Here is a 57,671-nt window from a genome sequence, read left to right as displayed (position 1 = left end):
CGCCTCGGCCTGCCGCCGCTGACGACCGCCCAGGGGCTGCGCGCGTTCGACGCCGGACCCGGCGGCGAGGAGGCCGTCGTGGTCCCCGTCCGCCTGGACGCCGCCGCCGTACGGGCCCGCCCGGACGGGGTGCCCGCCCTGCTGCGCGGACTCGTCCGTCCCACGCCCGGCCGACGCTCCGCGCCCGCCACCGACGAGGCCGCCCCGGCCGCCGCGAAGACGGACTGGCGCGAACGGCTCGCGGGACTGCCCGATGCCGAACGCGACCGTGCCCTGGTCGAGTTGGTCCGCACCCATGTCGCCGCGGTACTCGGCCACCCCTCCCCGGAGGCCGTCGACCCCGGGCGCGCCTTCCAGGAGATGGGCTTCGACTCGCTGGCCGCCGTCGAACTGCGCAATCTCCTTTCGCGCGCCACCGGCCTCACCCTCCCGGCAACGCTGGTTTTCGACCAGCCCTCGCCCCGCACGCTCGCCGCCCACCTCAAGACCGAACTCGTCCCCGGACCGGCCGACCTCGCCCGGTCCGCCCTGGCCGACCTGGACCGGCTGGAGGCGGCGCTGCTCGCCCTGCCCGACCGCGACGGCAGCCACACCCGTGTCACCGCGCGCCTCGAAGCGCTGCTGCGCGGCTGGTACGACGCCCGTGACACCCACGGCCGCGACTTCGCGCCCGTACCGCCGGGGGACCTCGGCGAAGTCAGCGACGACGAACTCTTCGCCAGGATCGACAACGAACTGGGAGCCCTGTGATGGAAGCCCCGGCCACGGCCGACAAGCTCCGCGACTACCTGAAGCGGGCCACGACGGAGCTGGAGCGCAGCCGCCGCCGCGTACGGGAGCTGGAGGAACAGGACCACGAGCCCGTCGCCGTCATCGGCATGGGCTGCCGCTACCCCGGCGGGATCCGCACCCCCGAGGACCTGTGGCGGATCGTCGACGAGGGCCGCGACGTCGTCTCCGACTTCCCCACCGACCGGGGCTGGGACGTCGACGCGATCTACGATCCCGAACCCGGCTCCCCGGGCCGGACCTACGTACGCCACGGCGGCTTCCTGTACGACGCGGCCGAGTGCGACCCCGCCTTCTTCGGCATCAGCCCCAAGGACGCGCCCGGCACCGACCCGCAGCAACGGCTGCTGCTGGAGGTCAGCTGGGAGGCCTTCGAACGGGCCGGCATCGACCCCACGGCCATGAAGGGCACCCCGACCGGTGTCTTCGTCGGCCTGATGCACCACGACTACCTCGGCGGCACCATCTCCGGCAGCATCGTCTCCGGGCGCATCGCCTACACCCTCGGACTGGAGGGCCCGGCGATCACCATGGACACCGCCTGCTCCTCCTCCCTGGTCGCGCTGCACTCCGCGATCCAGTCGCTGCGCAAGGGGGAGTGCTCCCTCGCGCTCGCGGGCGGCGCCGCCGTCATGGCCAGCCCCGAGATGTTCATCGAGTTCAGCGAGCGCCGGGCGCTGTCGCCCGACGGCCGCTGCCGCTCCTTCTCCGACGACGCGGCCGGTGCCGCCTGGGCCGAGGGCGCGGGCATGCTGCTGGTCGAGCGACTCTCCGACGCCCGCCGCAACGGCCACCGGGTGCTCGCCGTCGTCCGCGGCTCCGCCGTCAACCAGGACGGCGCGTCCAACGGCCTGACCGCGCCCAGCGGACCGGCCCAGATCCGCGTCATCCGGCAGGCGCTCGCCGACGCCCAACTGGCCCCGCACCACGTCGACGCGGTCGAGGCGCACGGCACCGGCACCACCCTCGGCGACCCCATCGAGGCCCAGGCCGTCATCGCCGCGTACGGGCAGGACCGGCCCGAGGGCCGACCGCTGTGGCTGGGCTCCATCAAGTCCAACATGGGCCACGCCCAGGCCGCCGCCGGGGTCGGCGCCGTCATCAAGATGGTCATGGCGATGCGCCACGGCACCCTGCCCCGCACCCTGCACGTCGGCACCCCCACCACCGCCGTCGACTGGACCGCGGGCGACGTCGAACTCCTCACCGAGCCCCGCCCCTGGGACGGCGACGGCAGACCACGCCGCGCCGGGATCTCCTCGTTCGGCATCTCCGGCACCAACGCGCACACCATCCTGGAGGAGGCCCCGCCCACCGGCCCCGTCGACGCCGACGCGGTCCGCGCCGCGCTGCCCGTCGTGCCGTGGCTGCTCTCCGGCAAGGGCGCCGACACCGTGCGGCGCCAGGCGGAGCGGCTGCTGGCCGCCGCCGACGGTCTCGACCCGTACGACGTCGGGTACACCCTCGCCACCGCCCGCAGCACCTTCGGCCACCGCGCCGCCGTCACCGGACGGAACCGGGACGAACTGCTGGACGCCCTGCGCGGGATCGCCGACGGCACCCATGCGCCCGTCGTCGCCCCCGAACCCGGGCGCCTGGCCGTGCTGTTCACCGGGCAGGGCTCGCAGCGCCCCGGCATGGGCCGCACCCTGTACACCGCGTTCCCGGTGTTCGCCGCCGCCCTCGACGAGATCTGCGCCGCCTTCGACGCGCACCTGGAACGGCCACTGCGCGACGTCATGTTCGACATCCCGGGCGAGGACGGCGCCGAAGTCGACACCGCCGGAGCGGACACCGACCGCGAGAACGCCGACCGCGCCGAGGCGCCGCTGCACCGCACCGTCCACGCCCAGGCGGCGCTGTTCGCCTTCGAGACAGCCCTGTACCGGCTGCTGGAGCACTGGGGCGTCCGCCCCGACCTGCTCGCCGGGCACTCCATCGGCGAGGTCGTCGCCGCCCATGTCGCCGGGGTGCTGGACCTGGCGGACGCGGTCGCGCTGGTCGCCGCCCGGGGCCGGCTCATGCAGGGCCTGCCGGCGGGTGGCGCCATGGTGTCCCTGCTGGCCGCCGAGGACGAGGTCACCGCGCTCCTCACCGACGGCGTCGACATCGCCGCCGTCAACGGCGCCCGCTCGGTGGTCGTCTCCGGCGACGAGGAGGCCGTCCTCGCCGTCGCCGCGAAGGCCGAGAAGAGCACCCGGCTGAAGGTGTCGCACGCCTTCCACTCGCACCGCATGGAGCCGATGCTCGAACCCTTCCGCGAGGTGCTGGCCGGGCTCACCTTCCACGAACCCACGCTGCCCGTCGTCTCCAACGTCACCGGCCGCGTCGCCGACGACCTGACCTCCGCCGACTACTGGGTGCGGCACGTGCGCGAGGCGGTCCGCTTCCACGACGGGATCACCACACTCGTCGCCGAAGGCGCCACCCGCTTCCTGGAGATCGGCCCGGACACGGTCCTCAGCACCATGGCGCGGGACGTGGTCCCCGAGGCCATCGGCACCCAGCGGCGCGACCGGCCCGAGGACGCCGCCCTCACCGACGCCCTGTGCCGGCTCCACCTGACCGGCACCGCCCCGGACTGGCGGGCCGTGTTCAGCGGCGGACGCACCGTCGACCTGCCCACCTATCCGTTCCGCCGGGACCGGCACTGGGAGGACGCCCCCATCCTCCAGGCCGAGCGCTCCGCCGCCGCCCGCGCGGGCGGCGACGCCGACGATCCGTTCTGGGAGCTGGTGCGCGACCGGGACGTCCCCGCCGTCGCCGCCACCCTCGGTCTCGACGACGAGACGGCGGTCGCCTCCGTCGTGCCCGCCCTCGCCGCCTGGCACGGCCGACGACAGGCCCACGCCGCCGCCGACGCGCTGCGCCACCGCGTCACCTGGGAACCGCTCGCCCCCGCCGCCACCCCGGCGCGCGGCGGAACCTGGCTGGCCGTCGTCCCCGAATCCGCCGCCGACGACCCCTGGACCCTTACCGTCCTCGACGCGCTGACCGGCGTCGACGCACACACCGGCCGGGGACGGCACGTCGACACCCTCGCCGTGCCGGACGACGCCGACCGCGTCGCGCTGACGGCCGTACTCGCCGACCGGACCGCCGTCGACGGGGTGCTGTTCCTGCCGGGCCCGGCGACGCCGACGGCCACCGCCGCCGCCCTTCTCCAGGCCCTCGGGGACGCCGGTGCCGACGCGCCGTTGTGGTGCGTCACCCGGGACGCCGTCGGCCACGGGCCGGGCGACGCCGTCACCGGCTTCGCCCAGGCCGGGCTGTGGGGCCTGGGCCGGGTCGCCGCCCTGGAACACCCCGACCGGTGGGGCGGACTGATCGACCTGCCCGCCGAGATCGGCCCGCGCACCGCCGCCCGGCTGGCCGCGCTGCTCGGCGACTCCGGTGACGAGGATCAGATCGTGATCCGCGAGACCGGCGCCCACGGACGGCGGCTGGAGCCCGCACCGGCTCGCGCCGGTACCCCCTGGCGGCCGTCCGGCACCGTGCTGGTCACCGGAGCCACCGGGGCGCTCGGCACCGCCGTCGCCCGCCTGCTCGCCGCCGAGGGCGCCGACCACCTGCTCCTCGTCTCCCGCCGGGGGTCCGACGCCCCCGGCGCCGCCGAACTGGCCCGGGAACTCATGGCCGCCGGAACGGCGGTCACCCTGGCCGCCCGGGACATCGCCGACCGCTCCGCACTGGCCGAACTCCTCGACTCCGTACCGCGGGAGCACCCCCTCACAGCCGTCGTGCACCTGGCCGGGGTCCTCGACGACGGCGTACTGGACGGGCTGACCCCCGACCGGTTCGCCCGGGTCCTCGCCCCGAAGGCGGACGCCGCCCGCCACCTGCACGAACTGACCGCGGACCGGGACCTGTCGGCGTTCGTGCTCTTCTCCTCCCTCACCGCCACCGTCGGCGGCGCGGGCCAGGCCAACTACGCCGCCGCCAACGCCTTCCTGGACGCCCTGGCCGAACACCGGCACGCGCTCGGGCTGCCCGCCACGTCCGTGGCCTGGGGGCCGTGGGGCGGCGACGGCATGGCGGCGCACGGCACGGTCCGCTCCGCCACCCGGGCCATGGGCATCTCCCCCCTCGCCCCGGACGTCGCCCTCACAGCGCTGCGACGGGCCCTGGACGGCGGCGACACCACCGTCACCGTCGCGGACGTCGACTGGTCGGTGTTCGCCCCCGCCTTCACCGCGAGCCGCCCTGCCCCGCTGCTGGACACGCTGCCCGGGGCACGGCGCGCCACCGGCGGCCCGGACGGCGCGAACCAGGCCGACGGCCTCGCGGCGAAACTCGCCGGACTCACCGGTGGGGAACGCGAACGCGCCCTCCAGGACCTGGTGTGCGGCCAGGCCGCCGCCGTACTCGGCTACGCCGACGCCACCGCCGTCGAACCGGCCACCGCCTTCCGCGACCTCGGCTTCGACTCGCTCACCTCCGTCGACCTGCGCAACCGGATCAGCGCCGCCGCCGGGGTGCCGCTGCCCGCCACCCTCGTCTTCGACTACGCCACCCCCGCCGCCCTCGTGAAACACCTGGGCAGCGAACTGGCCGGAGCGGACACCTCCGTGGACACCGTGGTCGACGAGTTCGAACGGGTCGCCGCCCGGCTCGGCGGTCTCACCGCCGAGGACATCGAACGGAGCCGGGTCACCGTGCGTCTCCAGGCCCTGCTCAACGACCTGAACAAGACCCTCGGTCAGGACGACGCGGCCGTCGTCACCGGCAGGCTCGAAGAGGCCTCCGCCGACGACGTCTTCGCCTTCATCGACAACGAACTCGGTCCGGCATGACCCGGCGGCCCCACGACACCCCGGCCCACCCGCGGCCCACCTCCCCGCACGGTTCTCCGCACACCTCTTCGCACACCTCTTTGCACAGGAGTGGCGACACCCGATGACCAACGACGAAAAGCTGTTGTCCTACCTCAAGCGGGTCTCCGCCGATCTGCACCGGACCCGTCAGCGGCTGCGCGAGGTGGAGACGCAGGACCGGGAACCCGTCGCGATCGTCGCGATGAGCTGCCGCTTCCCCGGTGGGGTCGGCACGCCCGAGGAGCTCTGGCGGCTCGTCCACGACGGCACCGACGCCATCGGGGACTTCCCCGCCGACCGGGGCTGGGACACCGAAGCCCTCTACGATCCGGACCCGGACGCCACCGGCAGGACGTACACCCGGCGCGGCGGCTTCCTGGACGACGCGGCGGGATTCGACCCGGAGTTCTTCGGCATCAGCCCGCGCGAGGCCCTCGCCATGGACCCGCAGCAGCGGCTGCTGCTGGAGGTGTCGTGGGAGGCGCTGGAACGCGCCCGTATCGCCCCCGACTCGGTGCACGGCACCCGCGTCGGGGTGTTCGCCGGTACGAACGGCCAGGACTACCGGGACGTCCTGGCGAGGACGGAGCAGGACGCCGAGGCCGCGCTCGGCACGGGCGCCCTGGCCGCCGTGATCTCCGGCCGTATCTCCTACACCCTCGGGCTGGAGGGCCCGGCCGTCACCGTCGACACCGCCTGCTCCTCCGCGCTCGTCGCGGTGCACCTGGCCGTACAGGCCCTGCGCGGCAAGGAGTGCTCCCTCGCGCTCGCGGGCGGCGCCACGGTCATGTCCACCCCCAACTCCTTCATCGCGTTCAGCCGTCAGCGCGGGCTCGCCCCGGACGGCCGCTGCAAGTCCTTCGCGGAGGGCGCCGACGGCACCGGCTGGGGCGAGGGCGCCGGGATGCTGCTGCTGGAACGACTCTCCGACGCCCGCCGCAACGGCCACCAGGTGCTCGCCGTCATCCGGGGCTCCGCCGTCAACCAGGACGGCGCCTCGAACGGGCTGACCGCGCCCAACGGCCCCTCCCAGCAACGCGTCATCCGTGCCGCGCTGGCCGGTGCCGGGCTCACCACCGCCGACGTCGACCTGCTGGAGGCGCACGGCACCGGCACCACGCTCGGCGACCCGATCGAGGCGCAGGCGCTGCTGGCCACGTACGGGCAGGACCGGCCCGAGGACCGCCCGTTGTGGCTGGGCTCGGTCAAGTCCAACATCGGGCACACCCAGGCCGCCGCCGGAATCGCCGGAATCATCAAGGCCGTCATGGCGATGCGGCACGCCGTACTGCCGCGCACCCTGCACGCCGAGGAGGCGTCCACCAAGGTCGACTGGGAGCGGGGCGACGTCCGCCTGCTCACCGCCAACCGCCCCTGGACCGACCCGGGGCGGCCCCGGCGGGCCGCCGTGTCCTCCTTCGGCGCCAGCGGCACCAACGCCCACACCATCCTGGAGGAGGCCCCGGCCGTCGAACCGGCCGTCGAACCGGACATCGAACCAGCCGTCGAAACGGTCGGTGAGCCGACGTCGTCCGAGCCGTCGGCGCCGCGCACCGCACCGCCGCTGGTGCCGTGGGTGCTCTCCGGCCGGACCGAGCACGCCCTGCGCGAGCAGGCCGCCCGCCTGGCCGCCGCCGTCACGGACCAGGACCCCGTCGACGTGGCCCACTCCCTGGCCGTCACCCGCACCGCGCACGCGCACCGGGCCGTGGTCCTCGCCGCCGACCGCGAGCACCTGCTCGACGCCGTGAACCGGCTCGCCGAGGGCGGCCCGGCCGCCGCGCTCGGCCGCGTGCGCAAGGGACAGACCGCCTTCCTGTTCAGCGGCCAGGGCTCCCAGCGCCCCGGCATGGGCCGCGAACTGTACGGGCGCTTCCCGGTCTTCGCCCGCGCCTTCGACGAGATCTGCGAACGGTTCGACGACGACGAACTGCGCGACCTGGTCCTCGGTGACGATCCCGAGCCGCTCAACCGCACCGCCCGCACCCAGACCGCGCTGTTCGCCTTCGAGACCGCGCTGTACCGGCTGGTGGAGTCCTGGGGCCTGGAACCCGACTACCTCGCCGGGCACTCCATCGGCGAGATCACCGCCGCCCATGTCGCGGGCGTACTGGACCTCGCGGACGCCGCCACGCTGGTGGCCGCGCGCGGCCGGCTGATGCAGGCCCTCCCCGAGGGCGGCGCCATGATCGCCCTGCGCGCCGGGGAGGACGAGGTTCGGCCTCTGCTCACCGACCGGGTCGGGCTGGCCGCCGTCAACGGGCCCGACTCCGTCGTCGTCTCCGGCGACGCCGCCGAGGCCGAGGTGATCGCCGCCCGGTTCGCCCGGAGCAGACGGCTGAAGGTGTCGCACGCGTTCCACTCGCCGCTGATGGAACCCATGCTGGACGAGTTCCGGTCCGTGGTGTCGTCCCTGACGTTCCACCGGCCGACCGTCCCCCTGGTGTCCCACTTGACGGGCGCGCTCGCCGGACAGGACGTCACCACCCCCGACCACTGGGTGCGGCACGTGCGCGAGACGGTCCGCTTCCACGACGGGATCCGCGTTCTCGCCGCCCAGGGCGTGACCCGCTACCTGGAGATCGGCCCCGACGCGGTGCTGACCGCCATGGCCCGCGAATGCCTGGCCGCCGAGGACACCGACGGCCGCCACGCCGACGATGACGCCGGTGCCGGTCACGGCGCCGAAGGCAGTCGCGTCGGTCGGGACGCCGCCGACCACGGTGCCGGCCGCGGTGTTGACGGCGGCCCCGTCGGCCGGGACGCCGTCCTCGTCGCCGCCTGCCGTCGCGAACGGGACGAGTCCGAGACCCTGCTCACCGCCCTGGCCCGGCTGTGGGCCGCTGGTGACGGCCCGCGCTGGGAGGCGCTGTTCACCGGCGCCACCACCGTCGACCTGCCCACCACCGCCTTCCGGCGCGAACGGTTCTGGCCCGAGACGGTCGCCCCGGTCGGCGACGTCGGCGCCGCCGGACTCGACCCCGCCGACCACCCGCTGCTCGGCGCCGCCACCGTGCTCGCCGACTCCGACGCGGCGGTGCTCACCGGCCGGCTGTCGGTACGCACCCACCCCTGGCTCGCCGACCACGTCGTCGCCGGCTCGGTCGTGGTGCCCGGCACCGCCATGGTGGAACTCGCGGTCCGGGCCGGTGACCAGGTCGGTCACGTCCGGCTGGAAGAACTCGCCCTGGAAGTACCGCTGGTGCTCCCGCCCGACGACGGCGTCCGCGTCCAGGTCGCCGTCGGCGCCCCCGACCCCGCCGGGGCCCGCACCGTCCAGATCCACGCGCGCGCCGAGAACCTGCCCGCCGACGCCCCCTGGACCCTGCACGCCTCCGGCCTGCTCACCGCCTCCGCCGACGCCGCCCCCGGCGCGGCCGTCCCCGGTGCCCGGCTCGACGCCTGGCCCCCGCAGGACGCCGAGGAGCTCGATCTCAGCGGCCTGTACGAGCGGCACGCCGCCTCCGGTCTCGACTACGGACCGGCCTTCCGCGCCCTGACCGCCGCCTGGCGGGACGGCGACGCGCTGTACGCCGAGGTCCGGCTCCCGGAGCGGCCGGCCGCCGACGCGCCCCGCTTCGGCCTGCACCCGGCCGCCTTCGACGCCGCCCTGCACGCCCTGGCCCTGCTCGGCGACGGCTCCGGCGAGGAGACCGCCCGGCTGCCGTTCACGTTCACCGGTGTCACCCTGCACGCCGTCGGTGCCTCCGCCCTGCGCGCCCGGATGGTGCCCACCGGCGACCACACCTTCGCCGTCGACCTGGCCGACCCCGCGGGAGCGCCCGTCGCCACCGTCGAGTCACTGGCCTCCCGCCCACTGACCGGGTTGCGCGACGAGCACGACCCCGTCGCCGACGCCCTGTTCGCCCTCGCGTGGCAGCCACTGGCACTGGGCACCGACGCACCGGCCACCGACGCTTCGGGCATCGCGGCCCCGGACCCCGACGCCGCCGGCACCGGCCACCGGCTGCTGGAGACCGCACCCGGCAGGGACGCCGACGCGGTGCGCGCCGCGCTGCGCACCGTGCTCGCCGCACTCCAGGACGACGATCCCCGCCCGCTGGCCGTCGTCACCCGCGGCGCCGTCTCCGCCGACGGCGAGGACGTGCCCGACCTCGCCGGAGCGGCTGTATGGGGCCTGGTCCGCTCCGCCCAGTCGGAGAACCCCGGCCGGTGCGTCCTGCTGGATCTCGAACCCGGCACCGACCCCGGCCCGCTCCTGCCCGCCGTGCTGGCCTCCGGCGAACCGCAGATCGCCGTGCGTTCCGGTACCGCCCGCGCGGCCCGACTCGTACGCGCCGCCGCGCCCCACGACCGTCCGGCACCCGGCCTCGACCCCGACGGCACCGTCCTGCTCACCGGTGCCACCGGCGGACTCGGTCCCGTACTCGCCCGGCATCTGGTCCGCGACCACGGCGTACGCCACCTCGCCCTGGTCAGCCGGAGCGGTGCGGCCGGCGATCTGGTCGCCGAACTCGCCGCCCTCGGCGCCGACGCCACCGCGTACGCCTGCGACGTCGCCGACCGCGACGCGCTCGCCGCCGTCCTGGCCACCCTCCCGCAGGACCGTCCGCTCACCGCCGTCGTCCACGCCGCGGGCGTCCTCGACGACGGAGTGGTGTCGTCCCTGACGCCCGAGCGGATCGACACCGTCCTCGCGCCCAAGGCGCTCGGCGCCCTCCACCTCCACGAGCTGACCGGCGGTCACGACCTGTCCGCGTTCGTGCTGTTCTCCTCCGTCGCCGGGATCGTCGGCGCCCCCGGACAGGGCAACTACGCCGCCGCCAACGCCGTCCTGGACGCGCTCGCCGCCCACCGCCGTGCCCACGGCTCGCCCGCCGTGTCCCTGGCCTGGGGGCCGTGGGCCCCGACCGGCGGCATGACCGGCGCCCTGGACGACGCCGACCTCGCCCGCATGTCGCGCGGCGGCATGACCCCCCTGTCGGCCGAGGAGGGCACCGCCCTGTTCGACCGGGCGGTCCGCACCGACCGCGCGGTACTGGCCCCGGTCCGCCTGAACCCGTCCGCCCTGCGCGCGCAGGGCGGCGAACTCGCCCCGGTCCTCGCGGCGTTGGCCGGGCGCACGGTACGCCGGGCGGCGGCCGCCGCCGACGGCACCGGGCCCGCCTTCGCCGACCGCATGGCCGCCCTCGGCGAGGCGGAGCGCGCCGACGCGCTGCTGCACACCGTCCGCGTCCACGTGGCCGCCGTCCTCGGGCACGCCGGGCCGGGCACCGTGGAGACCGACCGAGCCTTCAAGGAACTCGGCTTCGACTCGCTCGCCGCGATCGAACTGCGCAACTCCCTGTCCGCCGAGACCGGGCAGCGGCTGCCCGCCACCCTGGTCTTCGACCACCCCTCGCCCGAGGCGCTCGCCGCCCACCTCGGTACCCTCGTCGGTACGGGGACGAGGGCGGGCGGCGCGGACCGGCGCACCGGCCGTACCCGGCGGGCCCGCGCCGACGAACCGCTGGCGATCGTCGGCATGGCCTGCCGCTACCCCGGCGACGTCCGCTCCCCGCAGGACCTGTGGCGGCTGGTCGCCGACGGCACCGACGCCATCGGGGACTTCCCCGTCGACCGGGGCTGGGACGTGGACCGTGTCGTCGACCCCACCCGGCAGCGTCCCGACACCTCCTACGTGGGCCGGGGCGGATTCCTGTACGACGCGGGCGACTTCGACGCCGCGTTCTTCGGCATCAGCCCCAAGGAGGCGCTCGTCACCGACCCGCAGCAGCGGCTGCTGCTGGAGACCTCCTGGGAGGCGTTGGAGAGCGCGGGCATCGACCCGCTCTCCCTCAAGGGCAGCCCGACCGGTGTGTTCGCGGGCGTGCAGTACCACGACTACTTCGGCAGCTTCGGATCCGGCAGCATCATCTCCGGACGGGTCGCCTACACCCTCGGACTGGAGGGACCTTCGCTGTCGGTCGACACCGCCTGCTCCTCCTCGCTGGTGGCCCTGCACCTGGCCGGGCAGTCGCTGCGCCAGGGCGAGTCCACGCTCGCGCTGGTCGGGGGCGTCGCGGTCATGGCCACCCCGGAGACCTTCGTCGAGTTCAGCCGACAGGGCGCGCTCGCCCCCGACGCCCGCACCCGCGCCTTCGCGGACGCGGCCGGTGGCACGGTGTGGGGCGAGGGCGTCGGCGTCCTCGTGGTGGAGCGCCTCTCGGACGCCCGCCGCAACGGCCACCCGGTCCTCGCCGTCGTGCGCGGCACGGCCGTCAACCAGGACGGCGCCTCGAACGGGCTGACCGCGCCCAACGGCCCCTCCCAGGAACGCGTCATCCGCCAGGCCCTCGAGAACGCCCGGCTCACCACCGCCGACGTCGACGTGGTGGAGGCGCACGGCACCGGCACCACGCTCGGCGACCCGATCGAGGCGCAGGCGCTGCTGGCCACGTACGGGCAGGACCGGCCCGAGGACCGCCCATTGTGGCTGGGCTCGGTCAAGTCCAACATCGGGCACACCCAGGCCGCCGCCGGAGTCGCCGGAATCATCAAGATGGTGCAGGCGATGCGGTACGGCACGCTGCCCAGGACCCTGCACGTCGACCGGCCGTCCACCGAGGTGGACTGGGAGGCCGGGCAGGTGCGCCTGCTGACGGAGGAGCGGTCCTGGCCGGAGGCCGGGCGCCCGCGCCGGGCCGGGGTGTCGTCCTTCGGGATCAGCGGCACCAACGCCCACGTCGTCCTCGAACAGGCCCCGGACGGCGAACCGGTCGACCCGGCCGAACCCGTGGCCCCGAGCGCAGCCGTGGCCCCGGCCGAACAGGCCGCGCCGACCGACCGGCCCGCCCCGGCCGAACAGGCCGTACGAGCCGATCAGGCTGATCAGGCCGATCAGGCCGTTCAGGGCGCACCGGCCGACCGGTCCGACGAGCCCGGATCCGCCCCGGGGGCACCGGGAACCACCGCCCCGGGACTCGCCGTCCCCTGGCTGCTCACGGCCAAGTCGCCCGCCGCGCTCGCCGGTCAGGCCACCGCGCTGCTCGCCCACCTCGACGCCCACCCCGGCCTCGACCCGTCCGACGTCGGCTGGTCGCTGGCGACCACCCGCGCCCGCTTCCCCCACCGGGCCGCCGTCACCGGCACCGGCCCCGCCGAACTGCGCGTCGCGCTCACCGCGCTGGCCGCCGGGGACACCGCCCGCAACCTCCACCAGGGCACCGCCACCGGCCGCGCCCGGCCCGTCTTCGTCTTCCCGGGCCAGGGCTCCCAGTGGTCCGGCATGGCCACCGAACTCCTCGCGGAATCAACGGTGTTCGCCGCCCGGATGGCCGAGTGCGCCGACGCGCTGAAGCCGTACACCGACTGGGACCTCCGCGCGGAACTGCGCGGGCGACTCGACCGCGTCGACGTCGTCCAGCCGCTGCTGTGGGCGGTCATGGTGTCACTGGCGCACACCTGGAGCAGCCACGGCGTCACCCCGTCCGCGGTCATCGGCCACTCCCAGGGCGAGATCGCCGCCGCCTGCGCGGTGGGCGCGCTGTCCCTGGACGACGGTGCGCGAGTGGTCGCGCTGCGCTCCCGGGCCATCGCCGAACTGCTGTCCGGCTCCGGCGGCATGATGTCCGTCGGGGAGGGTGCCGACCAGGTGCGGACCCGGATCGCCGAGTGGGGCGGCAGGCTCTCCGTCGCCGCCGTCAACGGTTCCGCCTCCACGGTCGTCTCCGGCGACTCCGACGCCCTCGACGAACTCCTCGCCCGGCTGCGCTCCGAGCACGTCCGTGCCAAGCGGCTGCCCGTGGACTACGCCTCGCACAGTGCCCACGTGGAGTCCCTGCGCGAACGCCTCGCCGACGTGCTCGACGGGATCCGCCCGCGCACCACTGACGTCCCCTTCTACTCCACCGTCACCGGAACCGCGGTCGACACCGCCGAGCTCGGCGCCGACTACTGGTACACCAACCTCCGCAACACCGTGCTGTTCGAGGAGGCGGTACGCGGCGCCGCCGCCGACGGACACGCCCTGTTCGTCGAGTGCAGCCCGCACCCGGTGCTCACCGTCGGCATCCAGGAGACCGACGCCGCCGTGGCCGCCGTCGGCTCGCTGCGCCGCGACGAGGGCGGCCGGGACCGGCTGCTCGTCGCCCTGGGCGAGGCGTTCACCCACGGCGCCGCCGTGGACTGGACCACCGTCGCCGAGGGCCGCCGCACCCGCCGCGTCCCGCTGCCCCCGTACGCCTTCCAGCGCGAGCGGTACTGGCTCGACTCCACCGCCACCGGCGCCGATGTCACCGCCGCCGGTCTCGCGGCCACCGACCACGCGCTGCTCGGCGCCGCGATGGTACGGGCCGGCAGCGGGGAAGCGGTCCTCACCGGCCGTATCTCCGTCGGCACCCACCCCTGGCTGAACGAGCACCGGGTCGCCGGCCGGCTGCTGTTCCCCGGCACCGGACACCTCGAACTCGCCCTGCGCGCGGGGGACCAGGTCGGCTGCGGCGACCTCGTCGAACTCACCCTCCACGCCCCGCTGGTCCTGCCCGAGCACGGTGCCGTGCAGCTCCAGGCCGTCGTCGGCCCGCCCGAGGGCGCCAACCGCCCGCTGACCCTCTGGTCCCGCCCGGAGAGCATCGACGAGGACCAGCCCTGGACCCGGCACGCCGACGGCCTCCTCGCCCCCACCGGCACCCTCCCCGCCGCCGTCGAACCGCTCACCGCCTGGCCCCCGCAGGGCGCCGACCCGGTCCCGCTGGACGGCCTGTACGAGGAACTCGCCACGCTCGGCCTGGGCTACGGTCCCCTGTTCCAGGGGCTGCGCGCCGCCTGGCGCACCGAGGACGCCCTCTACGCCGAGGTCGCCACCGAGGCCGCCGTCGACGGCTTCGCCCTGCACCCGGCCCTGTCGGACGCCGCCCTGCACACCGTCGGCCTCACCGACGCCGCCGGTGACCGGGCGCTGCTGCCGTTCGCCTGGTCCGGCGTACGGCTGCACGCCACCGGCGCCACCGCGCTGCGCGTCGAGGTCCGCGCCCGCGGCGAGGGCACCGTCTCCCTCACGCTCACCGACCCCGCCGGCGACCCCGTCGCCACGGTCGACTCCCTCGCCCTGCGCCCGCTGCGCGCCGACACGGTCGACGCCGCCGCCCGATCCACCGGGTCCGGTGCGCTCTACCGAGTCGACTGGCTGCCCGCACCCGCCCCGACGGAGCCCGTGCCCGCGCCCGAGGAGCTGGAGGTGCTGCGCGCCCCGGCGGGGGCCGATGCCGCCGGGACACGCGCGGCCGTCGCCGCCGTGCTCGACGGTCTGCGCGCCCGGCTCACCGATGAACTACCCGCTGACGAGCGGCCCGTGGACGAGCGGCTCACCGACGAGCGCGGAGGCGACCGCACCCTGGTGGTCGTCACCGGCACGGACCCGGCGGGGGCGGCGGTCGGCGGTCTGGTCCGCTCGGCGCAGTCGGAGAACCCCGGCCGCATCGTCCTGATCGAGGCCGACCACGTGACCGTGACCGACTCCGGGACCGGGAGCGCGGCCGACACCGGGAGCGCGGCCGACGCCGCTGCGGACACCGCCTCCGACCTCGCCCGTCTCGCCGAGGCCGTCGCCACGGGCGAGCCGCACCTCGCGCTGCGCGACGGCGCCTGGCACGTGCCGCGCCTCGCCCGCATCACGCCTTCCGCTCCGGATCCGGCCGACGACCCGGACCGGGATCCCGGGGCCACGGGCCGACGCAGCGCCTCCGCCACCGCCGAACCGGCGGTCACCGAACCGGCCGTCACCGGACCCGGTCTCGGCACCGGCACCGTCCTGCTGACCGGTGCGACCGGCGCCCTCGGCGGCATTGTCGCCCGTCACCTGGCCGGTGAACGGGGCGTGCGGCATCTGCTGCTGCTCAGCCGGAGCGGCGCGCCCGACGCGCTCGTCTCCGAACTGACCGCGCTGGGTGCCGAGGTCACCACCGCCGCCTGCGACGTCGCCGACCGGGACGCGCTCGCCGCAGTCCTCGCCGCGATACCCGCCGACCGCCCGCTGACCGCCGTGATCCATGCGGCCGGCGTCCTGGCCGACGGCGTGCTCGCCTCCCTCACCCCCGAACGCGTCGACACGGTCTTCCGGCCCAAGGTCGACGCGGCCTGGAACCTGCACGAACTCACCGTCGGACTCGGCCTGTCGGCGTTCGTGCTGTTCTCCTCCTCCGCCGCGACCCTCGGCTCCCCGGGCCAGGGCAACTACGCCGCCGCCAATGCCTACCTCGACGCCCTCGCCGCGTACCGACGGGACCGGGGCCTGCCCGCGCACTCCCTGGCCTGGGGCCTGTGGGACCGGGCGAGCGGCATGACCGGCACCCTCGACGACAACGACCGGGCACGCATCGCCCGGGGCGGAGTCGCCCCGCTGTCGACCGAGGACGGGCTCGCCCTGTTCGACGCGGCCCTGCGCGATGGCGAACCCGCCGTTCTGCCGGTGCGCCTCGACACCGCCGCGCTGCGCGCCCAGGCGGACTCCCTCGCCCCGCTGTTCCGCGGTCTGGTGCCCGTACGGCGTGCCCTCGCGGCGGGCCGGGACGGGACGCCCGGCGCGGCCCCGCTGCGGGACCGGCTCGCCGCCCTGCTGGAACCCGAGCGCGAACCGTTCCTCACCGAACTCGTCCGGAGCCGCGTCGCCACCATCCTCGGCTACCGCTCCGCCCAGGACGTCGGCCGCACCCTGGCCTTCCGGGAACTCGGCTTCGACTCGCTGGCCGCCGTGGAGCTGCGCAACGGCCTCGCCGCCGCGACCGGGCTGCGGCTGCCCGCCACCCTCGTCTTCGACCACCCCACCCCGGCGGAGCTCGCCCGCCATCTGCTCGGCGAGCTGACAGGCACCCTCGACGCCCCCGGACCCGCATCCGCACCCGGGGCCGGAGCACGGGCCGCCGCCGACGAACCCATCGCCATCGTCGGCATGGCCTGCCGCTTCCCCGGCGACATCGCCTCGCCGGAGGACCTGTGGCGGCTCGTGGCCGAGGGCCGCGACGCCGTCGGGGAGTTCCCCACCGACCGGGGCTGGGACATCGAGACCCTGTACGACCCGACCCTGGACCGGCCGGGCACCAGCTACACCCGGCACGGTGCCTTCCTGTACGACGCGGCCGGATTCGACCCCGCCTTCTTCGGCATGGACGAGGAGGAGGCCCTGGTCACCGACCCGCAGCAGCGGCTGTTGCTGGAGACGTCCTGGGAGGCCCTGGAACGTGCCTCCATCGACCCGGCCACCCTCCGCGGCTCCGACACCGGAGTGTTCGCCGGGGTGATGTACCACGACTACTTCGGCAGCTTCGGCTCCGGCAGCGTGGTCTCCGGACGGGTCGCCTACACCCTCGGGCTGGAGGGGCCGACGCTCTCCGTCGACACCGCCTGCTCCTCCTCCTTGGTGGCCCTGCACCTGGCCGCCCAGGCCCTGCGCCAGGGCGACTGCTCCCTCGCCCTGGCCGGGGGCGTCACCGTCATGGCCACGCCGGGCACGTTCGTGGAGTTCAGCCGCCACCGCGGACTGTCCCGCGACGGCCGCTGCCGTCCTTTCGCGGACGCCGCCGACGGCACCGGCTTCGGCGAGGGCGCCGGTGTGCTGCTGCTGGAACGGCTCTCCGACGCCCGCCGCAACGGCCGTACGGTCCTGGCCGTCCTGCGCGGCACCGCCGTCAACCAGGACGGCGCCTCGAACGGCATCACCGCCCCCAACGGCCCCGCGCAGCAACGCGTCATCCGCCGCGCGCTCGAAGCGGCCGGGGTCGCCGCCGCCGATGTCGACACGGTCGAGGCGCACGGCACCGGCACCACCCTCGGCGACCCCATCGAGGCCCAGGCTCTGATCGCCACGTACGGTGCCGAGCACACCGAGGAGCGGCCGCTCTGGCTCGGCTCGGTCAAGTCCAACCTGGGCCACACCCAGGCCGCCGCCGGGGTCGCCGGAGTCATCAAGATGGTGCAGGCGATCCGCAACGAGACCCTGCCGGCCAGCCTCGGCATCGACCGGCCCTCCCGGCACGTGGAGTGGGAGGGCGCCAACGTCCGGCTGCTGGCCGAGTCCCGCCCCTGGCCGGACCCGGGCCGCCCGCGCCGCGCGGGCGTCTCCTCCTTCGGCATCTCCGGCACCAACGCCCACGTCATCGTCGAGGCCGCACCGCCCGAGGCTCCGGCCGCCCCGGCCCCCGCCCCGGAGCCGCCCACCGTCACCGTCGCGCCCGCCACCGTGCCCTGGCTGCTGTCCGGCCACACCCCGCAGGCGCTGCGCGCCCAGGCCGCACGGCTGCTGGGCCACCTGACCGGCATCCCGGGCACTTCGGCCGGCACCCCGGAGGACGGCCCGCACCGGATCGCCGGGGCCCTCGCCCACGCGCGCACCGCGCTCGGCCATCGCGCCGCCGTCGTCGGACGCACCCGTGAGGACCTGGTCACCGGACTGCGGTCGCTCGTCGAGGGCCGCACCCCGCCCACCGGCACCACCGGCACGGCCACCGACGGCAAACTGGCCCTGCTCTTCTCCGGCCAGGGCTCCCAGCTGCCCAAAATGGGCACCGGACTCGCCGCCGCGTTCCCCGTCTTCGCCACCGCCCTCGACGAGATCCGCGCCCAGCTCGACCCGCTGCTGGACCGGCCGCTCACCGAAGTCATCGGCTCCGCCGAACTGTTGGAGCGCACCGAGTACACCCAGCCCGCCCTGTTCGCCTTCGAGGTGGCCCTGTTCCGGCTGCTGGAGTCGTTCGGCGTCCGGCCCGATCTGCTGGCCGGACACTCCGTCGGCGAGTTCGCCGCCGCGCACGTGGCGGGCGTCCTCGGACTCCAGGACGCCTGCCGGCTCGTCGCCGCGCGGGGCCGCCTCATGCAGGCGCTCCCCGAGGGCGGAGTGATGATCGCCGTACGCGCCGCGGAGGACGAGGTCGTACCGCTGCTCGGAGACGGAGACGGAGACGGAGACGGAGACGGAGACGGAGACGGAGACGGCGACGGCGACGGCGATGGTGAGGGAGGGAGCGACGGCGTCGGCATCGCGGCCGTCAACGGGCCCGCCTCCGTCGTGATCTCCGGACCGGCAGGACCGGCCCGCGCTCTCGCCGCCCGTTTCGAGCGCACCAAGGAACTGACCGTCGGTCACGCGTTCCACTCCGCCCTGATGGAACCGATGCTCCAGGAGTTCCGCGAGGTCGCGGAGTCGGTCACGTACGGTCCCTCGCGCATCCCCCTGGTGTCCACCCTCACCGGGGCCCCGGCAACCGCCGACGAACTGTCCACCCCCGACTACTGGGTGCGGCACGCCCGCGAGACGGTCCGCTTCGCTGACGCCGTGGCCCGCCTGCGCGACGCGGGCGTACGGCACTTCGCCGAGGCCGGACCCGGCGGCGCGCTCACCGCCGCGGCCCGCGACTGCCTGCCCGAGGATTCCGCCGTCGTCCCGCTCCAGCGCAAGGACCGGCCGGAGGCCGAGGCCCTCGTCGCCGGGCTGGCCGCCCTGCACGTGCACGGGGCCGCCGTCGACTGGTCGGGGCTGCTGTCCCACCGCGACGGATCCGACCTGCCCACCTACGCCTTCCAGCGCGACTCCTACTGGATGACCGGCGACCCGGCCGCGACGACCCCCGCCACCGGCCACCCGCTGCTCGGCACCGCCGTCGAACGCGCCGATGCCGACGCCACCCTGTACACCGCGCGGCTCTCCCTCTCCGCCCAGCCGTGGCTGGCCGACCACGCCGTTGGCGGCGTACCGCTGCTGCCGGGTACGGCGTTCGTCGAGACGGCCCTCGCCGCCGGGGCCCGGCTGGACTGCCCGGTGATCGACGAACTGACCCTCGCGCAGCCGCTGGTACTGCCCGTGAACGGTACCGTCCGCCTCCAGTGCACCGTCGGCGAACCGGACGCCGACGGCGCCCGCGCCTTCCACGTGTACGCCACGCCCGCCGACGGCGAACCGTGGAGCACCCACGCCACCGGCATCGTTCGTCCCGCCACCCCGGAACCCGCCGCCCCGGAACCCGCCCACGACCTGACTGCCTGGCCGCCCCCCGGCGCCGAACCGGTCGACGTGGACGGCGTCTACGACCGGCTCGCCGGACTGGGCGCCGAGTACGGTCCACGCTTCCAGGGACTGCGCGCCGCCTGGCGCCTCGGCGACGAGGTGTACGCCGAGGTCGCCGTGGACACGGCGGGCGCCCCGTTCGCCCTGCACCCGGCCCTGTTCGACGCCGCGCTGCACGCCATCGGGCTGCGCGCCGGGGCCCCGGAACGGATGGCCCTGCCGTTCTCCTGGAACGGCGTCGAGCTGTACGCCGAGGCCCCGACGGCCCTGCGGGTGCGGATAGCTCCGCTGGGACAGGGCGCCGTACGCGTCGACGCCGCCGACGTCGACGGGCGGCCGGTGGCGCGGGTCGCATCGTTGACGCTGCGGGAGATCGACCCCGCGCGGATCGCCACGGCCGCCGCGGGCGGGCACGACGACCTGTTCGCCCTCGACTGGGTGCCCACGAACGTGCCCGCCGCCCCGCAGGCCGGCCGGTGGACCGTGCTCGGCACCGCCCATGACACCCTGGCCGCCGCACTGGCCGGGGAGACCGCCGAGGTCACCACCGCCGCCGATCTGGCGGAGGCCGCCGCCCACGCCCCGGACGTCCTGGTCGTCCCGCATTCCGGCGGCGATCGCCCCGAGGAGATCCGGGCAGCGACCCGGCGGTTGCTGGCCACGGTGCGGGACTGGCTCGCCGACGAGCGGTTCGGCGGCACCGGCCTGGTCGTGACCACCCGGGGCGCCACCGGCCCCGGGTGGTCCGGGGCCGCCGACGCGGGCCCCGGACACACCGCGACCATCGATCCGGGCCGCACCACGGTCACCGACCCCGGCGCCGCCGCCGCATGGGGTCTGATCCGCTCGGCCCAGTCCGAGCACCCCGACCGGATCGTCCTGGCCGACCTCGACGACAGCGACGCCTCACGTCGGCTGCTGCCCTCCGCCGTCGCCTCCGGTGAACCCCAACTTGCCCTGCGCGACGGCATGATGAGCACCCCGAGGCTGGTGCGCGCGCCCCGTCGCACCGAGGCGGCGCCGGTCGACTGGACGGGCGGCGTCCTGATCACCGGCGGCACCGGCGCCCTCGGCCGACTGGTGGCCCGCCATCTGGTCACCGCCCACGGTGCCACCCGGCTGGTCCTGCTCAGCCGTACCGGGGCCGACGCGACCGGCGCCGGGGATCTGCGCGAGGAACTGACCGCCCTCGGCGCCAGGGTGACCTTCGCCGCCTGCGACGCCGCCGACCGCTCCGCCCTCGCCCGCGTCCTCGACGAGTACCCGGTCACCGCCGTGGTGCACACCGCGGGCGTCCTCGCCGACGCCGTCCTCACCTCGCTCACGCCCGAGCGGCTGGACACCGTGCTGCGGCCCAAGCTCGACGCCGCCTGGCACCTGCACGAACTCACCGCGGACCGGCCCCTGACGGCGTTCGTGCTGTTCTCGTCCGCGGCCGGTCTGCTCGGCAGCCCGGGCCAGGCCGGATACGCCGCGGGCAACGCCTTCCTCGACGCCCTCGCCGCCTACCGCAGGGCCCAGGGGCTGCCTGGTGTCTCGCTCGCCTGGGGCGCGTGGGCGGGCAGCGGCGGCATGGCGGACCGGCTCGGCGACACCGACGCCCACCGCATCGCCGCCGGCGGCGTCCTCGCCCTCGACGCACGAACCGGCCTGGACCTCTTCGACACGGCGGTGGGACGCGAGGAACCGGTCCTGCTGCCCGCCCGCCTCGACCTGGGCGCGCGGGACCCCCACCGGATCGCGCCGCTGCTGCGCGGACTGGTGCGCGCCCCGCGCCGGACCGGCGCCGCCACGACGGCCGCCTCGGCCGCGCTCCGCCGCGACCTGGCCGCGCGCGCCCCCGAGCAGCGGTCCGCCCGCCTGCTGGAACTCGTACGGGACGAGGCCCGGCAGGTGCTCGGGACCGAGGAGTTCGACGCCGAACTGCCTTTCAAGGAGCTCGGCTTCGACTCACTGACCGCGGTGGAGTTCCGCAATCGGCTCAACGAGGCGACCGGGCTCCGGCTCTCCGCCACCCTCGTCTTCGACCACCCCAGCCCGGCGGCGCTCACCGAGCACCTGGCCGCCGAACTGGCCCCGCCCGCGGGGGAGAGGTCCAGCGGGACGGACGGGGAGGACGACGAGGAGGCCACCGTCCGCGCGGCCCTGGCCGCCCTTCCCCTGGCGAGGCTCCGCGAGGCCGGACTGCTGGACGGTCTGCTCGAACTCGCCGGAGTGCGCCCCGTCCGGGAGCGCGCCGCGAACGAGACGCCAGGCCGCCCCTCGATCGACGCGATGGACGCCGAGAGCCTCATCACCCTCGCGCTCGACGACCTCGTCCGCGACGACGACGCCCCGTGACCGTCCGCGACGATGCCCCGGGACGTCTCCGTTCGCGCAGACGTCCCGGGACGGTCTTTGTTCGTGACGATGCCCGTACAAGGAAGAGGACCATGGCCGAGCCCCAGAAGCCGGACACCAGGCTGGTCGAGGCGCTGCGCGCCTCGCTGAAGGAGACCGAACGGCTGCGGGAGCGCAACCGCGCCCTGACCGCCGCGGCCCGGGAACCGATCGCGATCGTCGGGATGGCGTGTCGCTACCCCGGCGGCGTCACCACGCCCGAGGAACTGTGGCGGCTCGTCGCGGACGGCGTGGACGGCATCGGCGCGTTCCCCGACGACCGCGGCTGGGACCCGGACCTGTACGACCCGACGCCAGGGACCCCCGGCCGCTCCACCACCCGGCAGGGCGGATTCCTGTACGACGCGGGGGACTTCGACGCCGCGTTCTTCGGCATCGGCCCGCACGAGGCACGGATCATGGACCCGCAGCAGCGGCTGCTGCTGGAGGGCTCCTGGGAGGCGCTGGAGCACGCGGGCATCGACCCGACGTCGCTGCGCGGCAGCCGCACCGGGGTGTTCGCGGGCCTCATGTACCACGACTACTTCGGCAGCTTCGGCTCCGGAAGCGTCGCCTCCGGCCGTATCGCCTACACCCTGGGTCTGGAGGGTCCGGCGCTCACCGTGGACACGGCGTGCTCCTCGTCGCTGGTGGCGCTGCACCTGGCGGCGCGGGCACTGCGGGAGGGGGAGTGCACGCTGGCCCTGGCGGGCGGGGTGACGGTGATGGCCTCGCCGGGCACCTATGTCGAGTTCAGCCGCCAGGGCGGGCTCTCCCCGGACGGCCGGTGCCGGTCCTTCTCCGACGACGCCGACGGCACCGGGTTCTCGGAAGGGCTCGGTGTGCTGGTGTTGGAGCGGTTGTCGGATGCGCGGCGGTCGGGGCGTCGGGTGTGGGGGGTGGTGCGGGGTTCGGCGGTGAATCAGGATGGTGCGTCGAATGGGTTGACGGCGCCGAATGGTCCGGCGCAGCAGCGCGTGATTCGTGAGGCGTGGGTGGCTGCGGGTGTGTCGGGGGGTGGGGTGGATGTGGTGGAGGCGCATGGGACGGGGACGGTGTTGGGTGATCCGATCGAGGCGCAGGCGTTGTTGGCGACGTATGGGCGGGGTCGTGGGGGTGGGGATCCGTTGTGGTTGGGGTCGGTGAAGTCGAATGTGGGGCATGCGCAGGCGGCTGCGGGTGTGGCGGGTGTGATGAAGATGGTGTTGGCGATGGGGGCGGGGTGGTTGCCGGCGACGTTGCATGTGGACGAGCCGTCGCGGAAGGTCGACTGGGGTTCGGGGCGGGTGCGGTTGTTGACGGAGGGGCGGGAGTGGGTGCGGGGGGATCGTCCCAGGCGTGCGGGGGTGTCGTCGTTCGGGATCAGTGGTACGAACGCGCACGTGATCCTGGAGGAGGCCCCCGACGAGGACACCCCCGCGCACGACGGGACCGAACCCCACGCCCCCGCCGTGGTGTTGCCGCTGTCCGCCCGCTCCGCGCGCGCCCTTCCCGCCCAGGCCGAACGGCTGCACGCCTTCCTCGAGGATCGTCCCGAGCTGCCGCCGTCCGCCCTCGCACGCGCCCTGGGCACCCGCCGCGCCGCGCTCGGCCACCGGGCCGCCGTCACCGGCACCGACCGGGACCGGCTCCTGGCCGGCCTCCAGGACCTCGCCACCGGCCGCCCTTCGCCCGGCGTCGTCACCGGACGGGCCCGCACCGGCGGACGCACCGCTTTCCTGTTCACCGGGCAGGGTGCCCAGCGCCCCGGCATGGGTCTCGAACTGCGCGCCCACTACCCGGTGTTCGCCGCCGCCTTCGACAAGATCGACGCCCTCCTCGGACTGGACCTGGTGGGCGTACTGGGCGGCGACGACCCGGAGGCGGTGCACCGTACCCGGTACGCGCAGACCGCCCTGTTCGCCTACGAGGTCGGCCTGTTCCGGCTGCTGGAGTCGTTCGGCGTCCGGCCCGACGTGCTGGCCGGGCACTCCGTCGGCGAGATCGCCGCCGCCCATGTCGCCGGGGTGCTGGACCTGGCCGACGCGTGCGCCCTGGTCGGTGCCCGCGGCCGGCTCATGCAGGCGCTTCCCGAGGGCGGCGCGATGGTCGCCGTACAGGCGGGCGAGGACGAGGTGCTGCCGCTGCTGGACGACCGGGTGGGGCTCGCGGCGGTCAACGGACCGGAGTCGGTGGTGCTGTCAGGGGAACGCGACGCGGTGCTCGCCGCCGCCGCGACGTTCCCGAGGACCAAGCGGCTCAGCGTCTCGCACGCCTTCCACTCGCCCCTGATGGACGGCATGCTCGACGACTTCCGCGCGGTCGCCGGACGCCTGGCCTTCCGGGAGCCGCGCATCGAGGTGGTGTCGGCCCTCACCGGGCGCCCCGCCACCGGGGATCAGCTGCGTGACCCGGAGCACTGGGTGCGGCACGTGCGCCGCACCGTGCGCTTCGCCGACGCCGTCACCGCCCTCGCCGCCTCGGGCGTCACCCGGTACGTCGAGCTCGGCCCCGACGCCGTGCTGACCGGCCTCGCCCGGGAGAGCGCGGCGGAGAGCGGCAGCGCCTTCGTCGCCCTCGGCCGGCGCCGCGGCGGCGAACCGGAGGCCCTGCTGTCCGGCCTCGCCCGCCTGCACACCGACGGACTGCCCCTGGACTGGGCCGCGCTCTTCCCCGGTACGGTCCGCGTCGAACCGCCCACGTACGCGTTCCGGCACGAACGGTACTGGCTGAACGCCGACGTACCACTCGTCCCCGACCGCCCGGCCCCGCAGGGCCCCGCAGACGCCGCCCGGACCGCCGGATCCGTCGACGCGGCCCACCTCACCGGCACCACCGAGCCCGCCGACACCACCGAGTCCGCGGACGCCATCGGATCCGCGGACGCCGCAGATCCCACCGACGCCGCCGATCTCACCGACGCCGTCGGTCCCACCGGCACGCGAGCCCTCCGGCGGCGCCTGGCACAGGCCCCGCCGGCCGAGCAGGAGGCCCTGCTGACCGAACTCGTGCGCTCCCGGGCCGCCGTGGTCCTCGGACACCGGGGACCGCAGGACGTCGAACCCGACGCCGTCTTCCTGGAGATCGGCCTGGACTCGGTCTCGGCGGCCGAACTGCGCGCCGCGCTCGGCACCGCGCTCGGCCTCGACGTCCCGGTCGGTGCCGTGTTCGACCACCGCACCCCTCTCGCGCTCGCCGCGCACCTGCGCGAACGCATCCTCGGCGGCGGTGACGGCGGCGGAACGGAACCGGCCGACGCCGACGACCTTGGGACCGTCGGCGGACTGGTGCGGCGCGCGGCGGCCGAGGGCCGGTGGGAACGCGCCCTGACGCTGCTGCACGCCGTGGCCGACATCCTGCCCGGCTTCTCCTCGGCGGCCGAGTTCGGCGACGTGGCCGAACCGGTGCGCCTGGCCACGGGTGACGCGGGGCCGCGCCTCATCTGCCTGCCCTCGCCGATGGCGCTGGGCGGCGCCCACCAGTACGCCCGGTTCGCCCGGCACTTCCACGGACGGCGCGACGTCCTGGTGCCGGACGTGCCCGGCTTCGTGCCCGGCGAGCCGCTGCCCCGGTCCGTGGACGCGGTCGTGGAGGTCGTGACCGAGGGCGTCCGCAGGGCCGTCGCCGAGGACGAACGACCCTACGTACTTCTCGGCTACTCCTCCGGCGGACAGCTCGCCCACGCGGCGGCCGAGGTGATGGAAAAGGCCGGACGACCGGCCTCCGGCGTGGTCCTGCTGGACACCTATCTGCTGGGCGACGGCGACACGGAACACCTCCGGCGCGAGATGTTCGACGGACTGCTCGACCGCGAATCGGCCGTCGGGGGCTTCGGCACCGCGCGCCTCGCCGCGATGAGCCGCTACAGCGACCTGATCCCGTACTGCCTGCCGGGCGCGCTCACCGCACCGGTGCTGTTCGTACGGCCCCGGGACCCCTTCGCACCGGGCCTCGACGACTGGCGGGCCGTCTGGAACGGCGCACACGAACTCGCCGAGGTGCCCGGAACCCACTTCACGATCCTGGAGGACCGCGCCGGATCGACAGCCGAGGCCGTGGAGAACTGGCTGCCCGGCACCGCGGCGCGCTGACGCGGCGGCATACAGGAGAAGGCCCGCCGACCGAAGGAGTCCCCGGCCGTCGGACCTGCCGCGGGGCGCCACGGGTCTTTCGACCCGTGGCGCCCCGCGGCTTCCTCATCCGCCCGCCTCTGGCTTCTCCGCCCGCCTGCTCGCGGCTTCTTCACCGCGCGCCCGCGGCTTCTTCACTCACCCGCCTCACGAAAATGCGACATCCAGGCATCTATATCGCACCGAATACTGTCCGGATCCACACCCAATCGAAAAGCGACTTCTTCCGCGGCCAATTCTGACCGCCAATCGCTCCGTTGCAGGGCCAGCCACATCGTCGTGCCCCGCGGGCCGCACCTGTGACGCTTTCCGGTGCGCGGTGAGAACAGTTCCAGGTATCCGTCGGGGCGTACGCTCGCGATCAGCCCCTGGTCATTCCCCATACCGCACCGACCCCGTGCATGACGTGCGGTGCTGCCTCTCGGCCGTGAGGAGGCCGGCTGTCCTGGACACAGAGAATCCCATCCCTAGAGGGTTCGTCGGACGCTTCGACGTTACCCGTTTCCCATGCGTCGAGGCACTGGCGATGGCTGCATTTTCCGAGGGGGGAGATGATCCGGACAAGGTGATGGAACGTGCCGTGGCCGACGGACATTTCCGCCCGCTTGACAGATCGCCCGTACGGTATTCGAAGACCTTTTCCGTAGCGGGTCGGAAATCGTCGGACGACTCCGCTTACGTGCCGTATCGAGGTAGAGAAACCTCTACCTCGAATCGGCGAGACAAGGCCAATGTGCGGCGGCTTCCCCCCGCCTAATCTGATCCGCAGAAACCGCGTGGCAGGCGCGTCATCTCATTGGGGAGCCCGAGTGCACACAACACACGACCTCCGCCGGGCAGAGGCGGTACGGCTGGACGCCGTGTCGAAGATCTACGGCCGAGCCGACAGCCAGGTGACGGCGCTCCGGGAACTCTCCATGAGCTTCGCGGACGCCACCTTCACCGCCGTGATGGGCCCCTCCGGCTCCGGCAAGAGCACCTTCCTGCACTGCGCCGCGGGACTCGTCCGGCCCACGTCCGGCACCGTCACCGTCGGCGGCGCCGACCTCGACGGCCTCGACGACACCCGGCTGACCGAACTCCGCCGCGACCGCATCGGCTTCATCTTCCAGTCGTTCAACCTGCTGCCCGCCCTGACCGTGATGCAGAACATCATGCTGCCGCTGCAACTCGCCGGACGGCGGCCCGACAAGGCCCTCATCCGTTCCGTGGTGCAGCGCGTCGGCCTGGGCGAACGCCTCGGCCACCTGCCGTCCCAGCTGTCCGGCGGCCAGCAGCAGCGCGTCGCCATCGCCCGTGCCCTCGTCACCCGCCCCGCCGTCGTCTTCGCCGACGAACCCACCGGGGCGCTCGATACCCGTACCGCCGCCGCCGTGCTCGCCCTGTTGCGCGAATCCGTGGACACGGCGGGTCAGACCCTGGTCATGGTCACCCACGACCCGGTGGCCGCCTCGTACGCCGACCGCGTCGTCTTCCTCGCGGACGGCAGCCTCGCGGGCGAACTGCACCGGCCCACGGCCGACGCGGTCGCGGCCCGGATGACCCGGCTCGGCGCCTGGGAGGACGAGACCCGCGAGCAGCCCACGCCGCTCACCACCGGAGGACTGTACTGATGTGGCGGCTCGCCCTGCGCACCCTGAAGTTCCGGCGGACGAGCTTCGTCGCCACCTTCCTCGCCATGTTCCTGGGCGCCGCGATCGTCATCGGCTGCGGCGGCCTGATGGAGACCGGCGTGCGGATGGCCGCCGACCCGCAGCGCCTCACCGGCGCGCCGGTCGTGGTCACCGGTGAACAGACCTACGAATCCAATGCCCTGACGGAACGTCATCGCATCGACCCGGGCCTGGTCGACGAGGTCGCCCGCGCCGAGGGCGTCCGCGAGGCCGTCGCCGACGTGTCGTTCCCCGCCACCGTCCTCAAGGACGGCAAGCCCCTGACCGGTGAGGACGCCTCCTACGGCCACGGCTGGGCCGGCGCCCGCCTCACCCCCTATGCCCTCGCCGCCGGTGCCTCCCCCGTCACCGGCGGCGAGGTCGCCCTCGACACCCGGCTCGCCGAACGCGCCGGCGCCCGCCCCGGCTCCTTCGTCGACGTCGTCGTCCGCGGCGAGACCCGGCGCTACCGGGTCAGCGGCACCGCGGCGCAGCGCGGCGACCACAACCCCGACGCCGCCGTGTTCTTCAGCGACGACGAGGCCCGCGCCCTGGCGGGCGGACGCATCGACTCCATCGGCGTGCTGCCCGAGACCGGCGCCCCCACGTCCGCCGTCGCCGCCGCCGTACGGTCGGCCGTGGGCGACCGGGCCGAGGTCCTCACCGGCGAGCGGCGCGGCCTGGCCGAGCTGCCGGGCACCCTCTCCAGCCGGCGCACTGTCGTGATCCTCGCGGCGATCTTCGGCTCCTCCGTCGTGCTGATCGTGATGTTCGGCGTCGCCTCCACCCTCGGGCTCTCGCTCCAGCAGCGTTCCCGCGAGATGGCCCTGTTGCGTGCCGTCGGCTCCACCCCGCGCCAGCTGCGCCGCATGATCCTGTGCGAGACGGCCGTGCTGTCCGCGGGCTCGGTGCTGCTCGCCCTGTACCCGGGCCAGTTGCTCGGCCGGCTGCTGTTCGGCGTACTCACCTCCAGCGGTGTCGTGTCCTCCTCGATCGTCTACCACGCAGGCTGGATGCCGATGGCCGTCGGCGTCGTCGTCACCGTGCTCGCCGCGGCCGGGGCCACCCGCTTCGCCGGCCGCAGGGCCGCCCGCACCGAACCCGTCGCCGCCCTGGCCGAGAACGACGCCGCCACCCGCTGGTTCAGCGTCCCCCGTCTGCTGCTCGCGGTGTTCTTCCTCGTCAACGGCATCGGTCTCGCGGTCGCCACCGCCACCGTGATGGAGGACGGACCCTCCCTCGCGAGTACCGCCGGACCCGCGTCCGTGCTCTTCTGCATCGGCCTGGCCCTGCTCGCCCCGGGCATCGTCAAGGCGATGACCGCCCTGCTGTGGCTGCCGGTGCGTGCCCTGACCGGGGTCTGTGGCCAACTCGCCCTGCGCAACGCCACCACCGCCAACGTCCGCATGGCGGGGGCGGTCGCCCCCATCGTCCTGCTGATCGGCATCGCCACCGGCACCCTCTACATGCAGGCCACCGAGGACGCCGTGTCGCAACGCTCCTACGACCGCAACATCCTCGCCGACTACGTCCTCGACTCCACCACCGGAGGCTTCGCCCCCGACGTCCTCGACCGCGTCCGCGCCACCCCCGGCGTGGCCGCCGCCTCCGAGTTCGTCACCAGCCGCGGCTTCGTCGACGCCCCCGACGGACCGGCCGACGTCGACCTGCGCGGCGTGTCCGCCGACGGCGTGGCCCGCAGTCTCGATCTGCGTCCCGTCGCCGGCTCGTTGACCGACCTGCGGGACGACACCGTCGCCCTCTCCGACAAGAAGGCCGGCGAATACGGTGTACGGGTCGGCGACCGGCTGCCCATGCACCTCGGCGACGGCACCGCCGTACGCCCCACCGTCGTCGCGCTCTACACCGACAACCCCAAGCAGCAGTACCTCACCCTGCCCGCGTCGGCACTCGCCCCGCACACCGGCGACGGGCTCCCGCACCAGATCCTCGTCCGGTCCGCGCCCGGCGCCCTTGCCGAGGCCCACGACCACCTGGCCCGGCTCGCGGCCGCCGTACCCGGCACCGAACTCGACGACGGCTCCTCGCTGGCCGGCCGCAACAACCAGATCCAGCAGATCCTGGTCGCCGCCAACTACACCATCGTCGCCATGATCGTCGGCTACGCCGCCATCACCGTCGTCAACACCCTGGTGGCCGTCACCCGCAAACGCCGCGCCGAGTTCGGCCTCCAGCAGCTCACCGGAGCGACACGTCGTCAGGTGCTCGGCATGCTGACCGTCGAGGGCGTGCTCATCGGAGTCATCGCGACCGTCCTCGGCACGATCGCCTCCGCGACCACCATCGTCCCGTACAGCATGGTGAAGGCCGACTCCTACCTTCCCTCCGGATCCATCGGCATCTACCTCGCCGTCGTCGGCGGATCGCTGGTGCTGGTCTTCGGCGCCACCCTGCTGCCCTCGTGGCGCGGCATGCGCACGCCCGCCGTCGAGACCGTGAAGGCAGCGTGAGCCGAACCGAAGCCGGGCCGTCCCCGTCGCCCCCGTGCGGGGACGGCCCTTTTGCCGTCGCCCCGTCCCCCGTCGCTTCGTCCTCCGTGGCCCGGTCCTCCGCCGCCCGGTCCTCCGTGGCCCGGGGATGGAATCATGGGCTCATGCGACTGCGCCGCGCCGCCCTCGACACATTGATCGGCGTGCTGATCGCCGCCGGATCCCTGATCTCGCTGGTCCTGTTCCTCACCACCAGCTACTTCATCATCCTCTGCCTCATCGGGATCGGCTTCCTGGCCCTGCCCTACCTCACCGCGGCGGTCCGCCGGGTCTGCGACCTGAACCGCCGGGCCGCCGCACGCTGCGGCGTCCCCGTGGAACGGCCGTACCGGCCCGAACCGGAGGAGGTCGAACGGGACATCGTCGGCTGGACGCGCCGCTGCAAGTGGATCCTCGCCGACCCTGCGACCTGGCGGGACCTGCTCTGGCTCCTCCTCAACTCCGCCGTCGGGCTGCTCCTCGGCTTCGCCCCGGCCGCACTGCTCTACTACGCGGGCGAGGGACTGGTGCTGGCCTGCGGGCTGTGGCAGCCGCTCGCCGCCGACGGCGTGGGCCGGTGGTACGCGTTCATCACCGTCGACAGCGGGTCCGACGCCCTCGCCGCGGCCCTGGCGGCGCTCCTCGTGTTCACCGGCTGGTTCCTCCTCAGCCCCTGGCTGCTCAAGGGCCACGCCTACTTCGTCCGCTTCCTGCTGGGCCCGACCGAGCGGGCCCGCCTGGCCTCCCGGGTGCGGCACCTGTCCGAGACCCGCTCCGGGGCGCTCGACATCCAGGCGGCCGAACTGCGCCGCATCGAACGCGATCTGCACGACGGCGCCCAGGCCCGGCTGGTCGGCCTCGGTCTCGAACTCGGCGCCGTGGACCGGAAGCTGGACCAGGACACCGAGGAGGCCCGGCGGCTGCTGCGCCAGGCGCGCGAATCCTCGGTCCAGGCCCTGCGCGAACTGCGCGACCTGGTCCGCGGCATCCACCCCCCGGTCCTGGCCGAGCGGGGCCTCGCCGACGCCGTGCGCGCCCTGGGCCTGGCCAGCCCGCTGCCCGTCACGGTCGTGGCGGACCTGCCCGGGGACCCGCCCGACCCCGTGGCGTCGGCTGTCTACTTCTCCGTGTCGGAACTGCTCACCAACGCGCTCAAGCACGCCGAGGCCCGGCACGTGGACGTGGTCCTCGGATACGCCGACGGCGTCCTCCACGGACGCGTCACCGACGACGGCCGCGGCGGCGCCGCGATCTCGGCCGGGAGCGGTCTGGAAGGCATCCGGCGACGGCTGGCATCCTTTGACGGGGTGCTGGAGATCGACAGCCCCCCGGGCGGCCCGACCGTGATGAGGATGGAGTTACCGTGCGCGTTGTCCTCGCCGAGGACCTCTTCCTGCTGAGGCAGGGGATCATCCAACTGCTGGAGGCGTACGACTGCGAGGTGGTCGCCGCGGTCGACAACGGGGAGGACCTGAGAGCCGCCCTCGCCGAACACCGGCCCGACGTGGCCGTGGTGGACGTCCGATTACCTCCCACCTTCACCACCGAAGGGCTCCAGGCGGCCCTTCGCGCCCGTCGTGAACAGCCCGGCCTGCCCATCCTCGTACTCTCCCAGCACGTCGAGCAGATGTACGCCCGCGAACTCCTGGCCGACGGCACCGGCGGAATCGGCTACCTGCTCAAGGACAGCGTCCTCGACGACGAGCAGTTCATCGACGCGGTGCGCCGGGTCGCCGCGGGAGGCACGGCCATGGACCCCGCCGTAGTGGCCCAGCTGATGGTCTCCCACTCCCGCGACGAGCCCCTGTCCGCGCTCACCGCGCGGGAACGCCAGGTACTGGAACTCATGGCGGAGGGATGCTCCAACACCGCCATCGCGCAACGGCTCACCGTCACCGAGGGCGCCGCGGCGAAACACATCTCCAGCATCTTCTCCAAACTGATGCTCCCGCCGTCGAGCGACAGCAACCGCCGCGTCCTGGCGGTCCTGGCCTACCTCAACGCGTGAACGCCGCACTCCGCCGGACCCGTTCCCGGCCCCGCCGCCACGGGCCGGGGCCGGTAGGGGTGGCGGTGCGTACACCGCCCGGGCAAGACTGGCGGGGCACGCCCCGTACCTCCGCCGCACCCCGTACGTCAGGCACACCCGCACCACCGGCCCGCACCGCACCTCGCGCGCCGTACATCAGGCACACCCCGTACCGCGCCGCCACGAAGGGAACCCGCGCCCCATGACCATGCCCGCCGAGCAGGACCGCCTGTGGATTCGCCGCTACCACCCCCGCCCCGACGCGGCGGTCAGGGTGGTGTGCCTGCCGCACGCGGGCGGTTCGGCGACCTTCTACCGGCCGGTGTCGGCGGCCCTGCCCGCCTCCGTCGACGTACTCGCCGTGCAGTACCCGGGGCGCCAGGACCGGCGCGCCGAACCCTGCGTCGCCACGATCGAGGAACTCGCCGACCGGGTCACCCCGCTGCTCCTGGCCCGGGCGGACCGCCCGCTGGTCCTGTTCGGCCACAGCATGGGCGCCACCCTCGGCTACGAGATCGCGCGACGCCTGGAGCACGACCACGGCGTCGTTCCGCACGCCCTGTTCGCCTCCGCGCGCCGCGCCCCCGCCGTACCGCGCACGGAGACCGCCCACCTGCGCGACGACGAAGGGCTCATCAAGGAAATGCGGCTGCTGAGCGGGACCGAGTCGGCGATCCTCGACGACACGGAGCTGATCCGCATGGCCCTGCCCGCCATCCGCGCCGACTACCGGGCCGCCGAGACCTACGTCCACCGGCCCGGACCGAAGCTGAGCTGCCCCGTGTGGAGCCTGGTCGGGGACAACGACCCCAAGGTCACCCTCGACGAGGCGAGGGCCTGGTCCCAGCACACCGAGGGCGCCTTCGAGTTCCGTGTCTTCGCGGGCGGCCACTTCTATCTGACGGAGCATCAGCACGACATCGTCCGGCTGATCACCGACCGGGCCGCGGCCCCGGCGGCCACCGCCACCGGCTGAACACGGCGGGGCGGAGACCCGGCCTTCGCGCGCGTGCGTGCCGGTCTCCCGCTCCCGTACCCCGCCGGACCGCCCCGCGCCTACGCCGGCCCGGGTGCGGTGCCGGTCAGTTCGTACGGCTCACCCAGGGCCCGCAGGCAGTCCCCCTCCCGCGCCATGGGGCGCACGGCGACGCGCTCGCCCGGGTAGAGGGCGAGGAGGGCGACCCGGGACCTCAGCGACTTCCGAATCCGGCCGGCCCCGGGGGCGGCATCCGGCGAGAGGTCTTCGATGTCCAGGTGGTCGACCTCCCGGCTCACGAGCAGCGTGTGGAAGCGCAGCATCTCGTGGCCGTCGTCCTCGTCCTGACGCCGTCCCGTGCACAGCAGCGTCTCGGACTCGCCGAACGGCATCAGCGGCCTGCCGCACAGCAGGGTCTCGTTCTTCCGGCGGTCGGCCGGATCGAACCCCACGCAGCTCCCGGAAAGATGCTCCGGCAGCGGCCAGGTCCCGTTGTCCTCACGGGCCGCGAAGCAGAGCTCCTCGGCGACGAAGCCGTCCTTGCGCCGGTGCAGGAGCAGGACGAAGCCGAGACCGTCCCGCACACAGAGGTCGGCGACGACGGCCCCGGCGGCCCCGGCCGCACCGACGAGCACGGCCGGGCCCGCATCCGTGGCCGTCAGGGCGGCGCGGGCGACCTCCGCCAGGTTCCGGGGCCCTTGGCCCGCGGGCGCGGGGGTGGTTCCTGAGGCGAAGGACACGGCTCAGAGCACCCGGCGCAGCCAGCCGTGCTTGTCCTCGGCGCGCCCGTACTGGATGTCCAGCACGTGCTTGCGCAGGGCCACGGTCTGCTTGCCCGGGGTGCCGTCCCCGACGGTGAACTGGTAGCCGTCGCCCTTGAAGCCGGTGATCGGGGTGATGACCGCGGCCGTGCCCGCGGCGAACACCTCGGTGATGGAGCCGTCGGCGGCGCCCGCGCGCAGTTCGTCCAGCGTGACCGACCGTTCCTGCGGGGTCAGGCCGAACTCGGGGGCCAGGGCCAGGACGGTGTCGCGGGTGACGCCCTCCAGGATCGTGCCGAGCTCCGGTGTCACGAGGTGCCCGTCCGAGGTGACCAGGCACAGGTTCATCGTCCCGGACTCCTCCAGCTTGCCGTCGCCCGCGCTGTCCAGGTACATGACCTGGTCGCAGCCGTGCTCCTCGGCCTCGATCTGCGCGGCCAGGCTCGCGGCGTAGTTGCCGCCGCACTTGGCGGCGCCGGTGCCGCCGTCCGCCGCCCGGGTGAACCGTTCGCTCACCCACAGGGTGACCCCCGTGACACCGGACGCGAAGTAGGGACCCGCCGGGCTCGCGATCACCGAGTAGACCACGCGGGCGGCGGGCCGCACCCCGAGGAACGCCTCCGAGGCGAACATGAACGGCCGCAGGTACAGGCTCTCCTCACCGGACGACGCCGGGACCCACGCCTCGTCCGCGCGGACCAGTTCCTCCACGCTCGTGAGGAAGTCCTCCTCCGGGAGCGCCGGCAGCACCAGACGCCCGGCCGAGCGGACGAAGCGCCGGGCGTTGGCCTCGGGACGGAACAGCCAGACGCTGCCGTCCGCGTGGCGGTACGCCTTCAGCCCCTCGAAGATCTCCTGCGCGTAGTGCAGGACGGCGGCGCTGGGGTGCAGGGAGAACGGCTCCAGCGGGCCCACCTTGTGATCGTGCCAGCCGGCTTCCCGCGTCCACACGGCCGAGGCCATGTGGTCGGTGAAGTGACGGCCGAAGCCCGGGGCGGCGAGGATCTTCTCGCGCTCGGCCGCCGGCGTGGCACGTGTGGTCCGGGACAGGGGGAAGCCAGTACTCATAGCCAATTCCTTACGCCGGAGCGGTCCTTCGGCGGGTGCGGATGCCGCCCGCCGGATCGGGCCCCCATGGTAATGGCCGTCACCTCCGGGAGGACCGGCGTGGGGGTTCGCCGATACCGCCCACGACGGCGTGCAATCCGCCGTCGGCGTGGACCACTTGACCGGTGGTGCACCGTGCCAGGTCGGACAGCAGGAACAGCACCGCGCCCACCACCTGCCGGGGATCGGCGCGGTCCCAGCCCAACGGGGCCCAGCGCTCGTAGTGCTCGGCCAGTGCGTCGAAGGTGCTGATCCCGCGCGCCGACAGCGTCTCCAGCGGCCCGGCCGCGACCAGGTTGACCCGTACGCCCAGGGGCCCCAGATGCAGCGCCAGGTAACGGGCGACCGCCTCGAGCGACGCCTTGAAGACACCCATCCAGTCGTAACCGGGAAGGCTGCGGGCGCTGTCGACGGTGACGCCCACGACGCTGCCGCCGTGTTCGCCCGCGGTCAGCAGCGGAGCGAGCGACGCCGCCAGCCGCTGGAGCGAGTACGCCGAGATCTCGAACCCGCGCAGGGCGCTGGGGGCGGGCGTGTCGAGGAACCTGCCGCCCACCGCGTCGGGGGGCGCGTGGGCGATGCCGTGCAGCACGCCGTCGAGCGTGCCCCACCGCCGCCCCAGCTCCTCGGCGACCCCGGCGAAGCCCGCCTCGTCCGTCACGTCGAGTTCCAGCACGTCCGGCGGGGACGGCAGCAGCGCCGCCGCCTTGCGGGTGATCCGCGCCGCCCGCCCGTACGAGCTGAGGACGACCTCGGCGCCCGCCTCCTGGAGCGCGGCGGCGACGTGCCACGCGATCGACTCCTGGTTCATCACCCCTGTGACGAGGTAGCGGCGGCCCTGGAAGTCGAATCCGGTCATGGCGTCCCCCGTTCGTTCACGGTGCTCCGGTCCGGCCGTGATCCCCGCTCCGGTCGCGGTGCCGCAGGTCCGCTCATGGTGCCCCCAGCACGAGTACGGCGTTGTGTCCGCCGAAGCCGAGCGAGTCCGACAGCCCGAGCGCCCCGCCGGGACCCGGGGCGAGCGGACGGGCGGTGCGCACGTGGTCGAGCGTGCCGAGGCGTTCGTCCGGGCGGGCCAGTCCGTGCGTCGGCGGGGCGAGGCCGTCGCGCAGCGCGGCGAGGGTGACGATGGCCTCCACGGCGCCGCCCGCGCCGAAGAGATGCCCGGTCGCCGCCTTGGTGGACGACAGCGGCACCGACTCCAGGGCGTCGCCCAGGGCGAGCCGCAGCGCACGGATCTCTGCCTCGTCGTTCAGCGGTGTCCCGGTCCCGTGCGCGTTGATGTAGCTCAGGTCCTCGGCCGCGACCCCCGCGTCGGCCAGTGCGCGCCGGACGGCCCGTGCCGCCGGGATCCCGTCCGGGGACGGCGCGGTGAGGTGATGGGCGTCGGAGCTCGCGCCGTAGCCCCGTACCAGCCCGAGGATCCCGGCGCCCCGCGCGCGGGCACCGTCCAGGCTCTCCAGGACGAGGATGCCCGCGCCCTCGCCCATCACGAAGCCGTCGCGGTCCGCGTCGAACGGCACGCACCGGCCCGTGGGGGAGAGGGCACCGGCGTGCGCGAAGGACTCGCGGACGAGCGGCACCGACGCGGCCTCGGCCCCGCCCACGACCGCGGCCGCCACCTCGCCGCGCCGGATGGCCCCCAGGGCCGCGCCGATGGCCTGCGCCCCGGCGGCGCAGGCGCCCGCCGTCGCGTACGACTCCCCGCGCAGCCCGTAGCGCCTGCTCAGGCTCGCCGCGGCGGCATTGGCCATCATCAGCGGCACCGTCAGCGGTGTCGCGTCCGCCGCCCGCGGGCTCTCCGGGACGCCGCCCAGGCCGGTGCCCACGACGCACATGATCTCGTCGGCCGGGTAGGGCAGCCCCTCGGACCACCCCGCCCGACCGAGCGCCTCCCCGGCCGCGACGAGCGCCAGCCGGGCGAACCGGGCGTTGCGCCTGCTCTCCCGGCGGGTGAGGAAGTCCCCCGCGTCGAAGTCCGCGCAGCGCCCGTCCCCGTCCACCAGCCCCGACTCGCCCGCCACGAGGCGGGAGACCAGGACGTCCGCGCCGACACCGAGCGGGGTGACCGCGCCGACGCCGGTGACCGCGACCGGATCCGTCAAAGGCCGGCCTTCTCCGCGACGTCGGAGGCGAGCCGACCGACCGTGACGTCGGCGAGCTCGGCGCGCGGGATGGTGACCCCGTAGGTGCGCTTGATGGTGGCCATCAGCTCGGCCGCGTCGAGCGAGTCGATGTCCAGGTCGTCGAACTTGGCGCCGGGCTCGATGGTGTCCTCCTCGACACCGGAGTCGACGAGTTCGGCGCGGATGAGGTCCAGGACGGCCTCGGCGGTGACGGTCGCGGGCATGATCGCTCCTTGTGTGTTCAAAGGGCTCGGGGTCGGCGGCTGAAGTTCGGGGACTGGTGCTGCGCCCAGTACCACTGGCGCCAGTAGCTCTCGGCCAGGTCCATCCAGGTCTCCAGGCGCTGCTCGCTGTCGAGGAACCAGTTCAGACCGACCATCAGCCAGCTGTAGACGGCCTGGCTGTCGCGGCAGCCGCCGCAGTCGCCGGAGGTGCAGCAGAACTGCAGCGTCTCGTAGTCGGCGCCGTAGACGGCGAAGCCGTCCAGCACCGGGTTGCCGTTGTTCACCCGCTGCTCGTGCTCGGGCATCTCGACGCTGATGCTGGGGCAGACGTCGTAGCCGAACCGTCCGCCCCAGTGTCCGCGCCCGGTGATGAGGGCCTCGATGAAGTACGGATGGCTGACGACGGTGTCCGGGTACAACTCCTTGACCCGCAGCGCCTCGGCGAGGGTGCGCTTCTCGTTCTCGATCCGCAGCGGATGGTCGGAGCCGTGCTCGCTGTAGAAGTTGAACGTCACCTGGTTGCCGTTGTCGCGGATCGCCCGCACCGTCGGCTCGACGTAGGGGAGTCCCTCCTCCGACAGGGCGAAGACGAAGGTGACACGCGGGTCCTCGCGGTAGTGCCCGAGCGCCTTCTCGAACAGCCCTGTGAACGAGGAGCCGTTCGGGCGGTGCGCGCGCAGCGCGTCGTCGAGCGGCCCGCCGCCGAACAGGCTGATGCCGACGGCGACGTTCTCGAAGCCCTCGCGCGGCAGCGGGCGCAGGCCGTTGGTGGAGAGGGTGATGTAGGGCAGCGTCTCCACGAACGGGCGGACCCGGTCGAGGACGATGGTCGGCTCGCCGCCGATGAGGGTGGCCTGGGTGACGCCGTCCGCCGCCAGCTTCTCGGCGAACGCCCGGATCCGGCCGGGGTCCGAGACCTCCTTCACCGCGGTGTCGAAACCGCCCTCGAAATACCAGCAGCCCTTGCAGCGGATGTTGCAGGCCGTGGTGAGGTGGACCTCGCAGCCGCGCACCCGGACGCCCATGCCGCGCAGGGTCTTCAGCCGGGCGGCGAGGTCGGGACGGTCGGCCAGCAGTCCGCGCAGCCGGGCCTTGGCCTCGGCCCGGGAGGGCGGACGCGGGGTGATGAGCACGGGTATGGCCATGACTGCCTCCGCGGCTTATTCGGGGACGCGCAGGCCCAGGTTGGTGACGCGCGGAGCGACTTTCTCGCGCCACAGTGCGACGGCCTCGCCGTTGGTGGTCCTGCGCAGGCCGTAGCGCACGGCCTGCCGGGAGCGCTTGGTGTTGGCGCTGCCGAAGATCCCGACGAACATCGGCCACAGCCGGTCGAGCGCGGCCTGGAGCTGTTCGCGGCCCTCGTCCGTGGCCGCGAGGTTGCGGCAGACCCGGGCGCCGTGGGCGATGTGGATCTTCTCGTCGAGGACGATCGTGCGCACCGCCTCGGCCCACGGCCGGTAGCTGCTCTCGGCGAACTCGCGGAGCATCACCATCGCGGTCTCCTCGCCGATGTACGAGTAGATCCCGCGTTCGGCCCAGGTGGTGCAGGTGTGCATGCGCTCGTCCGCGAACAGCATGCGCTCGGACAGCGGCTGCGTCTCCATGTACGTGGTGTCGACGCCGATGTCCGCGAGAACGCGTTTGCCGATCTTGTAGTGGTCGTACTCCTCGGCGGCCCGTTCCGCGCACACCTGGCGCTCCTCCGAGGACGGTGCGAGCGGCAGGAACATCAGCGCGTAGTCGTCGCCGCCGGACAGTTCGCCCTCGGTGTTGATGGTGATCTGGCTGATCAGCATCTTCTGGTAGTCGCGGGGCATCCGGTGGAACTCCTCCGGCGTGCGCACCACGACTTCTTCGTCGTCCAGTACCGCGAACGTCATCGGCGACCTCACCTTCTCACGGACGAAAGAGCAGGACGAGAAGCGGAAGGAGCGTGGCGCACGCGCCGGGGACCGGTCCCGCCCCCGACGTGCGGCACGGACCCCCGTACCCGCGGAGCGACACATTGTCACACCGAGGACGGGCAGCACCAGGCTTCGCCGCACACCCATTGTTTTTCGCCAACAGATGTCCATCTCAAGGGAGTTGGCTGATCCATCCGTATGCCCGGATCGTCGACCGGATGGACTTTGTATCGGCAACTCCGCTTGCATTTCAGGTGATTGATGACCAAGTAATCTCAAATTCCTTTGCAGCATGGGGTGATCAGGCGATCGAACTGTTAATCTCACCGGCGATGTCATCGACTTCGGACACCGCCACCGCCACCGGTCCGCTGCGCCGGGCCATGGAGACGATCAGGTCGCTGCGCGCGGAGCTGGACGCCGCCCGCGGCACGCGGCGCATCGCCGTCGTGGGCACCGGACTGCGCGCGCCGGGCGGCATCGGCGACCGTGAGACGTACTGGCGGGCCCTGGCCGAGGGCCGCGACCTCACCGGCGAACTCCCCGGGCAGCGACGCGGCGTGTTCGGCACCGCCTGGGACGGGCTGCTGTCCCGCGGCGGATACCTGGACGACGTGTTCGGTTTCGACGCGAAGTTCTTCGGCATCTCACCCCGCGAGGCGAGGAACCTCGACCCGCAGCACCGCCTGCTGCTCCAGGTGGTCTGGGAGGCGTTCGAGGACGCGGCCATCCCGCCCGCGAGCGTCGCGGAGTCCACCGGGGTCTACGTCGGCATCACCGGGCAGGACCACCGGCACTGGGCCGAACCCGAACCGAACGCCTCCTGGCTGATCGGCAACGGGCACTGCTTCGCCGCGGGCCGGATCGCCTACACGCTCGGCCTGCGGGGACCGGCGATGGCCATCGACACCGCCTGCTCGTCCTCCCTGGTCGCGGTGCACACGGCGTGCCGCGCCCTGACGGCGGGGGACTGCGACGTGGCCGTGGCCGCCGGCGTGAGCCTCGTCCTCGCGCCGCGCTCCACGGCGGAGATCCAGCGCACCGAGGCCCTGTCGCCGGACGGCCGCTGCCGCCCCTTCGACGCACGGGCCAACGGTTTCGTCCGGGGCGAGGGCTGCGGCGCCGTGGTGCTCAAACGGCTCACCGACGCCGAACGCGACGGGGACCGCGTCCTCGCCGTGATCGAGGGCACCGGCGTCAACCAGGACGGCCGTTCCGCCGGCTTCACCGCCCCGGACGTCACGGCCCAGACCCAGCTCATCACATCCGTGCTCGGCGCCACCGGACTCACCGCCGACGACATCGGCTACCTGGAGGCGCACGGCACCGGAACCCCGCTGGGCGATCCCATCGAACTGGAGGCCGCCCGCACCTCGCTGGGCGGCACAGGCCGCACCTGGTACGTCGGATCGGTGAAGGCGAACATCGGGCACGCCGAGGCCGCCGCCGGCGTACTCGGACTCATCAAGGCCCTGCTCTGCCTGGAGAGGCGGCACATTCCCCGGCAGGCGCGGTTCGAGCGGCTCAACCCGCGGATCGTGCTCGACGGCAGCGGCATGACGGTACCGACGGAGACGGTCCCCTGGGACCCGACGGCCTCGGGGCGGTGCGCCGCGATCAGTTCCTTCGGCATGAGCGGCACCAACGCCCACGCGGTGCTCTCCCCGGCGGTCGCCGACCTCGGGCCCGCCCCGACCCCGGAGCACCCGCCGGGCTCGACTCCGGTGGCCCCGTCGGGTCCGGAGACACCGCCCGTCACGCCCGCCTCCGCCCCCGCCGGGCTCCTCGTCTCCGCGCACACCGGGACGGCACTGCGCGCCCTCGCCCTGCGCTACGCCACGGCACTGTCCGGGCCCACCGCCGAGGCCGACTACGCCGCCTTCGCGTACACCGCGACCCACGGCCGCACCCGGCTGCGGTGCGCCGCCTGGATCACGGCGGACAGCGCCGCCGAAGCCCGCGAGGCGCTGACCGCGCTGGGCCGCGGCGCCGACGACCCGCGGCTGCGGACGCTGCACGGGACGGAGACCGTCCCGGCCGGCCCGGCGCCGCGCACGGTGCGCTCGCTGCCGCTCTACCCGTGGGAGGAGACCACCCACTCCATCCGCCCGCTCGGCGGAGCCTGAGAGCCTGTCGGGTGACCTTCGGCCGGAAAGCGGCCGAAGGTCACCCGACAGGCTCTGAGTCTCACGGCGCGCGCCTCCTGCTGCCGGGAAAGGCGAAGTGCAGTGTGGCCAGGGCGACCGTGCGGCCCGGACCGTCCTCCACCCGCGCCGTGAACACGCCCGTCCGGCGCCCGATGCGCTCGGCCCGGACCCGGGCCCGCAGCTCACCCGGCTCCACCGCCTCCAGAAAGCTGATACTGCTCGACGTCAGCGTCGCCGACGGGGTCGCGCCCAGATAGGCGCTGACGGCGACGTACCCGGCCACGTCGGCGAACGCGAAGAGGGCCGGCCCGGACACCGTGCCGCCCGGCCGCACCGGCAGCCGCGACGGACACACGGTGAGGACCAGACCGTCGGCCGACACCTCGACCACGTCCAGTCCCTTCTCGCCCGGCAGATACTCCGCCAGCAGCAGACGCGTCTCCTCGACGCCGAGGACCGGGCGATCACCCATGCGCGGCGGACCCCTCCGTGTCGGACGTGCCGGACGTGTCGAACAGCTCGGACAACGCGGCACCCAGCCGCGCCAGACTGCCGTACTTCCACAACAGCGTCGGACTCAGCCGCAGCCCCAACGACGACTCCAGCCGGTTGCGCAGCTCCACCGACATCAGCGAGTCCAGCCCCAGCGACCTCAGCGGCACGTCCCGGGCCAGCTTGTCCCCGTCCACGCGCAGCACGAACGCGGCGTCACGGCGCACCACTTCCTCCACCAGCTCCCTGCGCCGCCGCGCGGGCACGTTCCGCAGCCCCGTGTCGACCACCGTCCGGTCCGAGGCCGCGAGCGACTGCCAGCTGGACTGCGAGGCCGTGGCCGGATACGTCTCCCGCCACCGTTCGGGATCGAGTGCGGCATACGCGACGACCGCCTCGTCCGTCTCGATGAACCGGCGCAGCGCCCGCCAGCACGCGTCGACGTCGACGCCGCCCAGCCCCCGGTCGGCCAGCCGGTCGCCGCGATCGGCCGACCGCGCCGCGAGCCCGATGCCGGACACCGGACCCCACTGCACGCTCAGCCCGGGCAGCCCGGCCCGGCGCCGCTCCAGCGCCAGGGCGTCCAGTGCGCTGTTGGCCGCCGCGTACGCCGCCTGACCGGCCGTGCCGACGTACGCCGCCGCCGACGAGAACAGCACGAACAGGTCCAGGCCGTCGTCGGCGGTGAGTTCGTGCAGCACCCGGGCGCCGTGCGCCTTCGGGCGCAGCACCCGCTCGATCCGGCCGGCGTCGAGACCGAGCAGGGTCGCGTCGTCCAGGACGCCCGCCGCGTGGAACACCCCGCGCAGCGGAGGGAACCGCGTACGGATCTCGTCCAGCACCTCCCGCATGCGCTGCTCGTCGGCCACGTCGGCCGACCACACGCCCACCCGGGCCCCGGTGGCCCGCAGCGCCTCGATCCGGCCGGGATCGTCCGGCGCGGACCGTCCGAGGAGCGCGATCGCCCCGGCCCCCGAGGCCGCGAGGAACTCCGCCAGCGACAGGCCCAGCGCGCCCAGCCCGCCGGTGATCAGATAGGTGCCCCCGGCGCGCAGCCGCCCGCCCGGCAGGGGCTGTGGCCGGACCGGTCCCGACCGGGCCGGAGCGGTGAGCACGATCTTGCCGATGTGCTCACCGCGCGCCATGGTGCGCATCGCGTCCTCGGCGTCGGCGAAGTCCCGGGCGCGCACCGGCAGGGGACCGAGCTCGCCCGCCTCCACCAGACCCCACACGGTCCTGAGCAGCGACGCGAAACGCTCCGGCCGGCGGCGCAGCAGACCGGCGATGTCGACGGCCGTCACGGAGATCGACTTCTTGAACACCCCGAGACCGACGGAGGTCCCGGCGTGGATGTCCCGCTTGCCGACCTCCACGAAGCGGCCGTCCTCGGCCAGCACCTCCATGCCGAGGGGCAGGGCGGCGCCGGACAGGGAGTTGAGCACCACGTCCACCCCTCGCCCACCCGTGACCTCCCGCACCCGCGCGGCCCAGTCGAGACCGCGCGAGTCGAAGACGTGCGCCACACCCATGTCCCGCAGACGGCGGCGCTTGTCCTCGGTACCGGCCGTGGCGATCACCGTCGCGCCCGCCCGCCGCGCGACCTGCAGCGCGGCCAGACCGAGGCCCCCGGTGGCGGAATGCACGAGCACCGTCTCCCCGGGCCCGGTCCTCGCCACCTCGACGAGCGCGTAGTGGGCGGTGACCAGCACCATGGGCAGGGCCGCCGCCTCGACGGCGCCCAGCGCGGCGGGCACCGGTACGACATGCCGGGCGTCGACGGTGACATGGCTGGCGAGCGCCCCGAAGCCACAGGCGACCACCCGGTCCCCGACGGCGGTCCCCGTCACCCCGGGGCCGACGGCGGTCACCACGCCCGCGCAGTCCAGCCCCAGGAGTTCGCGGTCCGCCGAATCGTCCGGGTAGACGCCCATGGCCTTCATCACGTCGATGAAGTTCAGCGACGCCGCGTCGACGGCGACCTCCACCCGCCCCTCGCCGGGTGCCGACCGGTCCAGCGGCCACCGGTACAGCGAGTCGAGAGCGCCCGGCCGTGCGATCCCCTGCCGGAACGGCTGACCGGCCCCACCGGCGCGCCACGGCGCGGGCGTACGGGGGGGAGCCACCTCGCACCCGCTGTCCGACCAGGCGTTCACCACCGCGCAGGACCACCCGGTCCTCGGCGGCCGACAGCTCGTCCACCAGCTCGGCCGAGAACGTGTCCGTCTCGATGAGCCGCGCGCCGAACTGCGGGTACTCCGCCTGCACCACGGCCACGAAACCCGCGTACAACCCGGCGGACTCCGCGCCCTCCCGGACCACGACCACCAGTCCCGCCGAGGGGTTCTCGTCCAGGCAGCGGCAGATCAGCTCCGTCAGTTCCACCAGGCCCGCCCATCCCCGCTCGGGCGCGACGAAGACCACGGTGTCCGCCCCGCCGAGGTCCTCCGGACCGAGCGCGTCCGGCAGCACCTCCGCCGTCGCGCCCGCCCGCCCCCGGACGACGACACGACCGGCCGGACCCGCAGGATTCGCCGCACCGGCCGGACCTGCGGAACCCGCCGCGTTCCCCGCACCGGCCGGATCGTTCCCCTCGTGATGAGGAGCCCGCCGCGCACGGGGCTCGAAGACCATCCGGTACACGTGGCGGCCGATGTCGTCCCGCTCCCCGCCGCCGCCCGGTACCTCGGCCAGCACCACTCCCGTCAGCCGGCCCACCGGCTCACGGTCGTCGCCGAACACCGCGAGGTCGAAACCGTCCCGGTCCGCCGCACGTGCCGCGTGCACCCACAACCGCCGCGCACCGGTCGCGGTCATCGCCGCGCAGTCCACGGCGACCGGCACCGACGGCCCCTCGCCCAGGGCGAGAGCGGCTTGCAGAACGCCGTCCCACAGCACCGGATGGAGCGCCCCCGCCATGTCCCCGGACCGGCTCCCGGGCGGCAGCTCCAGCCGGATCAGGGCCTCGTCCCCGGCGAGGTGCCCGCCGGTCACCGACCGGAACGCGGCACCGTACGGAAGGTTCCGCCGCGCACAGTCCCGGTAGAAGCCGTCCGCGTCCAGCTCCTTCCCGTCGAGCAGGTGGTCCGGGAACGCACCGAGGGGCACCGGGGCACCCCAGGACGCCACCGCGCGGAAATGCCGCGTCCATCCGCCCCCGCCGTCCTCCTCGCCCCCGGTGCGCGAGGCGACGGACACCACACCGGCCGGGCCCGCCCCCGGACGCCAGGTCACCGCGAGCCTCGACGGTTCCTCACCGACCGCCAGCGCCGTCGGCAGAGCGATGTCGCGCAGCACGAGCGGGCCGTCTCCACGCCCGCGCAACGAGTGCTGCGCCAGGGCGAGATGACCGCCCGCCGGGAAGACGGCCGTGTCGTGCACCCGGTGATCGGCCAGCCACGGGTGCGCCCCGACGGACACCTCGACGGAGTCCTCCCACACCCCCGCCGCCGTCGACGGCGCCGGCGACACCGCCAGCCGGCCGCCCGTACCCGTCGCCGCCCCGCCGCGCCGGGGCGCGACCCAGTGGCGCTCGCGGCGGAACGGGTACGGCGGAACGGGCACCGGCGGACGCCGCGGCGGACGCGGACCCAGGGCGTCCAGACCGGAGACGTACGCCTCGCCGAAGGCCCGGTACAGATCCCGGTGCGTGCCCTCGCCGCGGCGCAACGTGCCCAGCACGACGGGTGGTTCGCCGCGTTCCTCACCGATCTGGCGCAGCGCGGTGCCCAGGCCGGGATGCGGACTGACCTCGACCAGATGCGTCACCCCGTCGTCCAGCAACAGCCCCACCGCCTCGGCGAAGCGCACCCGGCCGCGCAGGTTCGCCGCCCAGTACCCGGCGTCCATCTCCGAGCCGTCGAGCCGCCGCAGATCCACCGTGGACAACAGGGGAGTGTGCCCGCCGCGCGGGGCCACCGGTGCCAGCGCCTCCCGGATCGCCGGCACGATGGCGTCGATCTGCGGGCTGTGCGACCCGTAGTCGACGTCCACCAGACGGCAGAACACGTCATCGGCCCCGAGTATCTCCTGGAGCAGCAGCACCGAGTCCTCGTCACCGGACAGCACACAGGACCGCGGCCCGTTGTGCACGGCCAGCTCGACCAGCCCCTCGAAGCCCTCCAGCGCCTTCGCCGCACGCTCCGGACCGAGGTCGACGGCCAGCATCCGGCCGCGCCCGGCGACCCGGCGGAGGATCGCACTGCGCCTGCTCACCACCAGGGCGGCGTCCTCCAGCGACAGCGCCCCGGCCACCGCCGCGGCCGCGATCTCGCCCTGGCTGTGGCCCACCACCACGTCCGGTGTCACACCCGCGTTCGCCCACGCCGCCGCGAGAGACACCGACATGGCCCACGACGTGGGCTGCACCTGCTCCACCCCGGACGGCACCACCCGGCCCGTGACGAGGTCGCGCACATCCCACGGGACGTGCCGCGACAGGGCCCGGGCACACCGGTCCATGGCGTCGGTGAAGGCTGCGTCGTGCCCGTACAGGCCCGCGCCCATGCCCGTCCACTGCGCGCCCTGCCCGGGAAGGAGCAGGGCGACCCCGCCGACCTCCCGGGCCCGTCCGGACACCGTCCCGGCCGGCTCGGGGCCGATCAGCGCCCGCCGCTCCGGGAAGTGGTCCCGGTGCCAGGCCAGGGTCCGCGCCACCTCCCGGGCGCAGGCTCCCTTGTGGATCAACTCCCGTATGTCCGTGGCGCGTTGCTCCAACGCCTCGGCGGAGTGCGCGCTCAGCGGCAGCAGGAACGGTGCGCCGGAGCCGGAGGAGTCGGGGGCGCGGCCGGACCCGGGCCCGGAGGAGCCGGGGGCGGGGTCGGGCGACGGTTCGGGGGTTCCGGGCGGCCCGGTCAGGACGACGTGCGCGTTCGTCCCGCCCCAGCCGAACGAGTTGACACCGATGTGGCTGCCCGGCACCAGAGCGAGGGGCTCCCGGGCGACGGCCAGGTTCAGCCCGTCGAAGTCGATGTCCCGACTGAGCTCCTCGGCGTGCAGACTCGGTGGGACGACACCGTGCTCCAGGGCCAGTACCGACTTGACGACCCCGGCCAGCCCCGCCGCCGGTTCGAGGTGGCCGATGTTGGTCTTCACCGAGCCGATGTACAGCCGGCGCCCGTCCACGGCCCGGCCCAGCACCTCGCCGAGCGCCCCGGCCTCGGCGGTGTCGCCGCGCACGGTCCCGGTGCCGTGCGCCTCGACGTACGCGAGCCTCTGCACCGGCACGGTGCCCGCCCCGTACACCCGCCGCAGCAGATCCCGCTGGGCGGCCGGGTTCGGGGTGACGAGGCTGTCCCCGCCGCCGTCGTTGTTCACGGCACTGGCGACCACCACCGCGCGCACCCGGTCGCCGTCGCGCAACGCGTTGCGCAGGGGCTTGAGATACACGACGACGACACCCTCGCCGCGCACGAACCCGTCCGCCCCGGCGCCGAAGGCATGGCAGCGCCCGGTGGGCGAGAGCCCGCCGAAGTGCGTGAGCCCCACCGTCACCTCGGGTGTCAGCATCAGATTCGCCCCGCCCACCAGCGCCGCGTCGACCTCGCCGTGACGCAGCGCCTGGCACGCCTGGTGCAGGGCGACCAGGGACGACGAACAACTGCTCTCGATGGTCAGGCTGGGCCCGGTCAGGCCGAGCACGTAGGAGATCCGGGACGAGACGATGTCGAGCGAGTTGCCGACGATGCTGTGCTGCGTGGCCCCCGCGCCCGCGTCCTTGCGCAGCAGCTCGTAGTCGTGCCACAGCCCTCCGACGTACACCCCGGTGCGCGATCCGCGCAGCGAGCCGGCCGCCTCACCGGCGTCCTCCAGAGCCCGCCAGACGGTCTCCAGCATCAACCGCTGTTGCGGGTCGAGGACTTCGGCCTCACGGGGCGAGATGCCGAAGAACTCCGCGTCGAACAGGTCGACGCCGTCGATGAACCCCCCGACCGACTGGATCTCGCGCGTCGGGTCGAGCACGTCCCCGGCGTCCCACCGCTCCGGCGGCACCGGTCCGATGGCGTCACCGCCGTCGATCAGCAGCTCCCACAGAGCGTCCGTGTCCGGCGCCTGCGGGAACCGTCCCGCCATGCCGACGATCGCGACCAGGTCAGACTCCACGCCGTGCAACAGCCCTCCCCAAGTGGCCCTGCCGCCCCAACGGCCCCCCATACTGATCCGCCCCACCGCTCTTGTCGACCCCCGCGCCCGAGCGCACCGACGAGCCCGGCCGGACCGGCCTCGCCCCGCCCGGACCCCACGGCGTGCTCATCTCCGTCGTGGCCACCACCGCCACGGCCGGCCCGGCCGCCGGACCTCGCGGACACGCATGCCGAACCGCACCTGGACGAAGAACCGACGCCCCTCCAGGCGCAGTTGATCCATATGAACGACGCCCGTCGGCGGACACCCGGAGATGTCGACATCGGTGAGCGCCAGGCGCGCGGCGTCCACACCGTCGAGGGAGAGCATGCGCACGGCCGGAGAGAGACCGGAGAGGAGGCTCTCGTCCACCTCGCCGCCCCCGTGCAAGGAGAAAGGCGTGCGATGGGCCGCGATCCTCAAGGTTTCGTCGATGACGGCTTCGGTGAGGTCCACCCCGGCACTCCGCAGCCTCATGGTGGCCGCGGAGGACCAATGGGTCCCGTTGCAGACGACCTGTCGCGCGGACACGTCGATCGTGACCGGTCCCTCGAACGACGCGGACGACAGCGACAGCTTCTTCGCGCAGACGAACGGCCCCAGCCTGGACCCGGACCCCCGCCGGAAGACGGCACGACTGAACGCCGCGACATCGTGGAAGGCCGCATTCTCGAAGTCGGCCGTGTCCTCGAACACGGCCTGGGCGAAGCTGCCGTGAGCGTGGAAGGCGGCGGACCCGAAGGAGGCACCGCCGTCGAAACGTGCCCGGCCGAAGTCGGCCATGCCGTCGAAGGTCGCCGAGCGGAACCAGGCGGCGCGCGTGAAAGCGACCGAATCGAAGCGGGCGCCACTGCTGAAGACGGCCGACTCGAAGTCGGCCACACTGCTGAAGGCCGCCGAATCGAAATGGGCCGGGCCGTCGAAGGCCGCGGAATCGAAGCGGGCCTCGCGCGCGAAGGTGGCCGACCGGAAACCGACGCCGCTGCCGAAGACGACCGAACCGAACCGGGCGAAGCGCTGGAAGGCGGTCGAGCGGAACCGGACGTCGCGCGCGAAGACGGCCGAGCCGAAGCGGGCGTCGCGTTTGAACGTGGCCGAGCCGAAGAAGGCTTCGTCATGGAAGGCGGCCGAGTCGAAGAGAGCGTCCCCGTGGAACACGGCCGAGTCGAAGCGGACGACACCCTTGAACGTGGCGGCCCTGAAGTCGGCGCGGCCGACCCTCACAGACCGCAGGCGGCGGACCGTCACGACGAGCGGGGCGAGGAGCCGGTTCAGCAGGTCCTCGTCCAGCACGGTGCCCCGGTGGTCGAGGTCGCTCCCCGGCCCGAGACCGGCGAGATGGGTTTCGAGCTGTTCGTCCGTGAGATGCGCCAGGCACGCGGTGTACGGGTCGACACTGCGGCCCCGGCAGCCGAACGGACCACCGGCTGACGGGTCGGTTCCCGCGCCGCAGTAGGGCCAGGCGGGTTCGGCGAGGGCTGCGTCCATGCCCTGATGGACACGCGGCACCGCCCGGGGGTTGCACCGGCCCTCCGGGCACACCGGCGACGGCCCGGGCGCGGCGGTGGCCCGGAACCACGAGCGACGGCTGCCCGTGGCGGAGGTGCCCGCCTGGTGCGCCATGGTTCTGTTCGTCCGCTGGTTCCTGTACAGCCGGTTCGCGCGCGTCCGGGGCCGCCACGGCAGCCCCCTCACGGCGCGGAGCACCATCCGATGAACGACGACCGGCCCGTGAAGACGGGCGAAGCGAAAAATGAAGAAGGAGAACACGTGACACGACGGCGGAAGATCTGGGCGGCCGGGGCGGCGGCCGTGCTGGCGCTCGCGGGCGGAGCACTGGTCTGGGGCATCGGCAGGGGGACCGGGCCGGGCGACGCCCTCGCCGACCGCTGCGGAGGTTCATTGGCCGTCGACGAGGCCAGGAAGTTCTTCGACGGGGCCGAGTTGGACATGTCGGGGCACGTGGCGGAGTGGGTGGGGCACCGGACCGAGTGGTGCTCGGTGCGGGCCCGCGGCGACGAGAAGAGTCCCGAACTCAGGGTGCAGATCAGACCCGCCGCCGCACACCGGTCGAGCGGCGCCGCAGAGCAGCCCGGCGCCGCCCCGATAGGACACGGCTGGAACGGTTCCTTCATCGTCCGGGGTGGCCCCGAAGCCGCCGTGCTCGTCGACTGCGCACCCTTGGCGGGGCAGGGCCTGCTCGTGCTCACGAGGGCGCCGGAGTTCGGCCGCGAGTTCTCCGCGGCTCAGGTGACCCAGGTGGCCCGCCTCGCCACCGAGACCGCCCGGCGGGCCGCCGAACGCTTCGGTTGCGAAGGGGAATTGGGCGAACGCCCCACGACCGTGGACCGCCCCACCGGCACCACGCGTCCGGTCGCCGAAGCGACCGGCACCTGCCGCGGCGCGGTGTCCCGGGACGTCGCCGAGGCCCTGCGGGCCACGGCCGTCCGGGAAGGCGAGGCGGGCCGCACGCTGACCGAGGAGTGTGTGGTCGAACGGGGCGAGCACGGCGACCTGGTCCTGACCGCGTACTACGGCCCCTCCTCCGAGCAGGAGAGGTACCTCGACCGTCGCTACCCCGGCAGTGTCACGGGCTCACGGACCCGGTCCCACCCGTGCCCGGGCGCGCTCGGCACCGGGTACTTCAAACTCACCCCGCCCAAGGGGGAGGACGGCGAGCCGACCTCGGTGGACGAAGCGACCTCCGAGGCCATGACGGATGTCCTGGCGGCGTTCGCGAGCGCCTCCGGGGCCCGGCACGGCTGCCAGGTCTCCTGACCAGGCGGTCAGCGAGTGACGATGCGTCAGCGTGTCGTCGGCCGCGCCGTACGTGCGCGGCGGGCGGCCCGGTACGCCTCGACCGGATCGGCGGAGCATCCGGCGGCCGGCCGCCACTCCCCGCCGAACGAGGTGAAGGGGAACCAGCGGCCGTCCGGCCCCGGGCGGAGCTGGACACCGGCGGTCGTGTCGGTGAGGGCGCCGTCGACGACGTCGATGCCGCCGAGGGACAGGGCCCGGGACGCGCGGACGGCGTCCCGGGCCCGTTCCAGGACGGCGTCCGGGACCGGGGCCGGGGCCAGGGCGGCATGGGCCCCGGCCGGTCCGCCGTGCCGATATCCGATCATCGACGTGCGCAGCGCGGCCTCGTCGCGGCCGGTGGCGCGGACGGCGTCCGGGATCCGGTGCACACCGTCGGGCGTGGCCAGGACCCGCACCACGTCGGCGAGTTCGTCGTGCGGCCGGCCCGCCGCCCCGGTCCCGGCCAGCAGGGCGCGGGCGCGGTCGGCGGCGTCCTCGGTCATCCACGCCAGTTCCCGCGCCGGGGGACAAGGGGCGGGCGGGTCGTCGAGGGTGTCGGTGAGCGGGTCGACGGAGTCCGGACCGCCCCCGGCCCCGGTCTCCGCCCAGGCCCCGGCCCCGTTCCTCTCCTCCGTCCCGGGCCTTTGTGGCGGGCGGTGCGTCCAGAGCGAGTACGCCTGGTCGGCGCGGACGGTGCCGTGCGCGTCGGCGGGCAGGGCGCCGGGAACGGTGTCGGTCACGCGAGCGCGGAGGAGCGCGGCGAGATCCCGGGTACGCATGCCCCGGGCGGTGAGCAGCAGGGAGGCGCCCCCGGCGAGGCGTTCGGCCACGGCGTGGCCGACGGCCGCACTGTGGTCGCACACGCGGCCGGCACGCCCGGGCGGGCAGGTGCACGAGAAGCGGATCTCGTCGGCTCCTGGGACGACGGAGACCCCGCCGACGCGGGAGCCCGCAGCCTCGTCCCCGCCCCCGGCGGGACCGTCGGCCGCGACCGGTACGCGTTCGGCCAGCAGGTCCGCGATCGCGGCGGACAGGCGCCCGGCCAGGAGGTCGGCGACCGCGGCGGGAACGTCCACGAGCCGGGCGGTCAGTGCGTGGCCCTGCTCCTCGGTGAGTGCGGGGAAGGAAAGGGCGGCCTTGAGAGCGGCCCTCTTCACTGTGACGGCCGCCGAGAACCGTCCGGGGGCGGCGTGGAGCTGGCCGACGGCGCCGTTGCGGTGCAGGGCGAGGCCCTTGGCGTGGGAGGCGGAGCCGTCGGTGGCCAGATGGAAGTGCCGCTTCCAGACCGTGACGAGGGGCTCCGTGCTGCGGGGGCCGGCGGAGGTGGTCATCGGGTTCCCTGGAGGGTGACGAGGGCGGCCAGTTCGGTGTCGTCGAGATCGGCGAGGGCGCTCTCGCCGGAGGTGAGGACCGCCTCGGTCAGGGCGCGTTTACGGGCGAGGAGCTCGGCGATGTGGTCCTCGACCGTGCCCTCGGTGATCAGGTGGTGGACCTGGACGGTACGGCGCTGGCCGATGCGGTACGCGCGGTCGGTGGCCTGGTCCTCGACGGCGGGGTTCCAGGGGCGGTCGTAATGGACGACGTGCTCGGCTCGGGTGAGATTGAGCCCGGTTCCCGCAGCCTTCACCGACAGGACGAACAGCGGGGCCGGGTCGGGGTCGTGCTGGAAGCGGTCGACCAGGTCCTGGCGGCGGTCGGGTGGCGTCTGCCCGTGGAGGAAGTAGACGGAGCGGTGGCCGCGGGCGCGCAGGTGGCGTTCGAGGATGCGGCCCATCCCCACGTAGCCGGTGAAGATCAGAGCGGCCTCGCCGCGGCCGGCGAGAGTGGACAACAGCTCGTCCAGCGCGGCCAGTTTGCCCGACCGCCGCACGGAGCCGGCCGGGCCGTCGGCGCCGTCGTCGAGAGGCTGCTTGAGGTAGAGGGCGGGGGCGTCGCAGATCTGCCGCAGGGCCTGGAGGAGCCCCAGGACCAGGCCGCGGCGGGCGATGCCCGTGCTGCGGGCGATCGCGTCCATGGTGTCGCGGACGGTCGCCTCGTACAGGCCGATCTGCTCGTCCGTCAGGGACACGACCCGGGTGTGGTGGACCTTGCCGGGCAGTTCGGGGGCGATGCCGGGGTCCGACTTGTGCCGACGCATCATGAACGGTCCGATCAGACGGGCGAGTTGCGCGGCGGCCGGTGACCCCACGTCCTTCTCCACGGTGGCGTAGCGGGCGCGGAAGGCGGCCCGGGAGCCGAAGAGGCCGGGGTTGGTCCAGTCGAGGACGGCCCACAGCTCCGTGAGGTTGTTCTCGACCGGAGTACCGGTGACGGCGAGCCGGGCCCGGGCGGGCAGCTCGCGCAGCGCGACGGCGGTCGCCGAGGCGGGGCTCTTGGCGTGCTGGGCCTCGTCGGCGACGACGAGCCCCCAGCGGAGGGCGGCGAGGGCGCGGGTGTCGCGGCGCAGCGTGCCGTAGGTGGTGACGACGACGCAACGGTGGTCGAGGGCCTCGGCGTCGAGGGCGCGGCCGGTGCCGTGGTAGCGCACGACGGTCGTGCCCGGGGCGAAGCGGTCGATCTCCCGCTGCCAGTTGGTCATGAGGGAGGCCGGACACACCACCAGGGTCGGCCCGGCGTCCGGGACGGTCTCGGCGCGGTGGAGGTACAGGGCGATGGTGGTCAGTGTCTTGCCCAGGCCCATGTCGTCGGCCAGCAGTGCGCCGAAGCCCATGCCCGTCGTGTGGGCCAGCCAGGTCAGGGCCCGTTGCTGGTAGTGGCGCAGCGTGGCCTTCAGCCCGGACGGCGGCGGGACGGGCCGCGGGTCCGAGGGGGCCCGGCGCAGCTTCTCGACCAGGGCGGCGAGGGTTCCGGCGGGCCGGACCCGGAGCATCTCGCCGTCGACGGCGAGCGCACCGGACAGGGCGGCGGCGAGGGCGTCCAGCGACGGCAGCGGCGCCAGAGCGCGTTCGCGGGCGCGGCGGGCGGTGTCGGGGTCGACGAGCAGCCAGCGGCCGCGCAGCCGGATCAGTGGTCGTACGGCCTCGGCCAGAGCCGTCATCTCCTCGTCGGTCAGCGGCTCGCCGTCGAGGTCGATGTGCCAGCGGCAGTCCACCAGCCTCTCCAGGGCCAGACAGCCGCCACTGCCCGCGGTCGGTGCGCTCTCGTCGTGGCCGCCGACGACGGCGGTGGAGGTGAGGGTTCCGACGAGGAAGGCGGGCCACTGGACGGTGACGCCGAGGCCGGAGAGCGGGCCGGCCGCGTGGAGATGGAGCCGGACCAGGTCGTGCGCGGACAGGGTGGTCCCATTGGGTCGCTCCTGCACGGCCAGGCCGGCGAGGGGTGGGAAGACACGGGCGGCGCGGCGCAGGACCCGGCGCACGCCGGGCAGGAGCGCGGGCGTGAGGTCCGGATGCGGCGCGTGCCCGTCCCAGACGCCGATCGCCGACACGGTCTCCTGCCCGTCCGGGGCGCCGAGGTGCAGGGTGACGGGCACCGCGGGTGCCTCCCCGGTCGCGTCGGGCTGCTTGACGCGCAGCACCAGACCGGGGACGGGGCGGGGGTCGACGGTGTCCTCGATCGCGTCGGCCCACTTCCACAACTCCGGCAACGGTCCGGCCTGCTGCTCGGGGGGCCCGCAGTAGGGGCCGGCCCCGAGGAGCACGGAGGCGCCCGGGGTACGGAGCATGCTGTCGGCGACGGCGTCCAGGAGGGCCCACACCGCCGCTTCGGGCGCGGGCACGCGGGCGGGCGTCGTACCGGCGAGGAGACAGTGGCCCTCGGGGGCCAGCCGCACGGCGACGTCGGCCGCGGCCCGGCGCAGCACGTCGGTGACCGGCCCGACGCGCCAGCAGTCCTGGCCGTCGGCGGTCAGGGCGGGGTGGACGCGTCGCCGCGCCACGCATTCCAGGCCCAGCCGGAGGGCGTGCCGCCATCCGGTCACCGACGGATGCTCCCCGTCCCGGGACGCCAGCAGGGCCGGCAGGGCGAGGCCGAGCGGGACGGCGATCCCGGTCACGGTGGCGCGGCGCGGCATGATGCCGCCCGGGCCGGCCAGGACGAGCTCGCGGGTGACCGCCCGCAACGGCGCCGCGGGGGCCTCGGTCCCGGCGAGCGGTGAGCCGTCGGACCGGAAGGCCATCCACGCGGTGTGCGCCGGATGCGTGGAGGACAGCAGGGTGAAGGCCGCGCCCCCGGTGAGGAGCCGGTCGACGAGGGCGCGTGCGTCGAACAGTTCGGGCGCGCTCGCCGCGAGGGCCCGCGGAGGTTCCTGGGCGGACGCGGACGGGACCGACGGCCCCGGCGCAACCGGTGGTGCGGGCGGAACCGGTGGTGCGGGTGGGGCCGGTGGTGCGGGCGGGACCGGTGGTGCGGGCGGAACCAGTGGTGCGGGTGGGACCGGCGGCCCGACCGGAACCCGTGGTGCGGGGGCACGTCCCGGCGCCCGCGCCGGGGGTGGCTCCGCGCCGATCGGTCCGGGCCGCGCCCCGACGTGCCCGGCGAAGGGATCCTCCAACCCGGCGAGCACGGCGACGAGACCCGCCATGGCCCGCTGACGGGCGGCCTTGCGCGTATGGGCCCGCTGGACGCTTCCGGTGACCTCGTGCCCGTCGGACGCGAACGCCGCCCGCGCCACGAAGGCCGGCTCGCTCCCGGGTTCGTGCCCTTCCCGGACCGTCGCCGAGGGCAGACGCAGCAACTGGGCGTGCAGGGAGACGACGCGGGGCGCGAGGGCGGGATCGGAGGCGATCGCGCCGAGCGCCGCCCGACGGGCCCGCGCCCACAGCTCCGTGGCCGGGGCCTCGAGTAACAGCAGCCGCAGATCGGGAACATGGGGAGACTCTTCCCCGAGCCGCCGTACGGCCTCCGCCGCGACCCGGGCGACCGTGCCACGAGGCGCGTCGGCGGCGATGGCCCCACGAAGGGCACGATGGAAGGCATCCGCGTCCAACGTCTCCGGCCCCGGCACGACCAGGGATCCGCTCGATGTCCCCGGTCCGGGTGCCTCGACGGATCCGCTCGGCGTCTTTGGTCCCGATGCCTTCACGGATCCGCTCGACGTCTCCGGCCCCGGCGCCTTTGCGGATCCGCGAGAACCGTCGTCGGCGCGGGCCGACGGGATGCCGGGTGCGGCAGGGCGGTCGCTGAGGGCGGCGGGCGCGCCGACGCGCCGCGGACGCTCGATGGACAAGAAGCACTCCCCAGAGACCCGGATGCCGTCGGAACCGCGCCATTGTGGCCCGCGCCCTCGTCGGGGCGCACAACCGTACAGATCGGTCCATCCAATGGCGACCAACCTCAAAACGGGCGCGAGTGGGCGGATGTCAGGGGCGGTTGTCGACCGCACGCCCACAGAACTCACCCTTCCGGGCTGCTGCTCGAACGGCAGTGCCCCCGCGCTCACCCCGTCCGGCCGTTGCGTCGGCGGCCCCGGCGAAGGCGGACCAGACGGTGCCGGTGACCCCGGTGGTCCCGGTCAGGGTGACGCCGAGGGTGACGGCGAAGCCCGAGCCGCTGTTGACGCCGAGCAGTCCGGGGTCGCCGAGCGGGTTGCGGGTCACTGCCTGGATCAGGACACCGGCCGCGCCGAGTGCGGCCCCGGCGACGAGCCCCGCGGCCGTGCGCGGTATCCGCACCTCCCGTACGAGGGTGACGACGTCGACCGGCCCGGTGCGGGCGAGCCCCTGGACGATCTGATGGACCGTGAGGTTCTGTGAGCCGAGCGCGACGCCGGCGGCGACGACGAGCAGCAGGACGCCGCACCCGGCCCCGGTGAACGCGAGGGGGCGGTACCGGAACCGGGAGCCGCGCGATCCGGCCGCCGGAGAGAGAGCGGTCATGGGTCAGGAGACCGAGGTGAGGGCGGGGCGGAGTTCGTCGATCAGCCAGGGCACGGCGACGGCGTTCGGGGACTGGAGCGCGGTCGCCGCCTCGATCCCGAGCGGCAGGTACCGGTCGGACTTCAGGATCCGGAGGCGGGACACGACGGGGTCCTTCTCGAACTTCTCCTTGAGCGCGCCGCTCTGGTACGTCATGAAGAGGACGTCGGCCCGGTCGAACAGGGCCGCGCGCTCGTAGCCGATGTCGACGGCGCCCGGGACGGAGCCCTTTTCGCCCAGGTTCGCGACGGCGGGCAGGGGGGTCGGGCCGAGCCGGTTCATGAACCGGGCGGTGGCGTTGGTCTCCTCGGTGACCATCACGGCGAAACCGTCACGGGCCTGGCCGTACAGATATCTCCTGCCGGCCAGACCGGGCAGCTCGGACTTGAGGTCCGCCACCGCCCGGTCCGCGGTGTCGAGGATCTTCCGTGCGCCCTTCTCGTCACCGAGGGCGCGCCCGATCCGCAGGGTCTCCTCGGTGGCGTCCGCCCCGTAGAGCTGCTTCTCGTACGTGACGACGGGCGCGACGGTGTTCAGGCGCCGGTACGTGGGCTCGTCGAGGGTGAACGCGGTGCTCGCGAGGATGAGGTCGGGTTCGAGCCCCGCTATCCGTTCCGTGTTGATCTTCATCGGGTCGAGCCAGGTCACGGACTTGCCGAGCGGCTCGGCGTAGGGGCGATCGTGACGTCCCCGGATGCCGTCCCGCACAGGCGTCCGAAATGAGTAAGGGTGACCTTACCTTACGCGTATAATTTACATGTACGGTAAGGGCATGCTCACTCCTGCGAGGCCCGGCACCGTACGGGCCCTGAACGGCTCGGTCGCGCGTCTCGCCGCCGGGGTAGGCTGCGCGGCACTCGCCGCCGGAGCCGGAACCGCGCTCCTAGGGTCTGTGTGATGTCG

The 57,671-nt window shown here is 74.3% G+C and carries 25 protein-coding genes and 1 pseudogene (1 of these 26 running past the window's edge); 11 read left to right on the top strand and 15 right to left on the bottom strand.

Annotated features, from left to right (window positions below; genetic code table 11):
- The 9 genes from AMK22_RS23560 to AMK22_RS23490 form a co-directional block, all read left to right on the top strand.
- A protein-coding gene (locus tag AMK22_RS23560) for a type I polyketide synthase (RefSeq protein WP_073788033.1) crosses the window boundary here: on the top strand, positions 1-750 show its end. 5,079 nt of this gene lie to the left of the window's left edge; only the last 750 of its 5,829 coding nucleotides appear in the window; its start codon lies off the left edge, out of view; the stop codon is at positions 748-750.
- Complete coding sequence (locus AMK22_RS23555) at positions 750-5,582, top strand: type I polyketide synthase (RefSeq protein ID WP_073788031.1); 4,833 nt, start codon at positions 750-752, stop codon at positions 5,580-5,582. Before AMK22_RS23560 ends, AMK22_RS23555 begins: the two co-directional genes overlap by 1 nt.
- 103 nt (positions 5,583-5,685) lie before the next feature.
- Positions 5,686-21,939 (top strand): type I polyketide synthase, encoded by a 16,254-nt coding sequence (locus AMK22_RS23525; protein ID WP_107430620.1) that lies wholly within the window; start codon positions 5,686-5,688, stop codon positions 21,937-21,939.
- 122 nt (positions 21,940-22,061) lie between these two features.
- Positions 22,062-26,048 carry a type I polyketide synthase gene (locus tag AMK22_RS23520; protein WP_443333314.1) on the top strand — a complete coding sequence of 1,329 codons (3,987 nt, stop codon included), beginning with the start codon at positions 22,062-22,064 and terminating at the stop codon, positions 26,046-26,048.
- 848 nt (positions 26,049-26,896) lie between these two features.
- Positions 26,897-27,700: an ABC transporter ATP-binding protein gene (locus AMK22_RS23510; RefSeq protein ID WP_073788026.1), complete on the top strand. Its 804-nt coding sequence runs from the start codon at positions 26,897-26,899 to the stop codon at positions 27,698-27,700.
- Positions 27,700-30,210, top strand: coding sequence for an FtsX-like permease family protein (locus tag AMK22_RS23505; RefSeq protein ID WP_073788024.1), 2,511 nt, complete (start codon positions 27,700-27,702; stop codon positions 30,208-30,210). The genes AMK22_RS23510 and AMK22_RS23505 overlap by 1 nt, the downstream gene beginning before the upstream one ends.
- Before the next feature lie 143 nt (positions 30,211-30,353).
- The gene (locus tag AMK22_RS23500; RefSeq protein ID WP_073788023.1) at positions 30,354-31,628 is read left to right on the top strand and encodes a sensor histidine kinase; all 1,275 of its coding nucleotides are present in this window, start codon (positions 30,354-30,356) and stop codon (positions 31,626-31,628) included.
- Entirely contained in the window at positions 31,592-32,236 is a 645-nt protein-coding gene (locus AMK22_RS23495; protein WP_073788021.1) for a response regulator transcription factor, read from the top strand. Before AMK22_RS23500 ends, AMK22_RS23495 begins: the two co-directional genes overlap by 37 nt.
- A gap of 223 nt (positions 32,237-32,459) precedes the next feature.
- Positions 32,460-33,233 carry a thioesterase II family protein gene (locus AMK22_RS23490; protein WP_073788020.1) on the top strand — a complete coding sequence of 258 codons (774 nt, stop codon included), beginning with the start codon at positions 32,460-32,462 and terminating at the stop codon, positions 33,231-33,233.
- A gap of 80 nt (positions 33,234-33,313) precedes the next feature.
- Here the strand turns inward: AMK22_RS23490 and AMK22_RS23485 are convergent, their stop codons facing one another.
- The 7 genes from AMK22_RS23485 to AMK22_RS23455 form a co-directional block, all read right to left on the bottom strand.
- A complete protein-coding gene (locus AMK22_RS23485) occupies positions 33,314-33,973 on the bottom strand; it encodes a hypothetical protein (protein WP_079186344.1) in 660 nt (219 codons plus the stop codon).
- Between the two features lie 3 nt (positions 33,974-33,976).
- Entirely contained in the window at positions 33,977-35,062 is a 1,086-nt protein-coding gene (locus AMK22_RS23480; RefSeq protein WP_073788018.1) for a branched-chain amino acid aminotransferase, read from the bottom strand.
- Positions 35,063-35,141: 79 nt separating this feature from the next.
- The gene (gene fabI, locus AMK22_RS23475) at positions 35,142-35,960 is read right to left on the bottom strand and encodes an enoyl-ACP reductase FabI (protein WP_073788016.1); all 819 of its coding nucleotides are present in this window, start codon (positions 35,958-35,960) and stop codon (positions 35,142-35,144) included.
- A 73-nt stretch (positions 35,961-36,033) separates the two neighbouring features.
- The gene (locus AMK22_RS23470; protein WP_073788014.1) at positions 36,034-37,206 is read right to left on the bottom strand and encodes a beta-ketoacyl-[acyl-carrier-protein] synthase family protein; all 1,173 of its coding nucleotides are present in this window, start codon (positions 37,204-37,206) and stop codon (positions 36,034-36,036) included.
- Positions 37,203-37,451: an acyl carrier protein gene (locus tag AMK22_RS23465; protein ID WP_073788013.1), complete on the bottom strand. Its 249-nt coding sequence runs from the start codon at positions 37,449-37,451 to the stop codon at positions 37,203-37,205. The genes AMK22_RS23470 and AMK22_RS23465 overlap by 4 nt, the downstream gene beginning before the upstream one ends.
- Positions 37,452-37,468: 17 nt before the next feature.
- A complete protein-coding gene (locus tag AMK22_RS23460) occupies positions 37,469-38,596 on the bottom strand; it encodes a radical SAM protein (RefSeq protein ID WP_073788011.1) in 1,128 nt (375 codons plus the stop codon).
- Between the two features lie 15 nt (positions 38,597-38,611).
- A complete protein-coding gene (locus AMK22_RS23455; RefSeq protein WP_199883302.1) occupies positions 38,612-39,331 on the bottom strand; it encodes a Phenylacetic acid catabolic protein in 720 nt (239 codons plus the stop codon).
- A 356-nt stretch (positions 39,332-39,687) separates the two neighbouring features.
- Here AMK22_RS23455 and AMK22_RS23450 point away from each other — a divergent pair, with 356 nt between their 5' ends.
- Positions 39,688-41,481 (top strand): beta-ketoacyl synthase N-terminal-like domain-containing protein, encoded by a 1,794-nt coding sequence (locus AMK22_RS23450; protein WP_242434102.1) that lies wholly within the window; start codon positions 39,688-39,690, stop codon positions 41,479-41,481.
- A gap of 61 nt (positions 41,482-41,542) precedes the next feature.
- On the opposite strand, the gene AMK22_RS23445 is transcribed toward AMK22_RS23450, so the two are convergent.
- From AMK22_RS23445 to AMK22_RS23435, 4 genes and pseudogenes are all read right to left on the bottom strand, one after another.
- Positions 41,543-41,974, bottom strand: coding sequence for a PaaI family thioesterase (locus AMK22_RS23445; RefSeq protein ID WP_073788009.1), 432 nt, complete (start codon positions 41,972-41,974; stop codon positions 41,543-41,545).
- Positions 41,967-43,934: an SDR family NAD(P)-dependent oxidoreductase gene (locus AMK22_RS40170; RefSeq protein ID WP_443333313.1), complete on the bottom strand. Its 1,968-nt coding sequence runs from the start codon at positions 43,932-43,934 to the stop codon at positions 41,967-41,969. Before AMK22_RS40170 ends, AMK22_RS23445 begins: the two co-directional genes overlap by 8 nt.
- Before the next feature lie 742 nt (positions 43,935-44,676).
- Positions 44,677-48,144 (bottom strand): annotated as a pseudogene (locus AMK22_RS41140) (type I polyketide synthase); the annotation flags it as partial.
- 96 nt (positions 48,145-48,240) lie between these two features.
- Entirely contained in the window at positions 48,241-49,602 is a 1,362-nt protein-coding gene (locus AMK22_RS23435; protein WP_143203593.1) for a pentapeptide repeat-containing protein, read from the bottom strand.
- Between the two features lie 282 nt (positions 49,603-49,884).
- Between AMK22_RS23435 and AMK22_RS23425 the strand changes: the two genes are divergently transcribed.
- A complete protein-coding gene (locus tag AMK22_RS23425; protein WP_073788003.1) occupies positions 49,885-50,892 on the top strand; it encodes a hypothetical protein in 1,008 nt (335 codons plus the stop codon).
- Positions 50,893-50,918: 26 nt separating this feature from the next.
- Here the strand turns inward: AMK22_RS23425 and AMK22_RS23420 are convergent, their stop codons facing one another.
- The 4 genes from AMK22_RS23420 to AMK22_RS23405 all read right to left on the bottom strand — a co-directional run bounded on the left by AMK22_RS23420 (position 50,919) and on the right by AMK22_RS23405 (position 57,476).
- Entirely contained in the window at positions 50,919-52,244 is a 1,326-nt protein-coding gene (locus AMK22_RS23420) for a hypothetical protein (protein WP_073788001.1), read from the bottom strand.
- On the bottom strand, positions 52,241-56,080 hold the full coding sequence (locus tag AMK22_RS23415) for a DEAD/DEAH box helicase (RefSeq protein WP_242434100.1): 3,840 nt from the start codon (positions 56,078-56,080) through the stop codon (positions 52,241-52,243). The genes AMK22_RS23420 and AMK22_RS23415 overlap by 4 nt, the downstream gene beginning before the upstream one ends.
- Positions 56,081-56,213: 133 nt before the next feature.
- Complete coding sequence (locus AMK22_RS23410; protein ID WP_073787999.1) at positions 56,214-56,729, bottom strand: iron chelate uptake ABC transporter family permease subunit; 516 nt, start codon at positions 56,727-56,729, stop codon at positions 56,214-56,216.
- A gap of 3 nt (positions 56,730-56,732) precedes the next feature.
- Positions 56,733-57,476 carry an ABC transporter substrate-binding protein gene (locus tag AMK22_RS23405; RefSeq protein ID WP_073787997.1) on the bottom strand — a complete coding sequence of 248 codons (744 nt, stop codon included), beginning with the start codon at positions 57,474-57,476 and terminating at the stop codon, positions 56,733-56,735.
- Between the last annotated feature and the right edge of the window lie 195 nt (positions 57,477-57,671).

The sequence above is a fragment of the Streptomyces sp. CB01580 genome (assembly GCF_001905795.1).
Lineage (GTDB): Bacteria > Actinomycetota > Actinomycetes > Streptomycetales > Streptomycetaceae > Streptomyces.
This window is presented reverse-complemented; position numbering and strand designations above follow the sequence as displayed.

What these genes read in the sequence shown, in the direction of transcription:
- AMK22_RS23555 (WP_073788031.1), top strand. Translation starts at nt 750, where the DNA reads ATGGAAGCCCCGGCCACGGCCGACAAGCTCCGCGACTACCTGAAGCGG.
- AMK22_RS23525 (WP_107430620.1), top strand. Translation starts at nt 5,686, where the DNA reads ATGACCAACGACGAAAAGCTGTTGTCCTACCTCAAGCGGGTCTCCGCC.
- AMK22_RS23505 (WP_073788024.1), top strand. Translation starts at nt 27,700, where the DNA reads ATGTGGCGGCTCGCCCTGCGCACCCTGAAGTTCCGGCGGACGAGCTTC.
- AMK22_RS23500 (WP_073788023.1), top strand. Translation starts at nt 30,354, where the DNA reads ATGCGACTGCGCCGCGCCGCCCTCGACACATTGATCGGCGTGCTGATC.
- AMK22_RS23490 (WP_073788020.1), top strand. Translation starts at nt 32,460, where the DNA reads ATGACCATGCCCGCCGAGCAGGACCGCCTGTGGATTCGCCGCTACCAC.
- AMK22_RS23480 (WP_073788018.1), bottom strand. Translation starts at nt 35,062, where the DNA reads ATGAGTACTGGCTTCCCCCTGTCCCGGACCACACGTGCCACGCCGGCG.
- fabI (WP_073788016.1), bottom strand. Translation starts at nt 35,960, where the DNA reads ATGACCGGATTCGACTTCCAGGGCCGCCGCTACCTCGTCACAGGGGTG.
- AMK22_RS23465 (WP_073788013.1), bottom strand. Translation starts at nt 37,451, where the DNA reads ATGCCCGCGACCGTCACCGCCGAGGCCGTCCTGGACCTCATCCGCGCC.
- AMK22_RS23460 (WP_073788011.1), bottom strand. Translation starts at nt 38,596, where the DNA reads ATGGCCATACCCGTGCTCATCACCCCGCGTCCGCCCTCCCGGGCCGAG.
- AMK22_RS23455 (WP_199883302.1), bottom strand. Translation starts at nt 39,331, where the DNA reads ATGACGTTCGCGGTACTGGACGACGAAGAAGTCGTGGTGCGCACGCCG.
- AMK22_RS23450 (WP_242434102.1), top strand. Translation starts at nt 39,688, where the DNA reads ATGTCATCGACTTCGGACACCGCCACCGCCACCGGTCCGCTGCGCCGG.
- AMK22_RS23445 (WP_073788009.1), bottom strand. Translation starts at nt 41,974, where the DNA reads ATGGGTGATCGCCCGGTCCTCGGCGTCGAGGAGACGCGTCTGCTGCTG.
- AMK22_RS40170 (WP_443333313.1), bottom strand. Translation starts at nt 43,934, where the DNA reads ATGAAGGCCATGGGCGTCTACCCGGACGATTCGGCGGACCGCGAACTC.
- AMK22_RS23435 (WP_143203593.1), bottom strand. Translation starts at nt 49,602, where the DNA reads ATGGACGCAGCCCTCGCCGAACCCGCCTGGCCCTACTGCGGCGCGGGA.
- AMK22_RS23420 (WP_073788001.1), bottom strand. Translation starts at nt 52,244, where the DNA reads ATGACCACCTCCGCCGGCCCCCGCAGCACGGAGCCCCTCGTCACGGTC.
- AMK22_RS23410 (WP_073787999.1), bottom strand. Translation starts at nt 56,729, where the DNA reads ATGACCGCTCTCTCTCCGGCGGCCGGATCGCGCGGCTCCCGGTTCCGG.